Origin of the sequence: Microcoleus sp. PH2017_28_MFU_U_A, from assembly GCF_020738035.1 — a bacterium.
GTDB lineage: Bacteria > Cyanobacteriota > Cyanobacteriia > Cyanobacteriales > Microcoleaceae > Microcoleus.
This window is the reverse complement of sequence record NZ_JAEQCX010000122.1, coordinates 1-41,333: the sequence shown is the minus strand read 5'-3', so window position 1 is coordinate 41,333 and position 41,333 is coordinate 1. Positions and strand designations below refer to the sequence as shown.

The following is a 41,333-nucleotide window of genomic DNA, read 5'->3' as shown; positions in this document are numbered from 1 at the left end:
TCCGAATTTACGCCTGTGGACAAGTTGCGAGCCGACTCCCTTGGGTGAAGCAGGAAGCAGACCCTTCAAGAGCAATCTTGATTGAATAGTGAGACTTGAAAAAGTTTAGCTAAGTTTTGTGTAGCAGTAAATAGTAGCACCGCGCACATCGGTATGGCCCCCAGATAGGCAAGCACAACTCCACTGCTGCTCTGGGGGCTAATACTATTTTAGACTTGAGATTCTTCGGCTTCGCTCAGAACAAGTTTGAGATTTGAAATTCGGGATGATTTAGTCCGCGCAAAAACGGATAGTTGCGAACGACACTTCTGAGGATCGAACCCAAAATTTTAGACCTAACGACCGGCTTTTCGGTCAACGCTCCTGTTTAAGCTCCCAGATTAATCTGTAGATTGACATACTTCTTGGTGCCTTTCAGTAGCTTGGCTTCTCGAATTATCATGATTCTACTTTATCATAAAATATTTTAGATAAAACTTTTTAGCGACCAACTTCTTCAAGGTGGCTAAAGTCACCACCGCGTTCATCCCCACGCCTAAAGTCGGGGGCTTTCCGCTCGCTTTTCGGTAAAATCGACGTTGGTTCGGGTTCCGGTTCACTGAGTGCGCCTCTCCCAAGAGGGGATTTTCTCGATCGACAAATCCGCCTCTGCTTAACATTACATAAATCATTGAGTTGGCGATCGCATTCGCCCTTGCCAGAAACCGGGTTTTCAGCCCAAATATTTGGTTCAAATCCTTAAGATAGCGAAAAAACTGGTTTCTTTAGTCCCTTGGCGTTAGTCCTATGCTTGAAAGAATTGATGAGTGCGATCGATCCTAAATTTAACACCCTCAAAAGAATGCAATTGTAGGCCAGTGAGCCAAACCCCGATCAGTCATTCCCGAATCTCAAATCTCAAATCTCAAATCTCAAATTGTCTGACTTACCAGAAAGAATTGGTTTAAAGCCGGAACCCTTGTAGGGAGGAATTAAAATCAGACTATTCATTACTCCAATCCTCTTCCTTCGAGGTAGAGGTCGCTGTCACAGGTCAACTGTCAACTGTCAACTGAATGAAAGCCGATCGCACCTGAATTTGACTGATTAATGTGAGGAGTTTGTCAAGGACTTTTAGAATTATTTAAGATTTGAGCGGTGAGTATTATTTGGTAGAGGCAATTGGGGAACGCTCTGTAATGAAAAATACCCTGTGAATTTGGCGATCGGTTAACTTATTAAAGATGTTACAATCGGTCAAAGGATGGAAATTGCTAAAAAGTCGTGAAGCGTAGCTATCCCGATCGTGAATCGCCCTAGCAACCAACAAATCTAGAGTGCTGGAATTAAAAATTGTCACTCAAGGACAGGAACTTTTTGGCCACCACATTATTCTCATAGATTGAGCCTCAGTGCGCTGTGTCATTTTTATCTCCACGCAAGCAATAACCGACGACCATGAACACCTCACTCAACACCTCTAAATTTCGCCTAAACCGGATGCTGCGGCAATCGCTGTTCGCAGGCATCATTTCCGCAGCAGCTTTGGCTAGCGGATGGGCCCCTGACTTGTACGCAAAATCTCCAAGCCTTGTTTTCGGAGCGGCGGCCCAAGCTCAAGAAATTAGCAACGCCGAAATTACTAGCTACGCTCGCTCTGTCTTGGGAATCGAACCCAGACGGGAGGAAGCTATGAAGGAAATTAAAGGAATGGCTGGTGGCTCGGTTCCCAGAATAGTCTGCAACGAAACTCAGGAAGTGAACAGGCTGTCGGGAAATGTTCGTGGCATTGCGGTAAATTACTGCCAACAAGCTAAAAAAGTTGTCGAAAGCAATGGTTTGACAGTTAGTCGCTTCAATCAGCTCACTTTGCTCCAGCAACGCGATCCGGCTGTCAAACAACGAATTCAAGCCGAATTGCTGCGGTTGCAACAAGCGGGAAATCAATAAATATAGATGGTTTTAGTCTTTCTTCCTCTCCCGTTCTATAGTTTGAGTTACTGCACGGTATGCAATCATTTTTGAGAAAATGGCGATCGTCTGTAAAGAAGTGCTTGACAAAATAACCAATATTTGGTATGCAAGAATGGGAGCGGTTTAGAAAGAGATATTTTGGGCGACTACTTGCGATCGCAATTGGAAATAAAAAAGATATTCCTCAAAAACTAGATGTGAAGTCAATTCCTTTGAGGAATAGAATAGAGAAATGCTAACTTTCACAAAACGTTTACCTGCAAATCCCGATGCTGTTGTCAGCTTTAGTTTGCCGATGACAGCGGACGATCGCACTCGCAGCCGCCACCGATTCGAGACGGAGGCTGGAGAAGTGCTACACTTGGCTTTGCCTAGAGGTACGGTGTTGCGCGATCGAGATTTATTGCAGTCCGAAGACGGTAGCTGTTTGGTACTGGTAAGTGCAAAACCCGAACCGGTACTTACCACAAGGGCCTCGACAGGGCTGCTGCTGATGCGGGCGGCTTATCATTTGGGAAACCGCCACGTAGCTTTAGAAGTTGCTGATAATTATTTAAGGCTTTCTCGTGATTCTGTTTTGCAGGGAATGCTGGAAAAAATGGGTTTGGAAGTAATAGAGGAAATTGTGCCGTTTCAGCCGGAAATCGGCGCTTACGGCCACAGTCATTAGGAATGGGGAATGGGGAATGGGGAATGGGGAATGGGGAATGGGGCATGGGGCATGGGGCATGGGGCATGGGGCATTTCAAGCAACAAATAACAAATAACAAATAACAAATAACAGTGAACAAATAAATAACAAATAACAGTGAACAAATAACAAATAACAGTGAACAAATAACAAATAACAGTGAACAAATAACAAATAACAGTGAACAAATAACAAATAACAAATAACAGTGAACAAATAACAAATAACAGTGAACAAATAACAAATAACAAATAACAAATAACAAATAACAAATAACAAATAACAAATAACAAATAACAAATAACAAATAACAAATAACAAATAACAAATAACAGTGAACAATCAACTTTTATGTTTGTTGCAGTTAGCTTTTGCACCTGTGGGAGCTTATAGTTATTCTGAGGGAATCGAGAGTCTGGTAGAAGCTGGTGCGATCGACAGCGAGAGCAGTTTGAGGAATTGGTTGGAAAATTCGCTGGAATTTGGGGCGGTGCGAGTAGAAGCGGCTGTGGCGGTACGGGCTTTGAGGGCGGCGAAGATTGGGGATTTGAGGGCTTTGAGTTATTGGAATGCTTGGGCGACTGCTGCTAAGGAAACTGAAGAGTTGCGCTTGCAAAGTTGGCAGATGGGGCGGACTTTGACGCGGTTGTTGCTGGATTTGCGTGAAGCGAAGCTATCCCGCAGGGAATCGCCCGTACCTTCTGGATTGACAACTATTGTAAAAGATTTGGTGGAAGTTGGCGGCAATCAGTGCAATTTTGCGATCGGCTTTGGGATTGCGGCGGCTTGCTGGCAGATTGAAGAGGAAGCGGCCGTGGTAGGATATTTGTACAGTTGGGCTGCAAATTTGGCGAGTGCGGGCGTGAAACTGATTCCTCTCGGTCAAACTGCGGGCCAACAGTTACTATTAGATTTGCAGTGTCAAATTAGTTTAACGGCGCAAGAAGTTTTACAATTAGAAGATGATGACCTCGGTAGTTGCAGTTGGGGATTGGGACTGGCTAGCATGGCGCATGAAACTCAGTACACTCGCTTGTTTCGCAGTTGAAATTTCAAATTACAAGGTATGTAGTTGCGCTTCAGCGCTCTTCTCTTATATCTGATGAAAGAGCGCTTTCATCCAAGGTACGTAGTTGCGCTTCAGCGCTCTTCTCTTATATCTGATGAAAGAGTGCTTTCATCCAAGGTACGTAGTTGCGCTTAAGCGCTCTTCTCTTATATCTGATGAAAGAGCGCTTAAGCGCAACAACGTACCTAAAAAGCCGTCCAAGATTGCTAAAATCTAAAATCTAAAATTGCTATGAGTGCTTTTCGTGTAGGAATTGCTGGCCCGGTTGGTTCGGGAAAAACTGCTTTACTGGATGCTTTGTGTAAGACGCTGCGCCAACAGTACCAGATTGCTGTGGTGACTAATGATATCTATACTCAGGAGGATGCACAGTTTTTGGTTCGGAGTCAAGCTTTGGAGAGCGATCGCATTTTGGGAGTAGAAACTGGAGGCTGTCCCCACACTGCTATCCGCGAAGATGCTTCGATCAATTTGGTAGCTATAGAAGAGTTAGAATACAAATTTACTAATTTAGATTTAGTGTTTGTCGAAAGCGGCGGCGACAATTTGGCGGCAACTTTTAGCCCGGAGTTGGTGGATTTGACAATTTACGTGATTGATGTGGCTGCGGGGGATAAAATTCCGCGCAAGGGCGGGCCGGGAATTACTAAGTCGGATTTATTGGTAATTAATAAAACAGATCTCGCGCCTTTTGTGGGAGCAGATTTGGGCGTGATGGAACGGGATGCTAAAAAGATGCGCGGGGAGAAGCCTTTTGTGTTTACTAACCTGAAGACAAAAGAAGGCTTAGAATCGGTAGTTAATTTTGTTAAATTGAATATGGCATAGATTGAGAAAATATAGTATAATGTAAGTAAACTCCCACGGCTCGCAATTCCCCGTGAAAACGTCTCCAGACAAATATAGTCTGGTTGAGTCGCGGGAGTGTCAAAAAAATCTCGTTCTAGTTTAGCCCTTTAATGACTAGCAAGTAAGTTATGCTGAGTTGTTATGATGCAGCCAAATACTTTTTGGCTCAGGCAAGTGAAGATGCTGGCGATCTGATATCTAATCTCAAGCTTCAGAAATTGGTTTACTATGCTCAAGGCTTTCATTTAGCTTTGTACGATGAACCGCTATTTCCTGAAGCCATAGAAGCATGGACTCACGGGCCCGTTGTTCCTGATTTGTACCGTCACTATAAAAAGTATGGTACTGGTGCAATTCCATGTCCAGAATATATAAACTTTTCGATTTACGACGAAGAAACTAAGAGCCTGCTTGATGAAGTTTACTCTGTGTTTGGGCAGTTTGCTGCATGGAAGTTAAGCAACATGACACACGAAGAATATCCCTGGAAACTTGCTGCTCAAAATAGCGGAAAAATTACTCATCAATCCCTGAAAAAATACTTCAAGACTCAACTCAATTGTGAAGAAGCATCTTAAGGCAAATCAACGCCAAGAAAAAGGGAAAAGGATTTCATCTAGAGAAATTGTTAATTTACCGCCAGAGCAGGAGTCACCTCTATTTTCTTTGCGATACATGAATAAAGATTACTCTCTTTCTCAATGCACAAAAGATGAAAAGGCTGCTTTTGCAGATACGCTCTACAAATTAAATCAGCTTACCTGGAGTGAGATTAATGCTTGTCCCCGTCACGGATTGGGCTACGAGAAGATAGCCCGAAGTTCCATTAGAGCACCTATTCCCAGCCATCTTAAGGAGGATGTAAATTTTATTGCTTTTCGGTTTTGTGGGATGGCTCCGATGGTTGGTTATCGGGATGGGGCTGTGTTTTATGTTATTTGGTTAGACAGGGATTTTACGCTTTACCCTCATTAAAAAGAACTCGTTAAATTAGTGGCGGTGTCCTATTTTCGCTACCGCACCAACAATTCTCTGACTAAATTTGCCAAACGTTCCGTACTGTCTGTCACCGCTAATTGAAGAGCACCTTGAGACATTTTTGCCAAATATTCGGAATCTTTTAACAAATATAAGACTTTGCTTTGCAATACCTCTGCTGTCAGTTCGCTTTGACGGAATACCACGGCGGCGCCTGCTGCGGCAAATACTTCGGCGTTAAATCTTTGGTGATCGTCTGCGGCGTGGGGGAAAGGAATTAAAATAGAAGGCATTCCTGTAACTGCTAATTCTGTTAGAGCACTGGCGCCCGATCGACTAATTGCTAAATTTGCTCGCTGTAACAAACCCGCTACATTATCATAAAATGGCATCGACAGATACTGTTCGTGCTTCAAGCTTTCAGCATCCGGGTCATTATTTCCGGTGAGGTGAACTACCCACGCACCCGCCTCAAACCAAGCCGGAGCACATTCGCGCACTAATTTATTGACGGCGACGGCACCTTGGGAGCCACCCATTACTAAAATTACAGGTACGCTGTCAGGAATTGGTAACTTTAGAGGTTCGCGAGTTAGGAATTGCGATCGCACTGGCGTACCCGCAACCACCGTTTTCGCGCGGGGTAAATGCTTTGCCGCTGCTTCAAATCCGATCGCCACAGCAGTGCAAAAAGGACTAAACCACCGCGTCACCTTCCCAGGAATTGCATTAGATTCGTGGAGAATCACCGGCAAACCCAAAGAGCGAGCCGCCAAAATAGCCGGTGCTGCGATGTAACCGCCGGTAGTAAATACTCCCTGAAAATTTCCCGCTTTGAGCAACTTCCGTACCTGAATGATCGAGCCGAGGAGTCCGCCCAAAATTCGCAGTGTACCGAGTCCAAATCGCTGCTGAAAGCCTTCAACGGCGATCGTATGGAGGGGGTAAAGGGAGGGAACTAATTGCGTCTCCATGCGGTCTGGCACTCCCAGCCATTCGATCTGACAGTCGCTCAACTGACGAGCTGTGGCGATCGCCGGAAATAGATGTCCTCCCGTGCCGCTAGCTGCAACCAACAACCGCAGGGGGGTTTTTGTCAAGGTATTTGTTTCTTTTACAAGTTCCACAGGTCGATCGATTTTAGATTAGAGGTTTTAGATTATTATGCTTATTATTCCGGCAGTTTCAGCTAATTTTCAATCAGCAATCTAAAATGAGATTGTGCCGTATCTCTCCTTCCGTTGTCAGTTTTTCGTTGCAGGCGAACCGTTGCCCGCGCCGCGACCCCTGACAAATAACCAAAGTATCATCTAATGCGTAATTTTTTGAATTTAGTGCCAAGTGTATCTCAGTATTTTGCCAGCCGTCGGGACGAAAAAGCCGATCGCGCGATCGTGTTTGGCTGCTTCGGCGGCCAGTCGATCGCTCAAATGTTGTTATGTTTAGCAGTTGTAGGTGCTGGCGTATTGCACCCGAGTGCGGTAAGCGCGATCGCGGCAACTCCCCAGGCGATCGCCCAAACCCCTGCCAATGCTCCAGCCCCACTCACCAAACTGCTAACAGAAATAGACGCAGCCGCCAACCGGCGCGATGTCAAAGCAGTCATGGCATTTTACAGCCAGAATTTCACTCATTCTGACGGCTTAAACAGCCAAAGCATGGAAAAAGCCCTCACCCAACTCTGGCAGCGATATCCGAATTTGAATTATCGCACCGAACTGAAGTCTTGGAAAACCGAAGGTAACGCAATTATCGCTGATACCGTAACTACAATTGCAGGCACCCAGAAACAGGATGGCAGAGAATTAAACCTCAAAGCTACCATCCGTTCTCAGCAGCGCTTTGAGGGTGAAAAAATAGTTAAGCAAGAAATTTTAGCAGAACAAAATCAGATTACTTCTGGTAAAAATCCTCCCAAAATTCAAGTGAATGTGCCAGAGCAAGTGAAGGTGGGCGAAGAGTACAATTTTGATGCCATTGTACTAGAGCCGATCGGCAATGACATTTTAATCGGAACTATTTTGGAGGAGCCCGTTAACGAAAAAACTTTTTTCAAGTCCGCAGAAGTCGATCTGGATTTGCTGAATTCCGGCGGGATTTTTAAAGTAGGTAAAGCTCCGGCTACTCCTGAAAATCGCTGGATTTCAGCAGTTTTGATGCGACAAGGCGGAATTGCAATGGTTAGCGTGCGATTGCGGGTTGTTAAATAATAAAATAGGTGTTATGGGGAATTGGGCATCGGGCATCGGGCATCGGGCATCGGGCATTGGAATCAGAACCTGGAAGCTTATCGATCGCAAATAACCAATAACAACTGCTAACAGTCAACTATCAACTGACAACTGACAACTGTCAACTGTCAACTGACAACTGACAACTGTCAACTATCAACTGACAACTGCTAACAGTCAACTGTCAACTGTCAACTGTCAACTGTCAACTGACAAAAAATGATTTCTATCCAAAATCAAATTGTTTTCATTACCGGTGCCAGTAGCGGTATCGGAGCAGCCTGTGGCAAGATATTCGCCACAGGTGGAGCCAAACTAATTTTAGCAGCCCGCCGCCGGGAAAAGCTCGATCGCCTTGCCAAAGAACTTGCAGACACAAAATTAGTCTCCTCAGCGAACGAGATTTACTTGCTAGAATTGGACGTGCGCGATCGCCCGCAAGTCGAATCGGCGATCGCTGCACTGCCCGACGCCTGGAAAAACATCGATATTCTGATTAACAATGCGGGATTGAGCCGCGGTTTAGACAAACTGCACGAAGGCAACTTTCAAGATTGGGAAGAAATGATTGATACCAATGTGAAAGGCTTGCTGTACATGACTCGCTACATCGTGCCGGGAATGGTTAGCCGAGGCCGCGGCCACGTAGTCAATATCGGCTCAATAGCAGGCCGTCAAGCTTACCCGAAAGGTAATGTTTATTGCGCTTCCAAAGCAGCGGTGAGAGCTATTTCTGAAGGATTGAAACAAGACCTTTTGGGAACACCAGTGCGGGTGACGGAAATAGAACCTGGTTTGGTGGAAACAGAATTTAGCAGTGTCCGCTTTCACGGCGATTCAGACAAGGCAAAAAATGTCTATCAAGGACTGACACCGCTGACTGCTGAGGATGTAGCGGATGTCGTGTATTTCTGCGCGACGCGATCGCCCCACGTCAATATTAGCGAAGTCTTGCTAGTTCCGACAGACCAAGCTAGTGCAACTCTCGTTCACAGAAAATAGTTTTGAGGTCTGAATAAAAGACGTATGAATAGTTAAATATTTTCCGCATCCATCAGTATTTTCACATAGATAGGAATCCCCAAACTATCTAGATTTTTTAATATAAATTAATAGAAGACGTATGAAGATTTAAATGGTTCCCGCTTATTTATCAGTAATTTTACATACAAAAAAATCAAAAAAATCATTGATTTTTTTTTGATTAATTGCAGATAAAACTATTCCGGAAATTAGAATTTTAGCCAGTAAAATTCACAAGAGATATGAAGACTCCCGATAGATATCCCCCCTATGCGAGATGACTGGCAATGTCCCAAATAACAAATCCAACTCAACCCCTAAGCGTTCAACCAAACGCTATTGGCGGTTTAATTATTCAAGGCTCGCCCGATATACCAAACAGGATTAACGGTAGTAGCGGTTCGGATCAAATCATTCTAGGTTCTGGTAACGATGAAGTAGCAGCTCTAGGTGGCAATGACATCATATTTGCTCTAGACGGCAATGACACCGTAAGAGGTGGCGACGGCAATGATACTGTCTTCGCCGGTAAAGGCGATGATTTAATCGAGGGCGGTGCTGGCGAAGACGTTCTTTTTGGCAATCAAGGAGCCGATACCATCCGCAGTGGAGAAGGCAATGATACTGTTTTTGGAGGTAAAGGTGATGATTTGATAGACGGTGGCAGTGGCGATGACTTCCTGTTTGGCGACCTCGGCAACGACAACATTTTCGGCGGTGACGGGAACGACAACCTTTTCGGCGGTGAGGGCAATGACTACCTTATCGGTGGTGAAGGAAATGATACTTTGTTCGGCGGTAAAGGCGATGATGTGGTTGAGGGAGGCCCTGGAGATGACTTTGTAAATGGCAATTTAGGAAATGACACCGTTAGGGGCGGCGAAGGAAACGATATTTTGTTTGGCGGCAAAGGCAATGACATCGTAGAAGGCGGTGCCGGCAACGATATTATTTCTGGCAACAGAGGAAATGATACCCTCACAGGTGGTGCAGGAGCAGATACATTCCGCTTCGAGTTTGTCGGTGCCGATAATATGGATACGCTGACAGATTTCAATCCTACAGAAGATAAAATTCAACTCGATGGAGCTGTATTTAATGCTTTGATACCGGGCAATCTAGTTGGCAACCAATTTATTACAGACCCCAATTTCAATCCCAACACTCCTGGGACTCCGGGCGCGGCTAATGTCGTCTACAACCCGGCTGACGGTTTGCTGTACTACCGCAATCAAAACGGACAAGTTTCGATTGTTGCCCAAGTCGGTTCTAACCTGAATCTTGGGTCAAACAACTTTGAAATTATCTAAATTTCAACCCTATGTAGGGTATATCTACCATTGACATATAACTTTTATCAAAAAGATTAGATACTCATGCGGATAGGGCATTGGGCATTGGGCATTGGGCATTGGGCATTGGGCATTGGGCATTAAGATACCTCACTTTTTTTAGAACCGCTATAGATTTGAGATTTGAGATTGAGGGATTGATTGGTCAATACTTCTTTCTGATAATTAATTAGATTTGAGAGTTTAGATTTTATTAGACTTGAGCCGTAGCCGTAGGGTGCGTCAGGTAGAATATTCTTCGTCTGTTATCAAAAATAATCGCCCTGACGCACCCTACAATAACTTTGAATTTTATTGAATTTTAAAATACTTGAAGATATAAATCTAGTGGGAGAACAAGAGTCTATTTTTTTTGATTCAACTCTGACGCTCCTGTGGGAAAGCAAGTATTTATTTTTTGCTATGATTTTTTTTTAAACTGATAACAAACAAGAAAATTCATTATATATAGCACTAACTCTTGCCAATCTTTTTGATGTGGATTATATATAGAGAAGGTACGGTGTATCGCCTGAAAAATAGAGCGTAAATTCTGATTAACAACAAGCCTTGTTACTGTTACTCAGATCTGTCACAACTTACGTACTGCTGCCCAAAAAACTGAATACTTTACTGATTCGAGGTAGGCAACGAAGTAGTTGAGTGAAAATACCTGGTTTCAGATACCATTGTCTCAAAATCATACAACTGTAGGTTAGGGAGTATCCAAACCGATATCAATCAACGCTCCCCCATCGAAAATCCCAAATAGAACATAGTAAGACGATCCGTGCTTCATTCAGTTGACAGTTGACAGTTGACAGTTGACAGTTGACAGCGGCCTCTTCCGGTCAGTCCGAGGATTGGAGTAATGAATAGTCTGATTTGAATTTCTCCCGATCGGGGTTCCGGCTTTAAACCAATTCTTTCTGGTAAGTCCTAATCAGTGTGATGTCAGTTATGACTAGCGGCCACAATTTACATTTTAAAATCAGTAATTTAACTGCGATCGCCACCGAAGCGATCGCACAAAATACCAATTTAGATGTCAGAACTCTTTACAAGACTGGCACTGCTTTCCAACAGCAAGGAAAAATAGCAGCAGCAATTGACAGTTACCAGCAAGCCATATCCTGCTGGAAAAAAAGCTCCGATCGAGCAGTTTTACCCTGGGCTGTCAAAGCATACAGCAATTGGGGCTGCATTCTGGCGCAGGAAGGCAAATTTGATGAAGCAATGGCAGTTTTTCAAACGGGAATAGCTGTTGCGCCCGATGATGCTGCTCTGTACCATAATTTAGGTATTGTGCTGTTGGAAGTGCGGAAACCCCAGGAAGCGATCGCCCTTTACCGCCGCGCGATCGAGTTGCAGCCAGAGTTAGTTATTGCCCGTTACAATTTGGGAAAAGCCTTCCAACAGTTGGGGCTGCATACTTTTGCCGGAGAATGTTTCGATCGGGTAATTAGCCAAAATCCCGATCGAGTGGCGGCTTGGGGCGATCGGGCTATTTCCCTGATCGCACAAGGCAAATTAGCTGAGGCAATGCTATGTTTTCAAAATGCGATCGCTCTCCAAAGCGAGTTTGTTGAGGGTTTTTGCCACCACGTAGAGATGCGGTTGACGGAGGTAGCAGATCTCAATGAACTCGATCGCTCTCAAATAGCCTGTGTCCGATTTCTCAGGCAACTTCAAGAAAAAAACGGCTCTAATTCTGCCATTTCTAGTCTTGCTCAAAATCCGCTGAATTTGTCATCATTGCTCCTCAATTTAGCAGAAACTTACTTTCATCTGGGAAATGCCTTGGCTGAGTACGGCGGGCACGAACAAGCGGAACAATATTACCAAAAAGCTTTACAAATTCAACCTCAGAATGCGGATATTTACTTGCGACTGGCTGATTGCTTGAGTCAGCAGCAACGATTTTCGGCAGCGATTGTAATTTACCGTCTAGTGCTGGTAATTGCGGGCGATCGATCTGATATTTGCGAGCCGTTGCAGGCTGTATTGAAACAACAGCAGAAGTTGCAGCAACTGACTCGCCTTTCCCCCAGTCTAGATCCCCCTAAATCCCCCTTAAAAAGGGGGACTTTGAAAGCGCTTCCGGTTCCCCCCTTAAGAAGGGGGGCTAGGGGGGATCGAGATCTAAATGTCGATCGCCCAGATGATTCCCCTGCAAAAATCCCTGTCGCACCTCAATCCTTCGGACACCCCAGACTTACCATTTTGGGAGATATTGAAAACTCCCAATTTGAGAGTTCCTTACCCTCCATTGTTAACTGGAACCAACAGCAGAAATCCGAATGTCATGGTTTAGATTGTCAGCGGTGTCTCAGGCGGATTTTCAAACAGTTTGAACCCGTGCATTTAGGTGATGGCGTATATTCTTGCGACGGCCAGGCAAAAACAGCGTTTGATTCGCCGGAAACCTTTGTAACTTCCCTCCCCAACGGGCGGGCTTGGATTGTACCGCAGAAAAATTCTTGGATGATTTGCAATGCTATTGCGATTATAGATGAACAAGATCGGCTGTTACCCGAACTTTCCCGCGAATATCCGGGCGAGTTACCCGGATGCGACAATCAACATTCTACTCAGCACAGGTTTTTGAAGTTAAAACCGGAAGAATTGCCGCCTTTAGAAAAGATAGACGGTACGGTGGCGGTATTGGCCGGACTTTCGGGAAATGTCTATTTTCACTGGATGGTAGATATCTTGCCCCGCATCGAAATTCTGCACCGTTGGGGGGTAAATCTGGAGGAGATAGATTGGTTTTTGGTGAATAGCTGCCAGCAGCCTTTTCAGCGAGAAACCCTGAAAGCATTGGGAATTCCTGAATATAAGATTATTGAGAGCGATCGCCATCCTTACATTCAAGCCAAACATTTAATTGTTCCCTCTTTTTCAGGATATTTGGGCTGGCTGTCAATCCAGGGGCTGGAGTTTTTGAGGCGAGTTTTTGCAGGAGAACAATCTCCTAAACTCCCAGAAAGTTGCGCTGGGGAGAGCAAAAATACTCAGCCAGAACGCATTTATATCAGCCGCAACAAATGTAGCTACCGACGAGTTATCAATGAAGAACAAGTCATCGATTTTTTAAGCGGATTTGGCTTTGTTCCAGTGCTACTAGAATCTATGACTTTGAACGAGCAAATAGCTTTATTTGCTAGTGCCAAAGTAATTGTCGCGCCGCACGGCAGCGGTTTAACAAATATTATCTTCTGTTCTCCCGGAACAAAGGTAATTGAGCTGACCTCTGGGAATTATATCAGGCATTACTATTGGGCGATCGGTCAGCAGCTAAATCTCGAACATTATTACGTAACAGGAGAGAACTTTGAGTGCTATCCAATCCGACAGTTAATGTATCAAAATCCATTAACTGAAGATATTTTGGTGAATTTGAAGGATCTCAAAATAATGCTGGGCAATGTCAATGTCATTCCCTCAAAAAAACCACTAAATTTAATATCGCGAGAAAACCCTAAAAGAACCATCAAAATCATGAACCAAGAATCAGGAGATTATTTCCAAAAGCGGGCAGAGTTTTATTTAAAACAAGGCAAGTTAGCTGATGCTATAGCGGCTTGCGAGCAAGCCCTGAAACAACAACCTAATTTTGCGCCAGCTTACAAGACTTTGGGCAAAATTAGTGAAGCACAAGGAAATTCAGCTAAGGCAAAGCATTGGTACACAAAAGCTCTGGAATTTAAGCCCAATTTTGCGGAAGTTTATACTGACCTTGCCGCTCTGTATGGCGCAGAAAAAAATTGGGAAATGGCTTTAGCTTGTCACCAAAAGTCAACATCCCTACCGATGACAAATATGCCAACCCATCAGAATGACATCCCAGAAATTTTAGGTTTCAATCCTGACGATATTGAAGTCTACATTCAAGGTGCAGAATCGTTTTATGCTCTCAGGAAATTTGAGCAGGCTGCGACAGCTTGCCAGCGAGTTATCCAAGTTAAACCCGATGCCAGAGTTTATAAAATTTGGGGGAATGCTAGGCAAGCTCAAGGCAAGGTAGAGGAAGCGAAAAACTGCTACGCTAAGGCTATTGAACTCGATCCTGATTTTGCTGAAGCTTATACTAATTTGGGGACGATTTATGCTCAGGAACAGCAGTGGCAATCGGCGATCGCATTTTACCAAAAGGCGATCGCCCTTCAGCCGAATTTAGCATCAACTTACCGCAATTTAGCTCGGGTGTGGGCGCAAATGGGGCAGCTATCGGAGGCTGACGGGTGCTGGTTTAAAGCGTATTCTCTGGAACCTGCCAAAGCCACGCCTGAAGAACACATCCAATTGGGCGATAACTTTTTGAGGCAGAATCAGGTAACGCAGGCAATACGCTGTTACTGTCACGCGATCGAGCTAAACCCCAATTTTAACCAGGCTTACCAACAGTTAGGCAATGCTCTCAAAGCTCAAAGAAAGTTGCAGGAAGAAATTGCCAACTATCGAAAAAATAGCGAAAATCAGGCTAATCTTTCTGGGGATTTGTTGAATACAGTAGTGGTGGGTGGCAACCCAAAAGCTGAGTTACCTCAGAATCCCCAAACATCTACTTTGCAGGCAAATATTCCAGCTAATTTCTTGCAACTAGATTCGACAAGTTCTGCTGAAAAGCCTCGCGTACAGTTGCAGCAACAGCAAACAATTCCTGCTGTACCGGAACTGTTAAATACGATCGCCAATTCGGCAAATTCTGCACCCGCTGTTCCCAACTCGGCTGATGTTTCGCCCCAGGTGACTGTTGTTGACAGCGGTTTTGCGACAGATTTTCGGAAACAGGATACGGCTGATAACTGCATTCAGCGGGCAGAATCCTATTGCGCTCAAAAACAATTCGATCTGGCTATTGCTGAGTGCAAGCAAGCCATTGAGATTCAACCCGATGCGGTGGCTGCTTACAAACTGTGGGGCAGTATTTTGCAAGGGCGGGGGAATTTAGTAGGGGCGATCGAGTGCTATCAAACAGTTGTCAAAATTAATTCTAGCGACGTGCAAGCCCACGTAAATCTCGGCAGTTTGTATGCCATGAAACAACAGCGACAGCAGGCAATTGCTTGTTACCAAAAGGCGATCGCCCTCCAGCCGAATTTAGCAGCAGCTTACCGGAATTTGGCTAGGGTGTGGACGCAGGATGGCAAGCTGGAAGAGGCGAATGAGTGCTGGTACGAAGCGTTTTCTCTGGAACCGGAAAAGGTATCGCCCAATCACCACTTTAAACTGGGAAATATTTTGTTTCGGCAAGGCAAAATCTCTCAGGCGATCGCCTGTTACCAGCGCGCGATCGAGTTAAATCCGAACTTGAATGGTGTTTACCAAAATCTGGCGAAAGCGCTGACAAAAGAAGGTAGGTTGGATGAAGCTGCTGTCTGCTTGCAAAAAGCGGTGGCACTTAACGGCAACTATTCAGTATCTAGTAAAGCAGTGGATTCTGTTCCCGCCACGACAGGGGTAAGCGCCCATCAAAACAGTCGCCAAACTGCGGCGGAAACTGGGGATACCATTGTTTCTTCGGTAGAGATAAATAATCCTGCAAAGTCTGGGGAAACTCTCAGATTGTCTGCAAAGGCGATCGACTCAGACAAACCTGTGGCAGTTGCCAATTCTCTCAGTGCAGAAGCATACATCAAACAGGCAGAATCTTATTACGCCCAAGGTAAATTTGAGGAGGCGATAACTGAGTGCAAGCGAGCCATTGAAATCACACCCGAGGCGGCAATTGCTTACAAGATTGCGGGGAATGCTACTCAAGCAATGGGAAAAGTTGATGCTGCTAGGTATTGGTACACTGAAGCCTTGGAAATTGAACCCAATTTTGCTGAAATTCATGCAAATTTAGGCAGCATCTACGCTCGTCAAAAACTGTGGCAAAAGTCAATTGTTTGTTATAAAAAAGCAATTGAAATTAAACCAGATCTCGTAGTGGCTTACCGGAATTTAGCTCAAGTTTTTGTGCAGTCTGGCTTTCCACAAGTAGGGGCAGAATACTGGTATGAAGCTCTCACTTTAGATATCAAGTGGGCAACTGCTGAGGAACACTTTACTCTGGGCAATACTTTGCTACAGTTCGGTCAGTTGGAGAAGGCAATTTCCTGTTACCGGCGGGCAATTCAGTTGCAGCCGAGTTATGCGGATGCTTATCACAATTTAGGGGAAGTTTTGAGCGTTCGGGGTGAGTGGGAAGATGCGATCGCAGTTTACCAGCAAGCGATCGAACTGAACCCATATTATGAGGGGTCTCATTACAGTTTGGGGAAAGTTTGGGCTAGTCTCGATCGGCGGGAAGACGCGATCGCCTGTTATCGGACGGCGATCGAATTAAATCCCCACTTTGCTCAAGCATATCAAAGTTTGGGGGAAGTTTTAGATAGTCGCGGTCAGTTGGATGAGGCGATCGGGTGTTATGAAAAAACCATTGAATTGAAACCTGATATCTGGGAACTTCACCAAAAATTAGGTGATGCTTTGCAAGAAAAAGGCGAAATTGATGGAGCGATTCACGCTTACAACCGCGCGATAGAACTGGCAAATAATTAGTTATCTATTTTCCGGATACTGATTCAGGAAACAGAATAATAAATCACAAGGATTTGACTGTATCAATTTTTAGCAGGTATAGGATATGAACAGCGAAACCAATAATATCATAGAATTTCCTCTTAATAACAATTCCGATTCATTCCTCGCGCGCCAACCAATTGACAATTTGTTGAATCCGCAATCTTTGGTTTTAAAAAGAATCTACTTAGAAGGTGACGAACAAGATAGGAAGAAAGTGCGCGATTCCTATAGCATAGTCAATGCTAGCTTTAGCCATGCTAAACCTCACTACAGTTTAGGAAAAGTTTTTGCCAAAAAAGGAGAGTGGGATAAGGCTATTTCGTCCTACCGTCAAGCCTTAGATTTGACATCTGATTCAGCGGAAATTTACCAGAGTTTGGGAGATGCTCTTGTTAAAAAGAGCGAGTTAGATGAAGCTGTCATAATTTATCAAAAAGCTATCGAAATTCAGCCTTCTCTGTGGGAAGTCCACCACAATTTGGGGGATGTTTTGCAAGTACAAGGAAGATTAGATGAGGCTGTTGCTGCGTATCGTCGGGCGATCGCCTTTAACCCCGATTTTTCTTGGTCGCACAATAATTTAGGGGATGTGCTGATTAAGCAGGAGATGTGGGAAGAGGCAGCCCAAGCGTATAAAAGTGCGATCGGGCTAAATCCAGGCTTCCATTGGTCTCACTATAACTTGGCGGATGCTTTAGTGCAGTTGGAGAGGTGGGAAGAGGCGATCGCCACTTATCGGTGTGCAATTAATTTAAAATTGGATCTGCCTTGCGTGCAAGAAAAGTTAGCCGATGCGCTGAAAAATCACAGTCCGCTGTCAGCCAAAGAAGCTATTAGTTGTTACAGTCAAGCTATTGAGGAAAATCCAGATAATATCAAAGTCTATCACAAGGCTTTGGAAGTTAATCCAAAAGACCCGAAACTCTATTTAGGTTTGGGTAATGCTCTCGCAAGACAGGACAATAGAGATGGAGCGATCGTATTTTATCAGATGGGGCTACAGTTCAAGCCTGGTGACTTTGAACTTTCTTTGCAGTTATCCAAAGCCTTGATAAATATCAAGGATGGATTTGAGGATGCGGCAATAGAGTCGCAAGCCGAGACGATCGACTTTTATAGCAAGCAGAGGGCAAATTATGTCAACTCCTCAAAAATGCTGTTACCAGTTCAATTCTCGCCGATCTCAAAATCTATACGATATCAAGTTGATATTGTTGTCTGCGTTCATAATGCTTTAGAGGATGTGAAAGAGTGTTTAACCTCTATTGTCCGACACACCAAGGTTGACTATCGCTTGCTCATTGTAGATGATGGCTCTCAACCAGAAACTAGAGATTTTATTCAGGCGTGGGTTAAAGATGTTTCGCAAGCAATTGTTTTGAGAAATGAGACGGCTCGCGGTTATACCAAAGCAGCTAATATCGGTATGCGGGCCAGTACGGGTGACTATATAATTTTGTTGAATAGCGACACAATTGTCACTCCTGGCTGGATAGAAAAATTAGTTGACTGTGCTAATTCACGAAAAGATATTGGCATAGTCGGGCCTCTGTCAAATTGTGCATCTTGGCAATCGATTCCTGAAATATTTGACAATAAGGGGGGCTGGATGATTAACAGCGTTCCTGATGGATTTTCACTGGAGACTTTTAGTGAATTAGTAGAAAATGTTTCGGAAAAGGCATTTCCTAATGTGAATTTTGTTAATGGCTTCTGCTACATGATTAAGAGAGCAGTGCTTGAGGCAATTGGGTGGCTGGATGAAGAGAGTTTTCCCTACGGGTATGGGGAAGAGAATGATTTTTCAATTCGAGCTAAGAAAGCTGGGTTTAAACTAGCGATCGCTGACAATGCCTATGTCTATCACTCTAAGTCTAAAAGTTTTGGACACGAACGCCGTCAAGAGCTTTCTAAACAAGGTTCTACAGCGTTTAAACAGAAGCATCCCGATATTAATGTCAAAGCTTTGACTGAGGAAATCAAAAACAATCAAACTCTCGATCGTTTACGCCTCAAGCTCCGCGAACATATCATATCAAATCCGGCAGCATCGGTATTATGAGAGTGCGAGCGTCTCGCTCGCGGCATAGATCGCGGCATAGATCGCACTGATAAACTGTTCTGCATTTAAATTGGATATCAAAAAAAATCAGACTCTTGTGGGGTGTCCCGCCCGCCCTGAATATACAATTTAAATGTGCGATAGCTTATCATCCAAATATATTATTCCGAGGGAGCATCCCGATTGTGCAAACATATCCGCAAGGGCGAAGCATTCGCGCCTGTATCCTATCGACTATATGAGAGATTTTTAGCGCGAATGCTTCGCCCCTACAAAAACGGGATGCTCTCTATTCCGATGCAGCCGGAAATGATATTAGTCATTAGTTAGCAGTCATTAGGGGTGCATCTCAATGCAAGCGAATATATCCGTAGGGGCGAAGCATGACCGCAGAAAATAGGAGGTTATAACTAATAATTTATATGCGGTCATGCTTCGCCCTCTTCAAAAACCAGATGCACCTGTCATTAGTCAGCAGTGATTAGTCATTAGTTACTGATTATTGGGAAATATTAAAAATAACACATAACAACTGTCAACTGTCAACTGTCAACTATCAACTGTCAACTATCAACTGAAAATAGGGTTTATATGTCAGAAAAAGTCGATCTAGAAAAGGCAGAAAATCATTTCCAAACTGGCCAAAAACTTGAACGGGAAGGGAAATTAGAAGAAGCGATCGCTATTTACGCTCAAGCTATTCAAGCCAACCCAAATAACTCTGAGTTTCACCGCAGTTTAGGAGAGGTTTTGCAACGGCTGGGGCGACATTCTGAAGCGATCGCCAGCTACCGTAAAGCTATAGAGCTGCAACCGAAGTTTTCTAAAGCTTACCACAACCTAGGAAATGCCCTGAGCCAAATGAAGCAGTGGTCTGAAGCGATCGCCTCTTACCGTCAGGCGATCGAACTCAAACCCAACCTCCCCACAGCTTACTACCGTTTAGGGGAAGCTTTGCAACAACTTGGAGAAATGGAAGAAGCGATTGTCGCTTACCGTCAAGCTATTGAACTCAACCCAAATAACCCTGACTTTCACCACAGTTTAGGGGAATTTTGGCGGCAACAAGGGAAATATCAGGAAGCGATCGCCTGTTACCGTCAAGCTATTGAGCTGCAACCGAAGTTTTTTAAAGCTTACCATAACTTAGGAAATGCTCTGGGTCAACTGAAGCAATGGTCTGAAGCGATCGCCTCTTACCGTCAGGCGATCGAACTTAACCCAAATATTCCTGAGTTGCAATTCAGCTTAGGAGAGCTTTTGCAGCAACAAGGGAGACATTCCGAGGCTATCCCTTGTTACCGTAAAGCTATAGAGCTGCAACCGAAGTTTTCTAAAGCTTACCACAACCTAGGAAATGCTCTAGGTCAAATGAAGCAGTGGTCTGAAGCGATCGCCTCTTACCGTCAGGCGATCGAACTCAAACCCAACCTCCCCACTGCTTGCTATCGTTTGGGCGAAGCTTTGCAACAACTTGGACAGATAGATGAGGCGATCGCCAGTTACCGTAAAGCTATTGAACTGAAACCCGATTCTTCGGCCAAATTTTACTACAATTTAGGAGAACTTCTCAGCCAAAGACACCAGTGGGAAGAAGCAATTAGCTGTTATAGTCAAGCCTTCGAGATTGACCCAAACTTTTCGCCAGCCTATTACAAATTAAGGCAAGCCTTAGCCCAAAACGGTCAGCCCGATCGACAAGACAAAACAGTTTCCTGCGAGCGACCTGCTGTCAAGTTCAATGTCAATCATGAAGTTCCCAAAATTTTGTTTATTCTCCCCGTCAAAGGCGGTGGAGGAGGCGCTCATTCAGTAGTGCAAGAATCCTTAGCACTTTATCGCTCTGGGATTCCTATCAAAATAGCCGTCAATCAGTCTAACTTTACTGACTTTTTAAATGGTTACAAAGAAATTCCCGAAATTGGTGAAATTGCAGCTTCTTATCAAACTTTAACTGAGTTCAAAAAATTAGCTCAAAATTTCTCTGTAGTCTGTGCTACTACTTACAGTTCAGTAAAAATCCTGGAAGCGTTAGTTAGAGAAAATCCCCAGATATTGCCAGCTTACTACATACAAGATTACGAACCATTATTTTCTTACATAGATACTCCAGAATGGGAAGAAGCGCGACAATCCTATGGACTGATTCCCCATGCTATCCAGTTTGCTAAAACTCAGTGGTTGTGCGAGATTGTTAATCGCAATCATGCTGTCAAAGTCCACAAAGTAGAAGCCAGCATCGACCATCAAGTTTACTCCCCCGATCTGAAGAGTGAAAACTCTCGTATAGAGATTTCTATGATGGTAAGATTCACCACGGCCAGACGCGCTCCCCGTCGTACATTAGCTGTCGCTAAAATTTTATCAGATTTGTTTCCAAATCAAGTACATTTTACTATCTTTGGCTCTGACCGGAGTCTGATTGAATCTGCTGGGATACCGATTCCAGAAAATACTACGATTTTTCCTCATCTGAGTCGCTCCGAAGTCGCGGCCCTGCTGCGAAACTCAGATATATTTCTAGATCTTTCTGATTTCCAGGCTTTTGGCCGTACAGCTATAGAAGCAATGGCTTCTGGCTGCATTCCAGTTGTCCCCGATAAAGGAGGAACAGATGAATTTGCGATCGCTGACTTTAACTCTGTAGTCGTTGACACCACATCGATTGAGGATTGTGTCAAGGGAATTGGTAAGCTCATTCAAGCCGATCGCAATGTCTTATTGCAACTCAAGTTAAATGCTATTGAAACAGCGGCCAGATATTCACCAAAACGTGCTGCTTTTAGCATTTACAATCTTTTCTGCAATGAGCTACTTCAACTTGCTTCATAGATATTTTTAGGAGTTTCAAGTAAGTATTATGTTAGACCCTGTTCTTCAAAGGCGATATCTCAATAAAGTTCAGCTCCAACTAATGACCCGAAAGCGATGGGCTTACCTACGCTATCTTCAGATGCGTGAAGGATTAATCGAAGCCTTAAAAACGGCAGAAATCAAATCCTTTCTCAGCGTTGGCTGTGGAGCTGGATTAACGGAGGTAGCTCTCGCTCTAGAATTTCCTGCAATTGAGTTTTACCTCACGGATATTGATACTAAAGCCAATATTCAACAGCGATTAGGGATGCGGATGGCCACCGAATGGGTGATTGAAAATGTCAAATGTGACACTTACGATACTTTGACTCCCTCATCAGAATCCTACGATCTAGTAGCCTCGATTGAAGTCCTAGAACATATCGAGGCTGACAAAAAAGCAGCGATTAATATGCGTGCAGCATCACGGAAGTATGTATTTGCACTTGTTCCATTTGCCAGTCATGAAACTAACCTCAATAAAAAAATGAGAGAAAGTGTCTGGAAAAATCACCAGCATTATCGCGTCGGCTACAATGCTGATAGCATCCAGGAAATTTTCCCAGATATTACAATTTTACGTGGGTGTTACTGGAACGATGCTGGTATTAAACTGCGCCAAAAACTTGAACACTTGTCTGATGAAGAAATCCGGGCTTTATTGCCACATTTAACTCAGCTAGCTAAAACAGATATTCGTAACAGTATCCCTGGCGCTGATGGAAATTGTCATGGAATGTGGATTTTGTCAAAAGTCTGAATTATATCTTTTGACAGTTGACAGTTGACGGTTGACTGTTGACTGTTGATAGTTTACAGCATTTGACAAATTAGGTACGTAGTTGCGCTTCAGCGCTCTTTCCTGATATTAGCTAAGAGCGCTGAAGCGCAACTACGTACCTTTGCTCAGTCGCTCAAGAAAAAGTGAGACCTTTTTGATAAATCAAATGTTTGTATGGGAGATTGCGAACATCGGATACACTTACATTATTAGACAACCAAATAATGCCAACAACTTCTCGATAAACTGGTTGGTTGAATTCCACTATTGGTTTTACTTCATGTTTTTCTTGTTCCCAATGCTGTTGGTTTTTGAGTGACGATAACGGGTGAATAGTTGTATCTTGAGAAGAGTTGACCAAGACTCTCCCATAAATTTCATAGTTGGGAACATTGAGTTCTTCAAGAATGTTCTTTACCTGTTGGGCTTGGAGATGTAAAGTATGACCTGTCCAGTCAGACCAATAAAATTTTAGTCCTAAAGATTTTAAGTAGTCATCGGCATCAAAAAAAGGCCCTTTAATAAAAACGAATTTTCTAGAAATTCGGATAGCATTTTTTATGGCTTCTTTGGCATAATCTAATTTAGGTAAATGCTCCAAAGTATGGTTGAGAATTGTAAAATCCACGCAACCATCAGGGAGATCGAGATTGCAAAAATCTCCTTTGATGGCATCATATCCAGCAGCTTTGGCTGATGCTACCTTCTTCGGATCGAGATCGATGCCAAATCCCTTACGCCCTTTGAGTATGTTGATTCCAAATTGAATTGAGCTACCGTTAGAACAGCCAAAGTCTGCAAAATCAAAACTTGTAATATCGAACTCACTCATAATTCTCTTCCAATCAAAATCAAATGTATTGCAACTAGAGATAATTAATTAATACATGATTTTGGTAAGGGTTTCAGGAAAATAGATGTGGTTCTGCGAAGAGAATAGATGCGTTATGCGAGATGTGGCAGTGCATCTGGTTTTGGAAGAGGGCGAAGCATGACCGCATATAAGTTATTAGTTATCATCTCATATTGACTGCGGTCATGCTTCGCCCCTACGGATATCTTCGCTTGCATTGAGATGCACCCGATGTAGCAGTGCAATTTGCCTTTTTTTATATACCGCAAACTTCCAATCTACATCCTTCCCTGATTCAATCCGGATTAAATAGGAAACTTCAGAACAAATAACTATTAACGAACATATCCCCAATAGTACGGTATGCCTAGTCCAAAACCATTGATAACTCGTCCACAGCGTTTAGGTTCATCTAGAACCTACTACAAATTTCAAGGAAAACCTTACAAGCATCTGGAAATAGAGATTAAATTAACTTCTTTAAAAACGATAGCTACTGCTATTTTGTTAGGGGTTCCTTATCTGGGGTTTATTTACGTGTTTTTTTCTGGAGGAGCAAAAGTTATAGCTGTTGGTTTGGTAGTAGTAGGTATCTTGATAGGGGGAACGATCGCACTTTTATACTACTTAAACAGACAAGAGCCTGTCAAACCGCCGACAAATCAAAACAAACGGCGGTAATACCCAGCCCCAAACTCTATTCTGGGGCTGACGCTAGCTCGATCGCTCCATCCGAAATACGATCGCCCCTCCCGACTGCGAAATTCAGATTTTGGGTATCATCAAGCGATCTGTTGAAAATTTTGATACAACTGTCCGGATTGCTACTGAATTCCCAGGAAAGTAGATTAGTAGATGCACCCTGATAATTAACTCCCGACCAATTTTGGCCGGGTTTTTTTTGAGCGATCGCACGCACAGCCGTAAATTCTCGCAAATTTCCCAAATTCTCCGGAAAAAGGTGTGGTGTTACCGGAGAGTAGATTAGTAGATGCACCCTGATAATTAACTCCCGACCAATTTTGGCCGGGTTTTTTTTGTCGATCGCACTTTATGAGCAAATTCTGGCAAATTTCCGAAACTATCCCGAAAGAGGTACGGTACTACCGGAGACTAAATTAGTAGATGCANNCTATCCCGAAAGAGGTACGGTACTACCGGAGACTAAATTAGTAGATGCACCCTGATTAATTAACTCCCACGCCAATTTTGGTTTGGGGGTTTTTTTTTGGCGATCGCACTTTATGAGCAAATTCTGGCAAATTTCCGAAACTATCCCGAAAGAGGTACGGTGCTACCGGAGACTAAATTAGTAGATGCACCCTGATTAATTAACTCCCAACCAATTTTGGCCCGGGAGTTTTTTTTGTCGATCGCACCTCAGATCAAATCCGATTGCATAGCCCTGTATTCATCTCCATCTTCTCTCTCTGTGTCCTCTGCGCTCTCTGCGGTTAAATAATTCCGATACAACCGGAAACGATATCAAGCCATCAACTCTGACTAATTTCCCAAACTGTCCGGAACGAGGTACTGTCGCGCCGGAGACTAAATTAGTAGATGCACCCTGATTAATTAACTCCCGCGCCAATTTTGGCCGGGTTTTTTTTGTGTTAAGGCTGATGCTGAAAAAATTTGAGGTAAGTTTCCGGATTGCGCTGGAATTCTGAGGAAGCTTAGTTGGTAGATGCACCCTGATTAATTAACTCCCGACCAATTTTGGCCGGGTTTTTTTTGGCAAAAATTAGATATAACCAGAGGTAGCGACTGTTTGAGGGCTGAAGTATAAGCTCAGAAACCCGGTTTCTAGGAGTTTTGCTCTTGGGTTACGACAAATGTTGAAAGAAACTGAGATCTTGCACCATTCTCAATTACCTTTTTATGAACAGGCAAGATGCCTGTTCCACAAGAAAATTCATCTTTTGTGGAACGGGCATCTTGCCCGTTCTTGAGAATGGTGCAAGATGTGAGAAGAAACCGAGTTGCTGAAATAAATTTTCTAAATTTTCCTGAATGTGGTGCTGTCGGAGCGGAGATTAAATTATGTAGATGCACCCTGATTAATAAACCCCAGCCAATTTTGGCCGGGGTTTTTTTTGATCGAAAGCTGGATCGAGTCGATCGACCTACAACAGATCGAAAGACTGCACCTCAAGCACCGGGCCGATCATCGCAAAAGTCATTACATCCTTGCGGATTTCACCTTTGACGCTGACTTTAAGACCAGCTTTTTTCAACTCAGAAGGAGCATCCTTAAGTTCGTAGGTTTCCCCATCTTCGCCGATTAAAGCCCAAGTGCCCGGGCCTAATCCTTTGCGTTCAATTTCGCCTTTGACTGTAATACTCATGCTGACTGCGCCTCTGTTTTAATAGCCAAACGTGCCAATCCAAAACACAACAAAGCATTGACAATCAAGAATGTTTGTGCTACTAAACCAGTTCCCAATCCCCAAACTGCGGGAGAGAGAACAGCATTCACTGCTAAACAGCTAGCAAAGCCGATCGAAGTTGCGATCGCGATCCACTTCCACTCTCTGTGTCCCAACAGCAAAACAATCAAAATCCCGGGAATTAAAACGCTAGCAAATAAGGGATTCAGCATACTGCTGCCGTTAATTGCACCGCCGAGTTCGGGGATAGAACTACCCATGATTCTCATCGGCCACTGCGGCAAGTCAAATACGAACAAGTTGCGGAGGAAACAGAAGCCAGAACTTCCAGCAATCAAGCCGCCGGAAAAGCCCCAAGTCCACTGGAAGGGGAAATAATTCCGCAAAATGAAAGCCAGCAGGTAAGAACCGAGCACCATGGCAATTTTCGGCAACAGGGCGACTGCACCGCCGTCAATCCAGAAGCGGGGGCTGAGATAGCCGTTGTCGCGCAGCCAGCGGAAGAAGTCGCGGAAGTTGATTTGTCCACGCTGGGCTAGCTGAACTGCTGCGCCTGCGTCTAGATGTCCCGAACCAAAATGGTTTAAGGGGTCTTCTGTGACATTTCGCGAGGATTGCAAGAGTATGCTGCGAATTTGGTCTGGTTCTGTGATGCCGGAGGCTTTGATTAGGGCTGCTACGCCGGCGACGTGGGGAGAAGCCATGCTGGTGCCTTGGTAGGCTTCAAAGACTTCGTTTCCTGTTTCTGGGTCGATCGTACTTTGGAGAATTTTGCCCAGTTCAGAACCACCGGGGGCAGAAATGTCAACCCCGGCGCCGAAATTGGAATAATCGGCTTTTTCTTCGTTGGGGCCGAGGGCAGAAACGCCGATGACGTGGGGATAGCGGGCGGGATAGGAAGCGGAACTTTCGCCGGAGTTGCCTGCGGCTGCGATGATGACAACGCCTTTAGAGTGGGCGTAGTCGATCGCCTCTTCCATTAACTGACTTTCGCCACCGCCACCTAAACTCATGTTGATGACATCTGCGCCATTGTCTGCTGCAAATTTAATTGCTTCGGCAATGTCGGAAACTGTACCGCCACCGCTGCCGCCTAATACTTTGAGCGGCATTAAAGCTGCTTCGTAGGCGATGCCTGCGACGCCGTAGTTGTTGTTAGTTGATTGGGCGACAGTACCTGCGACGTGAGTACCGTGGCCGTGGTCATCGTAGGCTTCGGCGCGATCGTTTACAAAGTCGTAGCCCGGTACAAATTTGGTTTCTTTTAAGTCGGCAACGGGGGTAATGCCGGTGTCAATTATCGCTACTGTTGTACCGCTGCCTTTGGTTTCGTTCCAGGCAGATTCTACGTTGATGCTGCGAAGATTCCACTGCTTGGTATACATGGGGTCGTTGGGAATCTCGAAAGCGCTGTATACGTAGTTCGGTTCAATGTATTCGGTATCTTTAGCCAAATTTGATTTTCTCAGGGCTTTTAGCAAAGTGCGATCGCCCTTGACAACATACACATTATCTGATGTTGAGAATTCGCTGTTGAGTTGGGGTGATATTTGGTACTGTTGGGCGATCGCATTTACTTCTTTGGCAATCTGGGCAGCACCGATATCTTCGCGGAAATCCAGCACAATCGAGTCGTAAGTGCCTTGAGTAGCCAGTCCTGGGAAATTTGAAATCGCCCAGCCGAGCCCGATTAAAAATAAGCACAAAAGGAAAAACTTTTTCATGGCCGATCGTCCGTTTAGGGAAGGCTTGTTCACCACAATAACCCAATTTTCAGTGCGATCGCCAGTTTTACGGGTGGCGGCTGCTGGATAACTCGCGGGCGGGCCTTTGGTATGTGGTGGTGGGGGCTGCCCGTGCGATCGCAAATTGGTATAATTTCTAGTTTAAATTGCCGAGCAAGTTTGAGGAGTTCAATCAATTGTATCATGAGAGGAGATGGCAAACAAAACCGGGAGTATTTTTTACCAGAAATAATTGGTTTAAAGCCTCTCCCCGATCCGGATAAATTAAAAGAAAACTATTCATTACTCCAATCCTCTTCCTTTTAGGTAGAGGTCGCCCTCATCTGTCAACTGTCAACTGTCAACTGTCAACTGAATGAAAAGGATATTGCATGGAAAGAGGTTTAATGTGGCTGCCGCTGCTGGCACTTTTTATTGCTCTGGCTTGGGCTGGATGGAACGAGTATCAAAAGTTAGAAGCGTATCGCGTCTGGGCGGAACAATTCGCTAAGGCAAAATACGATATTTATGCTGTACTCGGTCAGCAAGAAGACTGTTTGACTTGGGGGAAACCTACTCGCAGCGGCCCTGTGAATTTGCAAAGTTTTTCGTTGAAAAATGTGCAGTCGCTGCGGTTGTTAGTTAACGGTGCTGTGGTAGATTTAGAATCGCCGCCGAATTCTGGAAAAGCGATCGCCATAGAATTTCTGTTAAAAGATACTGCGGCGGTGCAGGTTCCTTTTACAGAAGTTCCTCTAGCAACTAAATGGGCAAAGTATTTGCAACAGGAATTGCAGAGATTTCTCTAAGATTATAGAGTCAATGCCATTTCTGAATCCTCTGATGTCCGGTAGATAGCTCGCAATCAAATAGGTTTGTAGTGAGGGAGCATCTCATTTTTGCAAAAAGCATTTTTTCTTTCAGTGCTGTCCCCGCTCGCGTGCTTTATAAAGCACGCGAGCGGGGACGCTCGCACTACAAATGCAAAACTCAGAGGCTCCCTGTAGTGAGGACTTCAGTCCGCATAAAATCCGAGGACTGAAGTCCTCACTACAAACGAGATAACTGTTATTTTACCCGACTATAAATTGTTTTTTACCTTCCCCTTCCCCTGCGAATGCAAATACAGGAATTTTTACAGCGCTACCAAGAGGGAGAGCGTAACTTTGCTCATATTGACCTCAGCGGTGCTAGTTTAAGCGGTGTCAACCTTCGAGAAATAGACTTAACTGGTGCTAACTTGACGGGTGCTAATTTGAGCTGGTGTTTTTTGAGCAATGCTAAGTTAATTGGGGCTTGTTTGCGCCGCGCGGATCTCCGCAGTGCGGGGATGGCTGGGGCGAATCTGACTGGGGCAAATTTGAGCGGAGCAAATCTTGCGAAAGCAGATTTGCGTCTTGGTTGTTTGGAAGCAGCAGATCTTAATTGGGCGGCGCTGTGCGAGGCGGATTTGGGCGGTGCTAATCTTCAAGGAGTTAAATCTGACCAAATTAATTTAGAAAAAGCTAAACTCGACGGCGCGCAGTTGATGGGGGCGGAATTGATGGAGGCGAATCTCAACCGCGCGAGTCTTGTTGGTGCGAATTTGACGGGTGCTAATTTGCGGGAAGCGCATTTGGTGGAAGCGAATTTGCGATCGGCAATTTTGAGCGGTGCAAATTTGATTGAAGCTGACTTGAATGGTGCGATTTTGCGATCGGCAAATCTGACGGGCGCTGACTTGCACCGAGCTGTGCTGGCGGGGGCGGATTTGACTGAGGCGGTGCTGGATCGGGCTGATTTGAGTCGAGCGAATCTGGCGGGTGCTTATTTATTGAAAGCGAGTTTTAAGCAGGCGCTTTTGCTGCGAGCTAACTTGCAAGAAGTGTATTTGCTGCGGGCGGATTTGAGCGAGGCTAATTTACGCAGTGCTGATTTGCGGAAAGCTGATTTAAGCGGCGCTTATTTGGTGGATTCGATGTTGGCTGAAGCGGATTTAAGAGAAGCTTGTTTGATTGAGTGCCATTTAATTCGGACGGATTTGGAGGGGGCGCAGCTTACGGGGTGCTGCATTCAAAATTGGCAGGTTCAAGATGTCGAGCTGTCTAAAGTTAACTGTCGTTATGTTTTTACTGACTTTGATTATACTGCGAAAGTTGTGGCAAATCGCTTTCCGGTCGATCGCGATTTTGAGTCTGGGGAATTGGGACAGCAGTATCACGAGGAAAGTTCGATTGTGGAGGTGTGTTTTGGTGAGTTTCCTAATTGGGAGGCTTTGGTGTTTACGGTGCGTCGGGTGGAGTTAGAGAGTTGCGAACTTCAGTTGAACATTCAATTTTTTGAGTCTGCCCGAGAGCAAAATTTACTGCGGCTGAGCGCGAACCGTTTGGTGAATGGTAAGATTTTGGGCGATCGCATATTGGCGCTTTATCCAGATATGTTGGAAAAGGTTTTAGCTAAGGGCGCTGAAATTTTGATTTTGCTGGGATTGGCTGTTGCGGATAACGGTTCGCAGGAGGAGTCAGCAACACCGCAGCCACCAAGGCCGCTCCCAAAAGAGGTGTTGCTCAGAAGACAGGAAATCTACGAGCGAATGGTGCGCCAAATTTCGTTTATTTTGATGTCTCAGACGCCGGATAAATTCTCTGAAAGCGTACAGCGGTTGTTGGATTATTTGAAGCAGGAAGGTGTTCCGACAGAGCAGATTCAGAAGAAAGTAATCAGTCAGGCGATCGTGGAGCGGGCCAAGCAAGACGCGGGTTTTCGGGAACAGTTGTTGAGGTGGGAGAAAACGGCGTCGGCGAGTATTCGCTGTTCGATGATGGGGGAAGCGGTGCGATTTGCGATCGCCCTTTTGTGGGAATGAATAGGGAGCATCTCAGTTTTGCATTTAGAGTGCTGTCCGGAGCTCGCGTATTGTACACGCGAGCGGGGACGCTCGCACTGTTTCTGCGTACACAAAAGCCCGCGAGTTTCTCGAAAGCCCGCGAGCGGGGACGCTCGCACTGTTTTTTTGCGATCGCGTGTTTCACCCCGGGCCGCGAGCGGGGACAGCACTTTTTGTCGTCAGATTAGCTGTTTTCCCAGAAAAAAGGATATTTTTCAGGTGTATCTGATAAGTTAGCTTTGACAGGATTTTGTTTAATATATTCCCAGGTATTGATAAAATGTTGGTGGCTGTTAATAATTTCCGCGTGTCGCCCATCTTGCCAAACTTTACCGATATGCTTCATTACTTTAGGAATCTCGGTTGAACTGAAACCTTTAAGACTATGAAGCAAGCTTCCAATTGACCAGTCTTGAGAATCAGACTTCGGAAAAGGCTGAAGCAAAAGATGTACGTGATCTGGCATAATAACGGCAGCGAATAGTTGATATCTTTGGTTGTGAAAGTGCAAGGTAGAATCTAGAACAACTTGTCGAGCCGGTGGAGTTAGTTCTAGTCTTTCCCAGGTAACGAATGTTATAAAATGGATATTCTTGGGGAGTGGTAATTGAATAAAATCTTGTTTCAATGACATTGATTTACCTCATTTAATTGCAAATTGGATTGAGTGCCAGGGACGGCGTGGAAAAATTGGCAAAAATCGCCGGAAATCCTACAGTGCGAGCGTCCCCGCTCGCGTGGAAAAATACCCATCGCTCGCGGATCAAAATTGGCAAAAATCGCTGGAAATCCTACAGTGCGAGCGTCCCCGCTCGCGTGAAAAAATACCCATCGCTCGCGGATCAAAATTGGCAAAAATCGCCGGAAATTGCACAGTGCGAGCGTCCCCGCTCGCGGGAAAGAATAGCCCAATCCCGAGCAAAAATCAACAAAAATTGTCGGAAATCCCACAGTGCGAGCGTCCCCGCTCGCGTGGAAAAATACCCATCGCTCGCGTGGAAAAATACCCATCGCTCGCGTGGAAAAATACCCATCGCTCGCGTGGAAAAATAGAAAAATACCCATCGCTCGCGTGGAAAAATACCCATCGCTCGCGTGGAAAAATACCCATCGCTCGCGTGGAAAAATACCCATCGCTCGCGTGGAAAAATCAACATCAATTCGGTACAAGAATCAACATCAATCGTGCGGCAAAATCAATATATAGCCTTTCTCAAAAAGATGAGGTATAACTGACAGCTCATATAACCACTAAACTAAGAAGGGCCCAAGCCCAACAACATACCTCATCTTTCTGAGCACCGTTATAAATAGCCCGATCGCACTATTCCTCCACCAGCCAACCAATTACCAATCTTGACTCGCCAGTTGGCGGCCCGCTAAAGCCCGCACTTGCTCGTCTGCATCGGCAACTGCGAGCGATCGCACCAATCGCAAAGTTTCCTCATTTTCGGGATAATGTTCGATAATTGCTTCGAGTGCTGTAAACCGGGGATTGTAAGCAAAAGAACCTGTTCTATCGTAGGCATCGGTAAGAGCTCTGTGGCGCAAAAACTCAAACATTCCCGGTTCGTCCTTCCATCCCCGAATTAACTCTACCAGAGCGATCGCCCGCACTTGCGAATCATCATCCTGCTCGGCCCTAATTTTCAGCCACTCAAAAGTTTGAGACTCATTTGTCCGCCCCCGGGCTAACTTTTGCAAAGCAATTTTCCTAACAGCCGAACTCTCATCGCCCTCTGCTTTAGCCTCCAACATCCGCAAAGTTTCAGCACCATCGGGCCAATTGCGAGCAAGTTCCTGCACCGCCACCTCACGCACCTCCTCATCCCCAGCATCAAGCTGAATTTTCAACCAAGACAAGGTTTCCGGCTCTTGCGGCCATCCCCGCGCTATTTCTCGCACCAGCACGCTCAGCAAGTGAGAATTGGGCTCCGACTCCGCCAGTTGTTTGAGAAAAGGCAGCGTCTCGCCCCGGTGTCCCCAGCCTCTTGCTATCTGTTCCACCGCAGTTTCTCGGACGTTGATGTGTCTGTCTGATTCAGCCAGAATTTTCAACCATTCAAAGACTTCGAGACTGGCTGACGGTAAGGTGGCTGCGGCTACTACTACCACTTGCCGCACAGTCCAATAATCATCTGAGTTCGCAATTTTTTGCAGCAGGGGCAGTGTCTCTGGGCTGTCGGGCCAACAGGAGGCAATTTGTTGCAAGGCTATTTCGCGCAGTTCGGCGTCGAGATCGCTCGTAGCTATATTTTGCAAAAAAGCCAGAGTTTCGGGCTTAGATGGCCAGCCAGAGGCAATTCCTTGGACTGCCGCCTGCCGGACGGTGGAACTCGCGTCGGACTGGGCGAGACTTTTCAGCAGCGGGTAAATATCTGGTTCGCCCGGCCAGCGCGAGGCCAATTCTTCGATCGCCGCTGTTCGCACTTCTTCGTTGCTGTCGGAGGTGGCTAGGGTTTTCAGCAGCAAGCAAACCTCGTCATCGGCGGGCCAACCCGCTGCCAATTCCCGCACCGCTACTGTTCGCAGGGTAGAACTTCCTGTCTGGGCAAGGTTTTGAAGCTGGGACACCGTGCCTAAAACGCTGTGCCAACCTCTGGCTATTTCTTGCCACGCTACGACTCGCACTCCCAAATTTTCGTCGGATTCGGCGGCCGTTCTCAGCAGCAGCAAGGTATCTGTGCGATCGGGCCAATGAGAGGCCAACTGTTCCAGGGCGCAGGTGCGGACTGCGGGACTGCGATCGGACTGAGCCAGAACCGCCAGCAGCGGCAAGGTATCGCTGTTAGAGGGCCAACCAGAAGCCATTTCTTCGATTGCAGCCGATCGCACTGCCCAGCTTCGATCGGATTTAGCGAGGTTTTTGAGCATCAGATAAATTTCTGGTTCGTCAGGCCAACCGCAGGCTATGGCTTTGACTGCTGTGGCGCGGACTTCGCCGCTGTCGCTGGAGTGTGCTAGTATTTTGAGCCAAGGCAGGGTTTGCGGGTCGTTTTTCCAAGTTTGGGCGATCGCGGCGATCGATCGATAGCGAATTTGATAAGTTTCCTGCAATTCTTCAGCGCTTTGATAAAGAATCAGAAAAACCGTACCGTATTGCGATAACTTTTTTAAAGCGTTTAACAGTTTTTTTTCTGTTGTTTCATTGATGCCATTTTTAACTCTTGATAGGCATTCTGCTGCTAAAAATAAATTAATAAATTTTTCTTGTTGACCATTTTGAGTTATCAAATATTCTATAACTTCGCTCGCTGTTTCTTTGTCGAGCTTGGCTGCAATTTCTCGGAGGAATTCGTGCAAAGATTCATCTCGCCAGTGCTGGCCGAAAACTTGTGTTTGGAGTTCGGCCCCAGTCAGTTGACCTGTTTTGAGTTGTGCGTCGATTAACTCTGCCACTGTCTGGGGATTATTTTCGACAACAAGTTTTTTTAATAACATAGTGATATCCTACCCCCTAAAGTTTGTTTGGATTGAAAATCTGAAATAAGACGCTCGCGGTTGAAACGGCTTCTATAGATACAAAACCCGCTTGTATAGCGGATTGAAAACCGAGTGGTTGAAATTACGCTATCTTCTTTACACCGTGCAGGCGGACGAAAGTTTGACTGTAGATGCGATTTCTACCGCTGTCCGATCCAGATTGTAGTATGCAGCCGATCGACTCTATTTTATATCAAAACTACTGGCTCGATCGCGCCCCAATGCAAAATCCGCCACCACCCAATCGGAATGTTGGGTGTTGGCGGATGGATCTCGAACAATTGGGGCGTTGAATCTAGCTAGCTGCTACTTGGACGCGATCGCCTGCAACCCGAACCCGAAAAGTCGGAATTGTTACCGTTTCATCGTCCAAACACTGGCCAGTAGCCAAGCTAAAATTCTGCTTGTAAATCGGAGAAGCAACTTTTAGAGTGCCGCTGCGATCGCCCACAAGTCCTCGGGACAACACAAAAGCCTTGCTAAACGGGTCGTAATTGCTCAAAGCATACAGTTCATCCCCGTTTCCCACTCGGAAAACAGCCACTTGTTCCCCAGCCACCAAAGCACAAACTCCTGTATTTGGGGCGATCGCATCCAGGGAGCACACATCTACCCAAGTTGTTACTGTATCGGATACCTGTAATGATTGAACCATTTTTTTCCTGTTAATTTAATATGACTAATCTCGTTCCCAGTCTACGGCTTTCATCCTATCAACAATTGGCTAAAACCTACGAGCGCTCTCGTTTGTCTGGGAGCATCGATCCCCCTCGCATCCCCCTTTTTAAGGGGGACGCAAGATAATACTCCTGTTCCTCCCTTTTTTTAATGGGGTTAGGAGAACTTTGATAATACTCCTGTCCCCCCCTTTTTAAGGGGGGTTAGGGGGGATCCGGGGCTTTGCCTAAAACAATCAAGCTGACAATAGGTTTAAGTTCAAGTTGACACGCTTGGAATTATTCCGAAACTCCAGCTAGAGCCTTTTCATCCTCGTAAGCAGGGCGATTTTGTCCCCGTTCCTCGACACGAACAATACTCGGATCTGGCAAATCGGAATTCACAAAATGCTGGAATCGCTGCACCTTTTGCGGGTCTTCAATCGTCGTTTTCCACTCGCATTGATAAGTATTCACCAAATGCTCCATCTGCGCCTCCAACTCAGCACAAATGCCCAGAGAATCCTCAATAATCACCTGCTTCAAGTATTCAATACCGCCCTCAAGCTTGTTCAACCAAGTAGCGGTGCGTTCCAGGCGATCGGCCGTGCGAATGTACAAGACCAAAAAGCGATCGATATACTTAATCAAAGTTTCCTTATCGATATCCGCCGCCAGCAAAACCGCGTGCTGCGGCTTAATCCCGCCGTTACCGCACACGTACAAATTCCAACCATTCTCAGTAGCAATAATCCCAAAATCCTTGCTTTGAGCTTCCGCGCATTCGCGAGTGCAGCCAGAGACAGCAGACTTGAGCTTGTGGGGCGATCGCAAACCGCGATAGCGCAACTCAACCTCGATCGCCAAACTCGTCGAATCCTGCACCCCAAAGCGGCACCAAGTGCTACCAACACAAGATTTGACAGTCCGCAAAGCCTTACCATAAGCGTGTCCAGACTCAAATCCCGCATCAATCAAGCGGTGCCAAATATGCGGCAACTGATCCACCCGAGCACCAAGCAAATCGATCCGCTGTCCGCCAGTAATCTTAGTATAAAGCCCAAAATCCCTGGCAACTTCTCCCAAAGCAATCAACCTCTCCGGCGTAATTTCTCCACCCGGGATGCGCGGTATCACCGAATAAGTACCGTCGCGCTGAATGTTTGCCAAATAGTAATCGTTGGTATCTTGCAAACCAACGTGAGACTTCTCTAGAATATGGTCGTTCCAAGTAGAAGCCAGCATCGAAGCCACAGCAGGCTTGCAAATTTCGCAGCCGTGCCCTTTGCCGTGTTTGGCGATCGTCTCATCAAAGCTTTTCAGCTCTTGAGAGCGCACCAAATGGTACAATTCTTGACGGGAAAACTCAAAATGTTCGCAGAGATTATTTTTGACCGCAAACCCGGCTTTCTTCATCTCCGACTTAAAGATATCCGTCACCAAAGGCACGCAACCGCCGCAGCCCGTACCAGCTTGAGTGCATTTCTTGACACTGCCGACATCAGTTAAATTGCGATCGCGAATCGCCTCACAAATCTGCCCTTTACTGACATTATTGCAAGAACAAATTTGAGCAGAATCCGGCAGACTTTCCACACCAAAACCAGCAGGTGCTCCGCCTTCGCGCGGTGGCATCAACAAATCTTCAGGATGTGGCGGCAAAGCAATATCATTTTGCATGAATTGCAGCAAAGTGCCGTAAGCAGAAGCATCTCCGACGAGAATACCGCCTAAAATTCGGCTACCATCTTGATTTAAAACTAATTTCTTGTAAGTGCCTTGGAAATTGTCAGCAACAACAATCTCTTTAGCACCGGCAGAATTCGCAAAAGCATCACCAAAACTCGCCACATCCACACCCAAAAGTTTCAGTTTTGTGGACATATCCGCACCAGTGAAAGTGCTTGTGGGACGGGCATCTTGCCCGTCATCCGCAGCGCTGCTCAAAATATCTGCTGCTACGCCAGCCATTGTATAACCAGGGGCAACTAAACCGTAGATGCGATTTTGATAAAGCGCGCATTCGCCGATCGCATAAATATCAGAATCCGAAGTTTGGCAGCTATCATTGATCGTAATACCGCCGCGCTCTCCCACCGCAATCCCGCAATCTCGGGCGATTTCATCTCGGGGGCGAATGCCAGCAGAAAACACAATCATATCCGTTGCCAATTCCGAACCATCAGCAAACAGCATCTTAGAAACTTTGCCATCTTCGCTAACAATTTCGGTGGTAGATTTGCTAGTGTGAACCGAAACCCCCAACTCCTCAATTTTGTTACGGAGAATCGCACCACCAACCTCATCAACTTGCACGGGCATCAGCCGCGACGCAAACTCAACCACATGAGTTTTTAAACCCATATTTTGGAGAGCATTAGCGCACTCCAAGCCTAACAAACCGCCGCCAATTACTACACCTATTTTGCAATTTTTAGCATAATCTGACATCGCCTCCAAATCGTCAATTGTCCGGTAAACAAAAGTACCAGCCGCGTCTTTGCCTTTGATAGGCGGTACAAATGGATAGGAACCCGTAGCGAGTACAAGTTTGTCGTAGGGAACTTCTAAACCGTTGGCTGAAGAGACAGTTTTTTGTTCGCGATTGATGGCGACTGCTTTGTCGCCGATGTGAATTTGAATACCATTTTCTTGATAAAATCCCGGTGCAACTAGAGATAAATCTCCCGCCGTTTTCCCAGAGAAAAATCCGCTGAGGTTTACGCGATCGTAAGCAACCCGCTGCTCTTCACAAAAAGTAATTAAATTCCAGTTTTTGGCAGCATCCGAGCTCACCATTAACTCTAGGAACTTGTGACCTACCATACCATTGCCAATTACAATCAGATTTTTTTTGGCTGTCATTAGAATCTCTTTTATCTCGTTTATCCGTCGTTGGTTTTATTAATATAAGAATTTTTTGTAAACTTTTGTATGTATGGATACAAAAAGTTAACTTTTATGCAATTGTCGTATGGTGGCGATTGCATTTTTGCATGAGGTGTGGTGACAGTTGATAATTGACAGTTGATAATTGACAGTTGATAATTGATAATTCACAGGGCAGGAGATTGTTCGGTAAATATCCACTGTCCATCTGTTCACTGTCAACAGTCCCTCTGCTCACTGTCAACTGTCATTGAGTTTTTGTTTGGTTGTTTTGATGATGCTGGTTAGTAGTTTTAGGAGTTCTTTTAGGTCGTTTAAGATTGATTCGCTTTCTTTTGGGGTGAGATAATCGGTTTCTCGAAGTAGCAATATCCAGTATTCAGTTTCGTGGGCTTCTTTGAGGGCTATCGCTAGTTTATGAATAAAATCGGCTTTGCTTTCTGCTTGTTCTGCTTCTCTAACTAATGCACCGATAGCTGTTCCAGATCGTAGTAGTTGTTTTGACAATACATATTCTTTTTTATTGAAAAACAAGTATTTATATAGGTTTACCGTTCGGACGGCAAACGCAAAAGATTTATTTTTGAGTGGTGAGTTATCAGTCATTGACAGTTGATAGTTGATAGTTGACAGTTGATAGTTGATAGTTGATAGTGCCCGAGATTGTTCGCTAAATATCCACTATGAACTGTCAAGTGTCAACTGTCAATAGTCCCCTCTCAACTGTCAATTGCCAACTGTCAACTGTCAATTCTTCACTGTCAACTGTCAACTGTCAACTGTCAACTGTTTAAGCTCCCATACCGGAATACTGTTTCAAACCCTGCCGCCACAGCCAGCGATTCCACACAAAAAACACCACACCCCAACCCAGCATCACCAACAAACCACGGCCAACATCAACGGGCAATCCGATCAAAATTGAAGCAGGAAAATGAATCAAATAAGGAAACGGAGTCCACAAAACCACTGCGCGCACTGCTGGGGGAAACACTTCTAACGGTGCGATAATTCCCGATAAAAACAGGTAAATCAAGAACCAAAATTGCTCGATCGCACTTGCGCGCTCTATCCAAAAAGCAAACAGCGCAAAGGTATACTGGATCAGGAACCGCAAGCAAAAAGCCAAGACGACAACCAAGGAAAACAGCAAAAACCTGCCCAAACTCGGCACCCAAAAAGACTGTGGGTAAAGTGCAAAAAACAGCAGCACTAATCCGAATACAAAAGGTAGCCTCGCAAACCTTTCGGAAACATGAGATGCGAAGTGATGCCATACTGGATCTAGAGGCTGCAACAATCTATTAGATAACTTGCCTTGGACTACTTCTTTTTCAAACTCCCAAATCACCCAAACAACATTAGTTTGTCGGACAATGAAAGCTGCCAAAAAGTAACGGGCAAAGTCGATCGCCTTTAGCCCAAACTGACCACTTTCTGATGCTTGCATCCACACGCCCATCAAGATAAACGGCAAAGCTCCCGACAGGGCCCACAAAAACAATTCTGCCCGGTATTCGAGCATATAAGCGTAGTAAGTCAGTAGCAAAGTTTTAGCAATTCTGATGATTCTTTTCATATCAATCTCACTAAAAAAATTATAGGTAAAGGTACGTTGTTGGGCTTTAGCCCTCTTTCGGCGTATATAGAAAGAGGGCTGAAGCCCAACAACGTACCTATCTTTATCTTGAGAATAAAACACCTTGCTTTTTAGGTAATCTGGGGGAACTCTACACTTTTCCCGTGCGAAAAACTCGACCGATTACCTCTTCAATTGGCGGATCTGTGACAGTCAAATCTATCACTTCCAACTGGGCTAAAATCTTCGACACGCTCGCCGTCAGCTCCTCCCTTTTGACCAAAAACCGGACTGAATTACCTTCAATAGATTCTACCTCGCCGTAAGCAAAAGCGCTATCTTTTGCTAGCGGTTCGGCTAATTTTACCTGGACTTCTCGGTAAGGTGCAAACCTGTCGAGCAATCCGTCCAAACTGCCATCATAAACTAATTGCCCTTCATGGATTAACAAAACACGCTTGCATAAAGCCGTAATGTCAGCCATATAGTGACTTGTCAAAAGCACAGTTGCTTGATAGCGCTCGTTATATTCTCGCAGAAATTGCCTGACACTAAACTGTGCGTTGATATCCAAACCTAAAGTCGGTTCATCTAAAAATAATACCTCCGGTTGGTGCAGCAGTGCGGCCATCAATTCCGCTTTCATTCGCTCGCCTAAAGACAGCTTGCGTACCGCCTGATTTAATTTGCCTTCTAGTGACAGCATTTCTGTCAATTCTCCAATTCGCTGTCGGTAATCTCGATCGGGAATGCCGTAGACTGCGGCATTGATTCGCAGAGAGTCGAGTACGGGTAAATCCCAAATTAACTGCTGTTTCTGCCCCATAACTAAGGTGATTCTTTGCAGAAAAGCTGCTTCGCGGCCAAAAGGAGTACGATCGCACACAGTGACAGTACCATCAGACGGGTAAATCAAACCAGTCAACATTTTCAGCGTCGTAGTTTTGCCCGCACCGTTAGCGCCGAGAAACCCCACCACTTCACCAGGTTCGATACTGAAAGAAACGCCCTCAACTGCTTTGATATTGCGGTAAGTGCGCTTAAAAAAGTGCTGCATGGTTCCTTTCAGTCCCGGTTCCTTAATCGCTACGGGATAAACTTTGCTTAAGTCTTTAACTAAGATAATTGGCATTGGCTCTAGTTTTAACTTTTATTTTAATGTGCGATCGCGCGATCGGGTTGTGCCAAGCTGTAGAATATTACAAGATATCCATTATCACATCGCACAAAATTTACAACTATGGTACTCACCCCCGATAATTCTGGCATCCCTCGCTTGGTAGGAGACAATACTGCTGAAAATATTACACTTGCACCGGGACAACTTGCCAGTTTTCCTGGGGGAGTTTGGATGCTGGGCGGCAATGATACTGTCAGGGGCGCGTCAGATGCAGAAAGGATTTTCGGCAACGATGGTAAAGACAGTCTGTTTGGCGGTGCCGGCGATGATTCTATTTACGGCGGCAAAGCTGATGACGATGTTTTGGGAGAAGCTGGAAACGATTTCTTGACGGGAGATAAAAATAGTGATTTCGTTGATGGCGGCGTGGGAAATGATTTGCTGCGCGGGGGGCAAGGTGTTGATTTGTTAGTCGGTGGTGACGGCAACGATACTTTAATTGGCGACAGAGATGTGGATGTTTACAAAGGAGGTGCGGGCAACGATGTCTTTGTTTTGAGAGTCGATCAAGCTGGACTTAGATTAGTTGGAAATGAAGTTCCTGACGCCGTAATTATCGATTTTGATAAGTCTAGCGATTCAATCGGAATTAGTACGGCATTCACCAGCAGCAATATCACTTTTGAACAAGTGAGTTATAGTTTAAACGATCCGAGACTACTGTTACTCGATCCAGGAAGTATCTCGGGGGGAACGAGTTTGTTAGCCAAGGGCGGCATCTCGCAGCAAAGTCTCGATCCCGATCGTAATGGGCGTGTGGAAGCTACTAATATTAGATTCGGTTTTACTAATGCTTTGTTGGGGACTGTGTTGAATGTGACTCCGGCAGATTTAAACGGGCGTTTGATTAATGCTAGTTCTCTGCTTTAATCTGTAGGTGTAGGGTGCGAAATACGCACCTTATTAGAAAGATGAGGTACGTTGTTGGGCTTGGGCCCTCTTAGTATTTATGATATAGTAAGCGAGGTCGCATCAAAAACTCCATTTACAGTCATACCTCATCTTTCTGATAAATGCTATATGCACCTTATTAGACTTGAATTAAATAAATCTGACTTTGATACATAAACCGCAGATGATTTTCTGCTCGCTGGAAATGAATGCAATTGCTCGTCTACTAATAATACCAATTATAGAAGAATTCTTGGTACAATATTTGAGGTTGAGTTTGTTTGCTCGACAAAGATTGGATCAAGGTACGTTGTTGCGCTTCAGCGCTCTTTATATATATTCGGAAAGAGCGCTGAAGCGCAACTACGTACCTAATTTTTCGTTTTTTATATATATTCGGAAAGAGCGCTGAAGCGCAACTACGTACC

The 41,333-nt window shown here is 45.1% G+C and carries 34 protein-coding genes; 19 read left to right on the top strand and 15 right to left on the bottom strand.

The features are described 5' to 3' along the window. Positions 1 to 446: 446 nt before the first annotated feature. Both JGK14_RS27745 and JGK14_RS27740 read right to left on the bottom strand, forming a co-directional pair. On the bottom strand, positions 447 to 734 hold the full coding sequence (locus JGK14_RS27745) for a hypothetical protein (protein WP_293198946.1): 288 nt from the start codon (positions 732 to 734) through the stop codon (positions 447 to 449). Positions 735 to 1,144: 410 nt separating this feature from the next. Then, positions 1,145 to 1,339: a hypothetical protein gene (locus JGK14_RS27740; RefSeq protein ID WP_293186631.1), complete on the bottom strand. Its 195-nt coding sequence runs from the start codon at positions 1,337 to 1,339 to the stop codon at positions 1,145 to 1,147. 98 nt (positions 1,340 to 1,437) lie between these two features. Between JGK14_RS27740 and JGK14_RS27735 the strand changes: the two genes are divergently transcribed. From JGK14_RS27735 to JGK14_RS27710, 6 genes are all read left to right on the top strand, one after another. Next, the gene (locus tag JGK14_RS27735) at positions 1,438 to 1,929 is read left to right on the top strand and encodes a DUF4168 domain-containing protein (protein ID WP_293214484.1); all 492 of its coding nucleotides are present in this window, start codon (positions 1,438 to 1,440) and stop codon (positions 1,927 to 1,929) included. A 256-nt stretch (positions 1,930 to 2,185) separates the two neighbouring features. After that, positions 2,186 to 2,623, top strand: coding sequence for an urease accessory protein UreE (ureE, locus tag JGK14_RS27730; RefSeq protein ID WP_293232333.1), 438 nt, complete (start codon positions 2,186 to 2,188; stop codon positions 2,621 to 2,623). 355 nt (positions 2,624 to 2,978) lie between these two features. Then, on the top strand, positions 2,979 to 3,692 hold the full coding sequence (locus JGK14_RS27725; protein WP_293186627.1) for an urease accessory protein UreF: 714 nt from the start codon (positions 2,979 to 2,981) through the stop codon (positions 3,690 to 3,692). Between the two features lie 252 nt (positions 3,693 to 3,944). Then, the gene (gene ureG, locus JGK14_RS27720) at positions 3,945 to 4,541 is read left to right on the top strand and encodes an urease accessory protein UreG (RefSeq protein ID WP_293186625.1); all 597 of its coding nucleotides are present in this window, start codon (positions 3,945 to 3,947) and stop codon (positions 4,539 to 4,541) included. 149 nt (positions 4,542 to 4,690) lie between these two features. Then, positions 4,691 to 5,140 carry a Panacea domain-containing protein gene (locus JGK14_RS27715; protein ID WP_293186623.1) on the top strand — a complete coding sequence of 150 codons (450 nt, stop codon included), beginning with the start codon at positions 4,691 to 4,693 and terminating at the stop codon, positions 5,138 to 5,140. Between the two features lie 97 nt (positions 5,141 to 5,237). Beyond that, entirely contained in the window at positions 5,238 to 5,537 is a 300-nt protein-coding gene (locus tag JGK14_RS27710; RefSeq protein ID WP_293198950.1) for a hypothetical protein, read from the top strand. A 38-nt stretch (positions 5,538 to 5,575) separates the two neighbouring features. Here the strand turns inward: JGK14_RS27710 and murG are convergent, their stop codons facing one another. After that, positions 5,576 to 6,640: an undecaprenyldiphospho-muramoylpentapeptide beta-N-acetylglucosaminyltransferase gene (gene murG, locus JGK14_RS27705; RefSeq protein ID WP_325315726.1), complete on the bottom strand. Its 1,065-nt coding sequence runs from the start codon at positions 6,638 to 6,640 to the stop codon at positions 5,576 to 5,578. Positions 6,641 to 6,853: 213 nt separating this feature from the next. Between murG and JGK14_RS27700 the strand changes: the two genes are divergently transcribed. From JGK14_RS27700 to JGK14_RS27670, 7 genes are all read left to right on the top strand, one after another. Next, complete coding sequence (locus tag JGK14_RS27700) at positions 6,854 to 7,750, top strand: nuclear transport factor 2 family protein (RefSeq protein WP_325315725.1); 897 nt, start codon at positions 6,854 to 6,856, stop codon at positions 7,748 to 7,750. Between the two features lie 240 nt (positions 7,751 to 7,990). Next, positions 7,991 to 8,773: an SDR family oxidoreductase gene (locus JGK14_RS27695; protein ID WP_293271488.1), complete on the top strand. Its 783-nt coding sequence runs from the start codon at positions 7,991 to 7,993 to the stop codon at positions 8,771 to 8,773. A gap of 308 nt (positions 8,774 to 9,081) precedes the next feature. After that, positions 9,082 to 10,104, top strand: coding sequence for a calcium-binding protein (locus JGK14_RS27690; RefSeq protein WP_293186613.1), 1,023 nt, complete (start codon positions 9,082 to 9,084; stop codon positions 10,102 to 10,104). 972 nt (positions 10,105 to 11,076) lie between these two features. Then, positions 11,077 to 16,674, top strand: coding sequence for a tetratricopeptide repeat protein (locus JGK14_RS27685; protein WP_325315724.1), 5,598 nt, complete (start codon positions 11,077 to 11,079; stop codon positions 16,672 to 16,674). A gap of 85 nt (positions 16,675 to 16,759) precedes the next feature. After that, on the top strand, positions 16,760 to 18,760 hold the full coding sequence (locus JGK14_RS27680; RefSeq protein WP_293327107.1) for a tetratricopeptide repeat protein: 2,001 nt from the start codon (positions 16,760 to 16,762) through the stop codon (positions 18,758 to 18,760). Between the two features lie 591 nt (positions 18,761 to 19,351). After that, complete coding sequence (locus tag JGK14_RS27675; protein WP_293219769.1) at positions 19,352 to 21,592, top strand: tetratricopeptide repeat protein; 2,241 nt, start codon at positions 19,352 to 19,354, stop codon at positions 21,590 to 21,592. 82 nt (positions 21,593 to 21,674) lie between these two features. Then, a complete protein-coding gene (locus JGK14_RS27670) occupies positions 21,675 to 22,373 on the top strand; it encodes a class I SAM-dependent methyltransferase (protein ID WP_293193221.1) in 699 nt (232 codons plus the stop codon). Between the two features lie 154 nt (positions 22,374 to 22,527). On the opposite strand, the gene JGK14_RS27665 is transcribed toward JGK14_RS27670, so the two are convergent. Next, positions 22,528 to 23,226: a class I SAM-dependent methyltransferase gene (locus tag JGK14_RS27665; protein ID WP_293186605.1), complete on the bottom strand. Its 699-nt coding sequence runs from the start codon at positions 23,224 to 23,226 to the stop codon at positions 22,528 to 22,530. 384 nt (positions 23,227 to 23,610) lie between these two features. Here JGK14_RS27665 and JGK14_RS27660 point away from each other — a divergent pair, with 384 nt between their 5' ends. Further along, positions 23,611 to 23,928: a hypothetical protein gene (locus tag JGK14_RS27660; protein WP_293186604.1), complete on the top strand. Its 318-nt coding sequence runs from the start codon at positions 23,611 to 23,613 to the stop codon at positions 23,926 to 23,928. Between the two features lie 16 nt (positions 23,929 to 23,944). Here JGK14_RS27660 and JGK14_RS27655 read toward each other — a convergent pair whose 3' ends face one another. The 4 genes from JGK14_RS27655 to JGK14_RS27640 all read right to left on the bottom strand — a co-directional run bounded on the left by JGK14_RS27655 (position 23,945) and on the right by JGK14_RS27640 (position 27,567). Next, positions 23,945 to 24,193 (bottom strand): hypothetical protein, encoded by a 249-nt coding sequence (locus tag JGK14_RS27655; RefSeq protein WP_293186603.1) that lies wholly within the window; start codon positions 24,191 to 24,193, stop codon positions 23,945 to 23,947. A gap of 1,180 nt (positions 24,194 to 25,373) precedes the next feature. After that, positions 25,374 to 25,595, bottom strand: a complete 222-nt coding sequence (locus tag JGK14_RS27650; RefSeq protein ID WP_293186601.1) for a hypothetical protein — start codon at positions 25,593 to 25,595, stop codon at positions 25,374 to 25,376. Beyond that, the gene (locus tag JGK14_RS27645; RefSeq protein ID WP_293327830.1) at positions 25,592 to 27,361 is read right to left on the bottom strand and encodes a S8 family peptidase; all 1,770 of its coding nucleotides are present in this window, start codon (positions 27,359 to 27,361) and stop codon (positions 25,592 to 25,594) included. The genes JGK14_RS27650 and JGK14_RS27645 overlap by 4 nt, the downstream gene beginning before the upstream one ends. A 29-nt stretch (positions 27,362 to 27,390) precedes the next feature. Beyond that, positions 27,391 to 27,567, bottom strand: a complete 177-nt coding sequence (locus JGK14_RS27640) for a hypothetical protein (protein ID WP_293186597.1) — start codon at positions 27,565 to 27,567, stop codon at positions 27,391 to 27,393. A gap of 186 nt (positions 27,568 to 27,753) precedes the next feature. Between JGK14_RS27640 and JGK14_RS27635 the strand changes: the two genes are divergently transcribed. Beyond that, entirely contained in the window at positions 27,754 to 28,170 is a 417-nt protein-coding gene (locus JGK14_RS27635; RefSeq protein ID WP_293186595.1) for a hypothetical protein, read from the top strand. Between the two features lie 308 nt (positions 28,171 to 28,478). Further along, the gene (locus JGK14_RS27630) at positions 28,479 to 30,206 is read left to right on the top strand and encodes a pentapeptide repeat-containing protein (protein ID WP_293186594.1); all 1,728 of its coding nucleotides are present in this window, start codon (positions 28,479 to 28,481) and stop codon (positions 30,204 to 30,206) included. Positions 30,207 to 30,411: 205 nt separating this feature from the next. Here the strand turns inward: JGK14_RS27630 and JGK14_RS27625 are convergent, their stop codons facing one another. Next, complete coding sequence (locus JGK14_RS27625) at positions 30,412 to 30,861, bottom strand: REP-associated tyrosine transposase (protein WP_293186592.1); 450 nt, start codon at positions 30,859 to 30,861, stop codon at positions 30,412 to 30,414. Positions 30,862 to 30,964: 103 nt separating this feature from the next. On the opposite strand from JGK14_RS27625, the gene JGK14_RS27620 reads away from it, so the two are divergent. Continuing rightward, positions 30,965 to 31,459, top strand: a complete 495-nt coding sequence (locus JGK14_RS27620; protein WP_325315723.1) for a hypothetical protein — start codon at positions 30,965 to 30,967, stop codon at positions 31,457 to 31,459. A gap of 115 nt (positions 31,460 to 31,574) precedes the next feature. Here JGK14_RS27620 and JGK14_RS27615 read toward each other — a convergent pair whose 3' ends face one another. After that, the gene (locus JGK14_RS27615; protein ID WP_293314115.1) at positions 31,575 to 33,668 is read right to left on the bottom strand and encodes a HEAT repeat domain-containing protein; all 2,094 of its coding nucleotides are present in this window, start codon (positions 33,666 to 33,668) and stop codon (positions 31,575 to 31,577) included. Positions 33,669 to 33,841: 173 nt separating this feature from the next. Here JGK14_RS27615 and JGK14_RS27610 point away from each other — a divergent pair, with 173 nt between their 5' ends. Continuing rightward, positions 33,842 to 34,003 carry a hypothetical protein gene (locus tag JGK14_RS27610; protein WP_293230463.1) on the top strand — a complete coding sequence of 54 codons (162 nt, stop codon included), beginning with the start codon at positions 33,842 to 33,844 and terminating at the stop codon, positions 34,001 to 34,003. 2 nt (positions 34,004 to 34,005) lie between these two features. On the opposite strand, the gene nirD is transcribed toward JGK14_RS27610, so the two are convergent. The 5 genes from nirD to JGK14_RS27585 all read right to left on the bottom strand — a co-directional run bounded on the left by nirD (position 34,006) and on the right by JGK14_RS27585 (position 39,966). Next, positions 34,006 to 34,365 carry a nitrite reductase small subunit NirD gene (nirD, locus tag JGK14_RS27605; protein WP_293143783.1) on the bottom strand — a complete coding sequence of 120 codons (360 nt, stop codon included), beginning with the start codon at positions 34,363 to 34,365 and terminating at the stop codon, positions 34,006 to 34,008. Positions 34,366 to 34,666: 301 nt separating this feature from the next. Then, positions 34,667 to 37,231: a nitrite reductase large subunit NirB gene (gene nirB, locus JGK14_RS27600; RefSeq protein WP_325315722.1), complete on the bottom strand. Its 2,565-nt coding sequence runs from the start codon at positions 37,229 to 37,231 to the stop codon at positions 34,667 to 34,669. Positions 37,232 to 37,495: 264 nt separating this feature from the next. Continuing rightward, positions 37,496 to 37,861: a four helix bundle protein gene (locus JGK14_RS27595; RefSeq protein ID WP_293186586.1), complete on the bottom strand. Its 366-nt coding sequence runs from the start codon at positions 37,859 to 37,861 to the stop codon at positions 37,496 to 37,498. A 184-nt stretch (positions 37,862 to 38,045) separates the two neighbouring features. Next, complete coding sequence (locus JGK14_RS27590; RefSeq protein ID WP_293186585.1) at positions 38,046 to 38,834, bottom strand: ABC transporter permease; 789 nt, start codon at positions 38,832 to 38,834, stop codon at positions 38,046 to 38,048. 151 nt (positions 38,835 to 38,985) lie between these two features. Beyond that, positions 38,986 to 39,966, bottom strand: a complete 981-nt coding sequence (locus JGK14_RS27585; RefSeq protein WP_293207204.1) for an ABC transporter ATP-binding protein — start codon at positions 39,964 to 39,966, stop codon at positions 38,986 to 38,988. 108 nt (positions 39,967 to 40,074) lie between these two features. Here JGK14_RS27585 and JGK14_RS27580 point away from each other — a divergent pair, with 108 nt between their 5' ends. Then, positions 40,075 to 40,884, top strand: a complete 810-nt coding sequence (locus tag JGK14_RS27580; protein WP_293193734.1) for a calcium-binding protein — start codon at positions 40,075 to 40,077, stop codon at positions 40,882 to 40,884. Positions 40,885 to 41,333 lie beyond the last annotated feature (449 nt).

Bases quoted from the DNA above. Each gene is read 5' to 3' on its own strand.
- JGK14_RS27735 (WP_293214484.1), top strand. From the start codon at position 1,438: ATGAACACCTCACTCAACACCTCTAAATTTCGCCTAAACCGGATGCTG.
- ureE (WP_293232333.1), top strand. From the start codon at position 2,186: ATGCTAACTTTCACAAAACGTTTACCTGCAAATCCCGATGCTGTTGTC.
- ureG (WP_293186625.1), top strand. From the start codon at position 3,945: ATGAGTGCTTTTCGTGTAGGAATTGCTGGCCCGGTTGGTTCGGGAAAA.
- JGK14_RS27715 (WP_293186623.1), top strand. From the start codon at position 4,691: ATGCTGAGTTGTTATGATGCAGCCAAATACTTTTTGGCTCAGGCAAGT.
- JGK14_RS27710 (WP_293198950.1), top strand. From the start codon at position 5,238: ATGAATAAAGATTACTCTCTTTCTCAATGCACAAAAGATGAAAAGGCT.
- JGK14_RS27700 (WP_325315725.1), top strand. From the start codon at position 6,854: ATGCGTAATTTTTTGAATTTAGTGCCAAGTGTATCTCAGTATTTTGCC.
- JGK14_RS27695 (WP_293271488.1), top strand. From the start codon at position 7,991: ATGATTTCTATCCAAAATCAAATTGTTTTCATTACCGGTGCCAGTAGC.
- JGK14_RS27690 (WP_293186613.1), top strand. From the start codon at position 9,082: ATGTCCCAAATAACAAATCCAACTCAACCCCTAAGCGTTCAACCAAAC.
- JGK14_RS27685 (WP_325315724.1), top strand. From the start codon at position 11,077: ATGTCAGTTATGACTAGCGGCCACAATTTACATTTTAAAATCAGTAAT.
- JGK14_RS27680 (WP_293327107.1), top strand. From the start codon at position 16,760: ATGAACAGCGAAACCAATAATATCATAGAATTTCCTCTTAATAACAAT.
- JGK14_RS27675 (WP_293219769.1), top strand. From the start codon at position 19,352: ATGTCAGAAAAAGTCGATCTAGAAAAGGCAGAAAATCATTTCCAAACT.
- JGK14_RS27670 (WP_293193221.1), top strand. From the start codon at position 21,675: ATGACCCGAAAGCGATGGGCTTACCTACGCTATCTTCAGATGCGTGAA.
- JGK14_RS27665 (WP_293186605.1), bottom strand. From the start codon at position 23,226: ATGAGTGAGTTCGATATTACAAGTTTTGATTTTGCAGACTTTGGCTGT.
- JGK14_RS27660 (WP_293186604.1), top strand. From the start codon at position 23,611: ATGCCTAGTCCAAAACCATTGATAACTCGTCCACAGCGTTTAGGTTCA.
- JGK14_RS27650 (WP_293186601.1), bottom strand. From the start codon at position 25,595: ATGAGTATTACAGTCAAAGGCGAAATTGAACGCAAAGGATTAGGCCCG.
- JGK14_RS27645 (WP_293327830.1), bottom strand. From the start codon at position 27,361: ATGAAAAAGTTTTTCCTTTTGTGCTTATTTTTAATCGGGCTCGGCTGG.
- JGK14_RS27640 (WP_293186597.1), bottom strand. From the start codon at position 27,567: ATGATACAATTGATTGAACTCCTCAAACTTGCTCGGCAATTTAAACTA.
- JGK14_RS27635 (WP_293186595.1), top strand. From the start codon at position 27,754: ATGGAAAGAGGTTTAATGTGGCTGCCGCTGCTGGCACTTTTTATTGCT.
- JGK14_RS27630 (WP_293186594.1), top strand. From the start codon at position 28,479: ATGCAAATACAGGAATTTTTACAGCGCTACCAAGAGGGAGAGCGTAAC.
- JGK14_RS27625 (WP_293186592.1), bottom strand. From the start codon at position 30,861: ATGTCATTGAAACAAGATTTTATTCAATTACCACTCCCCAAGAATATC.
- JGK14_RS27615 (WP_293314115.1), bottom strand. From the start codon at position 33,668: ATGTTATTAAAAAAACTTGTTGTCGAAAATAATCCCCAGACAGTGGCA.
- JGK14_RS27610 (WP_293230463.1), top strand. From the start codon at position 33,842: ATGCGATTTCTACCGCTGTCCGATCCAGATTGTAGTATGCAGCCGATC.
- nirD (WP_293143783.1), bottom strand. From the start codon at position 34,365: ATGGTTCAATCATTACAGGTATCCGATACAGTAACAACTTGGGTAGAT.
- nirB (WP_325315722.1), bottom strand. From the start codon at position 37,231: ATGACAGCCAAAAAAAATCTGATTGTAATTGGCAATGGTATGGTAGGT.
- JGK14_RS27595 (WP_293186586.1), bottom strand. From the start codon at position 37,861: ATGACTGATAACTCACCACTCAAAAATAAATCTTTTGCGTTTGCCGTC.
- JGK14_RS27590 (WP_293186585.1), bottom strand. From the start codon at position 38,834: ATGAAAAGAATCATCAGAATTGCTAAAACTTTGCTACTGACTTACTAC.
- JGK14_RS27585 (WP_293207204.1), bottom strand. From the start codon at position 39,966: ATGCCAATTATCTTAGTTAAAGACTTAAGCAAAGTTTATCCCGTAGCG.
- JGK14_RS27580 (WP_293193734.1), top strand. From the start codon at position 40,075: ATGGTACTCACCCCCGATAATTCTGGCATCCCTCGCTTGGTAGGAGAC.